At 71.2% G+C, this 46,455-nt stretch carries 42 protein-coding genes and 1 pseudogene (1 of these 43 running past the window's edge); 29 read left to right on the top strand and 14 right to left on the bottom strand.

Annotated elements, in window-relative coordinates; all coding sequences use genetic code 11:
- Together B072_RS0122110 and B072_RS0122105 are read left to right on the top strand one after the other, a co-directional pair.
- A partial coding sequence (locus tag B072_RS0122110; protein WP_018532162.1) for an electron transfer flavoprotein subunit alpha/FixB family protein occupies window positions 1-429 on the top strand: 429 nt, incomplete at its 5' end.
- A gap of 179 nt (window positions 430-608) precedes the next feature.
- Window positions 609-1,907 carry a DUF6986 family protein gene (locus tag B072_RS0122105; protein WP_018532161.1) on the top strand — a complete coding sequence of 433 codons (1,299 nt, stop codon included), beginning with the start codon at window positions 609-611 and terminating at the stop codon, window positions 1,905-1,907.
- A gap of 169 nt (window positions 1,908-2,076) precedes the next feature.
- On the opposite strand, the gene B072_RS0122100 is transcribed toward B072_RS0122105, so the two are convergent.
- Window positions 2,077-3,195 (bottom strand): LacI family DNA-binding transcriptional regulator, encoded by a 1,119-nt coding sequence (locus B072_RS0122100; protein WP_078506536.1) that lies wholly within the window; start codon window positions 3,193-3,195, stop codon window positions 2,077-2,079.
- Between the two features lie 161 nt (window positions 3,196-3,356).
- On the opposite strand from B072_RS0122100, the gene B072_RS0122095 reads away from it, so the two are divergent.
- A complete protein-coding gene (locus tag B072_RS0122095; protein ID WP_018532159.1) occupies window positions 3,357-4,319 on the top strand; it encodes an ROK family protein in 963 nt (320 codons plus the stop codon).
- Window positions 4,320-4,422: 103 nt separating this feature from the next.
- Here the strand turns inward: B072_RS0122095 and B072_RS0122090 are convergent, their stop codons facing one another.
- On the bottom strand, window positions 4,423-6,468 hold the full coding sequence (locus tag B072_RS0122090) for an NPCBM/NEW2 domain-containing protein (protein WP_051127263.1): 2,046 nt from the start codon (window positions 6,466-6,468) through the stop codon (window positions 4,423-4,425).
- Between the two features lie 226 nt (window positions 6,469-6,694).
- Between B072_RS0122090 and B072_RS48735 the strand changes: the two are divergent.
- A pseudogene (locus tag B072_RS48735) lies at window positions 6,695-6,878 on the top strand (response regulator transcription factor); the annotation flags it as partial.
- 85 nt (window positions 6,879-6,963) lie between these two features.
- Here B072_RS48735 and B072_RS43740 read toward each other — a convergent pair.
- Window positions 6,964-7,314, bottom strand: coding sequence for an anti-sigma factor antagonist (locus B072_RS43740; protein ID WP_043244470.1), 351 nt, complete (start codon window positions 7,312-7,314; stop codon window positions 6,964-6,966).
- A gap of 409 nt (window positions 7,315-7,723) precedes the next feature.
- Between B072_RS43740 and B072_RS0122075 the strand changes: the two genes are divergently transcribed.
- The gene (locus B072_RS0122075; protein ID WP_051127262.1) at window positions 7,724-8,644 is read left to right on the top strand and encodes an aminoglycoside phosphotransferase family protein; all 921 of its coding nucleotides are present in this window, start codon (window positions 7,724-7,726) and stop codon (window positions 8,642-8,644) included.
- 647 nt (window positions 8,645-9,291) lie between these two features.
- Here B072_RS0122075 and B072_RS0122065 read toward each other — a convergent pair.
- Window positions 9,292-10,473, bottom strand: coding sequence for an MFS transporter (locus tag B072_RS0122065; RefSeq protein WP_018532154.1), 1,182 nt, complete (start codon window positions 10,471-10,473; stop codon window positions 9,292-9,294).
- 158 nt (window positions 10,474-10,631) lie between these two features.
- Between B072_RS0122065 and B072_RS0122060 the strand changes: the two genes are divergently transcribed.
- The 8 genes from B072_RS0122060 to B072_RS0122025 all read left to right on the top strand — a co-directional run bounded on the left by B072_RS0122060 (window position 10,632) and on the right by B072_RS0122025 (window position 19,502).
- Window positions 10,632-11,681, top strand: a complete 1,050-nt coding sequence (locus B072_RS0122060) for a hypothetical protein (protein ID WP_158689221.1) — start codon at window positions 10,632-10,634, stop codon at window positions 11,679-11,681.
- Entirely contained in the window at window positions 11,590-12,207 is a 618-nt protein-coding gene (locus B072_RS0122055; RefSeq protein ID WP_026246148.1) for a TOPRIM nucleotidyl transferase/hydrolase domain-containing protein, read from the top strand. Before B072_RS0122060 ends, B072_RS0122055 begins: the two co-directional genes overlap by 92 nt.
- A gap of 127 nt (window positions 12,208-12,334) precedes the next feature.
- Window positions 12,335-13,330: an NUDIX domain-containing protein gene (locus B072_RS0122050; RefSeq protein WP_018532152.1), complete on the top strand. Its 996-nt coding sequence runs from the start codon at window positions 12,335-12,337 to the stop codon at window positions 13,328-13,330.
- Window positions 13,331-13,529: 199 nt separating this feature from the next.
- Entirely contained in the window at window positions 13,530-15,350 is a 1,821-nt protein-coding gene (locus tag B072_RS0122045; protein WP_018532151.1) for an ABC transporter family substrate-binding protein, read from the top strand.
- 76 nt (window positions 15,351-15,426) lie between these two features.
- On the top strand, window positions 15,427-16,413 hold the full coding sequence (locus B072_RS0122040) for an ABC transporter permease (RefSeq protein ID WP_018532150.1): 987 nt from the start codon (window positions 15,427-15,429) through the stop codon (window positions 16,411-16,413).
- A complete protein-coding gene (locus tag B072_RS0122035) occupies window positions 16,406-17,329 on the top strand; it encodes an ABC transporter permease (RefSeq protein ID WP_018532149.1) in 924 nt (307 codons plus the stop codon). The genes B072_RS0122040 and B072_RS0122035 overlap by 8 nt, the downstream gene beginning before the upstream one ends.
- Window positions 17,326-18,480, top strand: a complete 1,155-nt coding sequence (locus B072_RS0122030; protein WP_018532148.1) for an ABC transporter ATP-binding protein — start codon at window positions 17,326-17,328, stop codon at window positions 18,478-18,480. Before B072_RS0122035 ends, B072_RS0122030 begins: the two co-directional genes overlap by 4 nt.
- Window positions 18,477-19,502, top strand: a complete 1,026-nt coding sequence (locus B072_RS0122025; RefSeq protein WP_018532147.1) for an ABC transporter ATP-binding protein — start codon at window positions 18,477-18,479, stop codon at window positions 19,500-19,502. Before B072_RS0122030 ends, B072_RS0122025 begins: the two co-directional genes overlap by 4 nt.
- A gap of 3 nt (window positions 19,503-19,505) precedes the next feature.
- Here B072_RS0122025 and B072_RS0122020 read toward each other — a convergent pair whose 3' ends face one another.
- Entirely contained in the window at window positions 19,506-20,243 is a 738-nt protein-coding gene (locus B072_RS0122020) for an MBL fold metallo-hydrolase (protein ID WP_018532146.1), read from the bottom strand.
- 99 nt (window positions 20,244-20,342) lie between these two features.
- Between B072_RS0122020 and B072_RS0122015 the strand changes: the two genes are divergently transcribed.
- On the top strand, window positions 20,343-21,470 hold the full coding sequence (locus tag B072_RS0122015) for a P1 family peptidase (RefSeq protein WP_018532145.1): 1,128 nt from the start codon (window positions 20,343-20,345) through the stop codon (window positions 21,468-21,470).
- Window positions 21,471-21,491: 21 nt separating this feature from the next.
- Here the strand turns inward: B072_RS0122015 and B072_RS0122010 are convergent, their stop codons facing one another.
- Window positions 21,492-22,853, bottom strand: coding sequence for a dipeptidase (locus tag B072_RS0122010; RefSeq protein WP_018532144.1), 1,362 nt, complete (start codon window positions 22,851-22,853; stop codon window positions 21,492-21,494).
- A 175-nt stretch (window positions 22,854-23,028) separates the two neighbouring features.
- On the opposite strand from B072_RS0122010, the gene B072_RS0122005 reads away from it, so the two are divergent.
- The 3 genes from B072_RS0122005 (at window position 23,029) to B072_RS0121995 (ending at window position 25,480) form a co-directional block, all read left to right on the top strand.
- Window positions 23,029-24,219, top strand: coding sequence for a geranylgeranyl reductase family protein (locus B072_RS0122005; protein WP_026246146.1), 1,191 nt, complete (start codon window positions 23,029-23,031; stop codon window positions 24,217-24,219).
- Window positions 24,220-24,352: 133 nt separating this feature from the next.
- On the top strand, window positions 24,353-24,760 hold the full coding sequence (locus tag B072_RS49255) for an excalibur calcium-binding domain-containing protein (RefSeq protein ID WP_018532142.1): 408 nt from the start codon (window positions 24,353-24,355) through the stop codon (window positions 24,758-24,760).
- A gap of 21 nt (window positions 24,761-24,781) precedes the next feature.
- Entirely contained in the window at window positions 24,782-25,480 is a 699-nt protein-coding gene (locus tag B072_RS0121995) for a class F sortase (protein ID WP_018532141.1), read from the top strand.
- Between the two features lie 48 nt (window positions 25,481-25,528).
- Here B072_RS0121995 and B072_RS0121990 read toward each other — a convergent pair whose 3' ends face one another.
- Window positions 25,529-25,987 (bottom strand): nitroreductase family deazaflavin-dependent oxidoreductase, encoded by a 459-nt coding sequence (locus B072_RS0121990; RefSeq protein WP_018532140.1) that lies wholly within the window; start codon window positions 25,985-25,987, stop codon window positions 25,529-25,531.
- A 145-nt stretch (window positions 25,988-26,132) separates the two neighbouring features.
- On the opposite strand from B072_RS0121990, the gene B072_RS0121985 reads away from it, so the two are divergent.
- Window positions 26,133-26,864: a TetR/AcrR family transcriptional regulator gene (locus B072_RS0121985; protein ID WP_018532139.1), complete on the top strand. Its 732-nt coding sequence runs from the start codon at window positions 26,133-26,135 to the stop codon at window positions 26,862-26,864.
- Between the two features lie 15 nt (window positions 26,865-26,879).
- On the opposite strand, the gene B072_RS0121980 is transcribed toward B072_RS0121985, so the two are convergent.
- Window positions 26,880-27,650: an AfsR/SARP family transcriptional regulator gene (locus B072_RS0121980; RefSeq protein ID WP_078506533.1), complete on the bottom strand. Its 771-nt coding sequence runs from the start codon at window positions 27,648-27,650 to the stop codon at window positions 26,880-26,882.
- 321 nt (window positions 27,651-27,971) lie between these two features.
- Between B072_RS0121980 and B072_RS0121975 the strand changes: the two genes are divergently transcribed.
- Genes B072_RS0121975 through B072_RS0121965 form a run of 3 tightly spaced genes read left to right on the top strand, consistent with a single transcriptional unit; the run spans window position 27,972 to window position 32,147 of the window.
- A complete protein-coding gene (locus B072_RS0121975; RefSeq protein WP_018532137.1) occupies window positions 27,972-30,143 on the top strand; it encodes an MMPL family transporter in 2,172 nt (723 codons plus the stop codon).
- Between the two features lie 52 nt (window positions 30,144-30,195).
- Window positions 30,196-31,485 carry a sensor histidine kinase gene (locus B072_RS43730; protein ID WP_051127260.1) on the top strand — a complete coding sequence of 430 codons (1,290 nt, stop codon included), beginning with the start codon at window positions 30,196-30,198 and terminating at the stop codon, window positions 31,483-31,485.
- The gene (locus B072_RS0121965; RefSeq protein ID WP_018532135.1) at window positions 31,482-32,147 is read left to right on the top strand and encodes a response regulator transcription factor; all 666 of its coding nucleotides are present in this window, start codon (window positions 31,482-31,484) and stop codon (window positions 32,145-32,147) included. Before B072_RS43730 ends, B072_RS0121965 begins: the two co-directional genes overlap by 4 nt.
- Before the next feature lie 45 nt (window positions 32,148-32,192).
- On the opposite strand, the gene B072_RS49250 is transcribed toward B072_RS0121965, so the two are convergent.
- On the bottom strand, window positions 32,193-32,807 hold the full coding sequence (locus B072_RS49250; RefSeq protein WP_234018898.1) for a DUF6332 family protein: 615 nt from the start codon (window positions 32,805-32,807) through the stop codon (window positions 32,193-32,195).
- Between the two features lie 112 nt (window positions 32,808-32,919).
- On the bottom strand, window positions 32,920-34,416 hold the full coding sequence (locus tag B072_RS0121955) for an MFS transporter (protein ID WP_026246143.1): 1,497 nt from the start codon (window positions 34,414-34,416) through the stop codon (window positions 32,920-32,922).
- Between the two features lie 87 nt (window positions 34,417-34,503).
- Between B072_RS0121955 and B072_RS0121950 the strand changes: the two genes are divergently transcribed.
- A complete protein-coding gene (locus tag B072_RS0121950) occupies window positions 34,504-34,920 on the top strand; it encodes a MarR family winged helix-turn-helix transcriptional regulator (RefSeq protein WP_026246142.1) in 417 nt (138 codons plus the stop codon).
- 23 nt (window positions 34,921-34,943) lie between these two features.
- Here B072_RS0121950 and B072_RS0121945 read toward each other — a convergent pair whose 3' ends face one another.
- The 3 genes from B072_RS0121945 to B072_RS0121935 form a co-directional block, all read right to left on the bottom strand.
- Window positions 34,944-35,687 carry a maleylpyruvate isomerase family mycothiol-dependent enzyme gene (locus tag B072_RS0121945; protein WP_018532131.1) on the bottom strand — a complete coding sequence of 248 codons (744 nt, stop codon included), beginning with the start codon at window positions 35,685-35,687 and terminating at the stop codon, window positions 34,944-34,946.
- A 34-nt stretch (window positions 35,688-35,721) separates the two neighbouring features.
- Window positions 35,722-36,945: an MFS transporter gene (locus B072_RS0121940; RefSeq protein ID WP_018532130.1), complete on the bottom strand. Its 1,224-nt coding sequence runs from the start codon at window positions 36,943-36,945 to the stop codon at window positions 35,722-35,724.
- 132 nt (window positions 36,946-37,077) lie between these two features.
- Window positions 37,078-37,857 carry a DeoR/GlpR family DNA-binding transcription regulator gene (locus B072_RS0121935; RefSeq protein ID WP_018532129.1) on the bottom strand — a complete coding sequence of 260 codons (780 nt, stop codon included), beginning with the start codon at window positions 37,855-37,857 and terminating at the stop codon, window positions 37,078-37,080.
- 199 nt (window positions 37,858-38,056) lie between these two features.
- Between B072_RS0121935 and B072_RS0121930 the strand changes: the two genes are divergently transcribed.
- The 3 genes from B072_RS0121930 to B072_RS0121920 all read left to right on the top strand — a co-directional run bounded on the left by B072_RS0121930 (window position 38,057) and on the right by B072_RS0121920 (window position 40,325).
- A complete protein-coding gene (locus B072_RS0121930; RefSeq protein WP_026246140.1) occupies window positions 38,057-38,941 on the top strand; it encodes an SIS domain-containing protein in 885 nt (294 codons plus the stop codon).
- A gap of 34 nt (window positions 38,942-38,975) precedes the next feature.
- Window positions 38,976-39,827 (top strand): class II fructose-bisphosphate aldolase, encoded by an 852-nt coding sequence (locus tag B072_RS0121925; protein WP_026246139.1) that lies wholly within the window; start codon window positions 38,976-38,978, stop codon window positions 39,825-39,827.
- A gap of 126 nt (window positions 39,828-39,953) precedes the next feature.
- Entirely contained in the window at window positions 39,954-40,325 is a 372-nt protein-coding gene (locus B072_RS0121920; RefSeq protein WP_026246138.1) for a VOC family protein, read from the top strand.
- A 22-nt stretch (window positions 40,326-40,347) separates the two neighbouring features.
- Here the strand turns inward: B072_RS0121920 and B072_RS0121915 are convergent, their stop codons facing one another.
- A complete protein-coding gene (locus tag B072_RS0121915) occupies window positions 40,348-41,373 on the bottom strand; it encodes a LacI family DNA-binding transcriptional regulator (protein WP_026246137.1) in 1,026 nt (341 codons plus the stop codon).
- A gap of 400 nt (window positions 41,374-41,773) precedes the next feature.
- Between B072_RS0121915 and B072_RS0121910 the strand changes: the two genes are divergently transcribed.
- The 4 genes from B072_RS0121910 to B072_RS0121895 form a co-directional block, all read left to right on the top strand.
- On the top strand, window positions 41,774-43,051 hold the full coding sequence (locus B072_RS0121910) for an extracellular solute-binding protein (protein ID WP_018532124.1): 1,278 nt from the start codon (window positions 41,774-41,776) through the stop codon (window positions 43,049-43,051).
- A gap of 123 nt (window positions 43,052-43,174) precedes the next feature.
- Window positions 43,175-44,182 (top strand): carbohydrate ABC transporter permease, encoded by a 1,008-nt coding sequence (locus tag B072_RS0121905; protein ID WP_018532123.1) that lies wholly within the window; start codon window positions 43,175-43,177, stop codon window positions 44,180-44,182.
- A gap of 22 nt (window positions 44,183-44,204) precedes the next feature.
- Window positions 44,205-45,110: a sugar ABC transporter permease gene (locus tag B072_RS0121900; protein ID WP_018532122.1), complete on the top strand. Its 906-nt coding sequence runs from the start codon at window positions 44,205-44,207 to the stop codon at window positions 45,108-45,110.
- Window positions 45,111-45,164: 54 nt separating this feature from the next.
- Window positions 45,165-46,455, top strand: partial view of a glycoside hydrolase family 13 protein gene (locus B072_RS0121895; RefSeq protein ID WP_018532121.1) — the 5' portion only. Its footprint extends 371 nt past the window's final position; only the first 1,291 of its 1,662 coding nucleotides appear in the window; it begins with the start codon at window positions 45,165-45,167; its stop codon lies off the right edge, out of view.

Genomic DNA, 46,455 nt, shown 5'->3' with positions numbered 1-46,455 from the left:
ACCGGCACCAAGGTCACCGGGCGCACCCCGCGCGAGTCCACCGGCCGTCCGGAGCTGACCGAGGCCGCGATCGTGGTCTCCGGCGGCCGCGGCGTCAACGGCGCCGACAACTTCGCGGTCATCGAGGCCCTCGCCGACTCCCTGGGCGCGGCCGTGGGCGCCTCCCGGGCCGCGGTCGACGCCGGCTGGTACCCGCACTCCAACCAGGTCGGCCAGACCGGCAAGAGCGTCTCGCCGCAGTTGTACATCGCCAACGGCATCTCCGGCGCGATCCAGCACCGGGCCGGCATGCAGACCTCCAAGACCATCGTCGCGGTCAACAAGGACGCCGAAGCCCCCATCTTCGACCTCGTCGACTACGGCGTCGTCGGCGACCTCTTCGACGTCGTCCCCCAACTCACCGAAGAGGTCAACACCCGCAAGGGCTGAGCCTGTTCAGTTGTTCTGTGGTGCCGACGGGGCCGCGTGGTGATCTTCACCGCGCGGCCCCGTCCGCGTGACGGACCTCGGAAGATGACCATTGACCTGGCTCACGCCGACGGATAACTTCGCTATACGGATTGTTGATTCCGTGAAGTGGAAACATTGAGCGTATGGAGGGTGCACGAATGGGTCAGCAGGAGAAGGTGTCGACGAGCCTCGCGGGCGCGGTCAGCGAGGGCATCAGCGCCTCACTCGCCCCGGTCGACGCGGAGCTCGCGCGCCGGTACCCGGGAGACCCCGGCACCCGTCAGCCGGTCCACACGGTGTACGTCCCCGGTGACGCCTTCGACGCGGGCACCCTCCGCTCCTGGGGCGACCAGGCCCTCGCGCAGCTCGACGAGCACGCCCCGGACGCCGCCTCGTTCGCCGCGGTCCTCGGCCTCTCCGACGCACTCGCCGGGCCCGTCTACGACCGCGTACGCGCGAAGCTGGAGCGCGAGCCCGTCGAGGACCTGCGGGTCGACTTCGAGGACGGCTACCGGCCCGCCTCCTTTGCCGACGAGGACGAGACGGCCGCGCGGGCCGCGCGCGTCATCGCCGACGCCTACAGGAACGGCACCGCTGCCCCGTACATGGGCATCCGCATGAAGTGCATGGAGGAGGCCGTCCGCGACCGCGGCATCCGCACGCTCGACATCTTCCTGACCGGGCTCATGGAGCACGGCGGCCTGCCGGAAGGGCTCGTGCTGACCCTGCCCAAGGTGACGTACCCGGAGCAGGTCACGGCCATGGTCCGGCTCCTGGAGGCGTTCGAGAAGCAGCACGGGCTCGACGCCGGGCGGCTCGGGTTCGAGATCCAGATCGAGACCAGCCAGTCCATCCTCGCCGCCGACGGCACCGCCGCCGTGGCCCGCATGATCGACGCCGCCGAGGGCCGCGCGACCGGTCTGCACTACGGCACCTTCGACTACAGCGCCTGCCTCGGCGTGTCCGCCGCGTACCAGGCGAGCGACCACCCGGCCGCCGACTACGCGAAGGCCGTCATGCAGGTCGCCGCCGCCGGCACGGGAGTCCGCGTCTCCGACGGTTCCACGAACGTGCTGCCCGTCGGGTCGACCGCCAAGGTCCACGACGCCTGGCGCCTGCACTACGGCCTCACGCGCCGTGCTCTGGCCCGCGCCTACTACCAGGGCTGGGACATGCACCCGGGCCACATCCCGACCCGCTACGCGGCCGTCTTCGCCTTCTACCGCGAGGGCTTCGAGCAGGCCGCCGCCCGCCTCGCCGCCTACGCGCGCCGGTCCACCGGCGACATCGCCGACGAGCCCGCCACCGCGAAGGCCCTCGCCGGGTACCTGCTGCGCGGCCTGGACTGCGGCGCGCTCGACAACGGCGAGGTCGCCCGGCTCGCCGGTCTGACCCGCGCCGACCTGGAGGGCTACGCGTCGCCGCGCCGCGGCGACCTGACGGCCACCGCCGAGTAGGTCGCACACGAACCACCACTGCCCCTTCCCGGGGACGGCCGGGAAGGGGCAGCGGTGTGTCGGTGTCGCTTGTAGGGGGGTGAGGGTCCGTTGCATCGGCCCCGGCCCGGCTCGGGGCGGCGCCACCGCCGAGCGGGTCCGGGCGCCGATCCCCGGCGACCCTGAACTCCTATTCGGAGGGCGGCAGTTCCCCCGACCCCCGGCGGATCAGCCGCGTCGGCAGCTCGATGCGCTCCGGGAGCAGCGTCGCCCCGTCCAGCTGGCGGAACAGGCGCTCGGCGGCGGTGCGGCCCAGCTGTGCGGCGTCCTGCGCGACCACCGTCACGCCCGGCTGCAGCAGGTCGCCCAGCTCGATGTCGTCGAAGCCCACCAGGGCCACGGAGCGGTCGAGTTCGGCCAGGACGCGTACGACGGTCACCGTCACTCGGTTGTTGCCCGCGAAGATCGCCGTGACCGGCTCGGGGCCCTTCAGCATCTCCTCCGCGGCCCGCCGCACCCGCTCGGGATCGGTGACGCCCAGCGACATCCAGCGGTCCGCGACCGATATCCCGGCGTCCTCCATCGCCGCCCGGTAGCCGCGCAGACGCTCGGCGGCCGTGTGGATGCGGGGCTGGTCGCCGATGAAGCCGATCCGGTGGTGGCCACCCGCGATGAGGTGCGCGACGCCGTCGCGGGCGCCGCCGAAGCTGTCGGAGAGGACGACGTCCGCGTCGATCTTCCCCGCCGGGCGGTCGACGAAGACGGTCGCGACCCCGGCGGCGATCTCCGGCTCCAGATAGCGGTGGTCGTCCCCGGCCGGGATCACCACGAGCCCGTCGACCCGGCGCGCGCACAGGGCGAGCACCAACTCCTGCTCGCGGTCCGGGTCCTCGGCACTGGAGCCGTTGATGAGCAGCGCGCCGTGCGCCCGCGCGACCTCCTCCACGGCCCGGCTGAGCGGACCGTAGAACGGGTCGGCCAGATCCTCCAGGACCAGGCCGATGCTGGCCGTACGTCCCTTGCGGAGCACCCGCGCGCTGTCATTGCGCCGGAAGCCGAGCGCCGCGATCGCCTCCTGCACGCGCCGCTCGGTGTCGGGGGTGACTCCGGGCTCGCCGTTGACGACGCGGGACACCGTCTTGAGACCGACTCCGGCACGCGCGGCGACGTCCTTCATGGTCGGGCGGTTGCCGTAGCGGTTCTCGGTGCGGCGGGCGGTGCGGTCCACTATGCGCTGTCCTGTCCTGTCGTCGCTGCCGTCAAGGCGGTTGCCCGGAACGGGTGCGGGCGACCGTTCGTCGGGGTTCATCATGCTGTACGGGCAGCCGTCGGGGCATGTGGCGTCGAGCATAGGGCCTGGACAACGTTGTCAGATGCGGGAGAGACTGTCCACCACTTTCCTGCGCCTTCCTAGAGTTGGCTTCTCGGGGCTGCCCCCTCCCCACCTTTCCACCAGGAGACCTGACACTGATGCACATGGACCTCGTCGCCGCTCTCGACATCGGCGGCACCAAGATCGCCGGCGCCCTGGTGGACGACCGGGGCCGCATCCTCGCGCGGACGCAGCGGCCGACCCCCGCGCAGGAGGACGGCGAGACGGTGATGGGAGCCGTCGAGGCGGTCCTCGCCGAGCTGACGGAGTCCGACCTGTGGCCGCGGGCCGGGGCCGTGGGCATCGGCAGCGCGGGCCCCGTGGACCGCTCGGCCGGCACGGTCAGCCCGGTCAACGTGCCCGGCTGGCGCGAGTTCCCCCTTGTCGAGCGCGTCCGCTCCGCCACGGGCGGCCTGCCGGTCGAACTCGTCGGCGACGGTGTGGCGATGACGGCGGCCGAGCATTGGCAGGGCGCGGCGCGCGGCCACGACAACGCGCTGTGCATGGTCGTGTCGACGGGTGTCGGCGGCGGCCTGATCCTGAACGGCCGGCTCCACCCCGGCCCCACCGGAAACGCGGGCCACATCGGGCACATCAGCGTCGACCTCGACGGCGACCCCTGCCCCTGCGGCGCGCGCGGCTGTGTCGAGCGCATCGCCTCCGGACCCAACATCGCCCGGCGGGCCCTGGCCGACGGCTGGAAGCCCGGCCCGGACGGCGACACCACGGCCGCGGCGGTGGCCGCCGCCGCCCGCGCGGGAGACCCGATCGCGGTGGCTTCCTTCGAGCGCGCGGCCAAGGCCCTCGCGGCCGGCATCGCCGCGACCGCGACGCTGGTCGAGATCGACATCGCGGTGATCGGCGGGGGAGTGGCGAAGGCGGGCGACGTCCTCTTCGTCCCGCTGCGCCGCGCCCTGCGCGACTACGCCACGCTCTCCTTCGTCCAGCGCCTCACGGTGGCGCCGGCGTCGACCGGCACGGACGCGGGGCTCGTGGGCGCCGCTGCCGCGGCCCTGAGGAGCGGCTCCGCCGTGAACGGGGTGCGCCGGCAGGCCGTTTGAGCGTGCCGGGAGGGGCCGTACCCCTCCATCGAGTCCCCGCTGGTCCATCGCGAACGGTGCGGACCGCCTGCGCCCGGCAGCCGGTCCGCGCCGCGGTGAACGCTCAGCAGTTCAGCGCCGCGTCCGCCCAGTCCGCGTGATCCGAGTCGACGCCGTCACCCCCGTCCGTGACCACGAGGCGCACCACCTGGGCCCCTGTCACATCGGCCGAAATGGCGTGTGCCGCATCGGAGTTGGTGAGGACGCCCGTCTCGGCCACCTTGTGGTCGTCGGCCCAGATCTCGAACGCCACCGTGCCCTTGGTGCCCTTCTCGTCGTCGACGCCCACCTGCGCGGTGACACGTTCGCACGCACGGGCCGTGTAGTAGGAGACCTCGCTCTGCGCGTGCACGCCGAGCCCCTTGGCGTACACGACGCCGCCGATGGTGAGCGGGTGGCCGTCACCCGCCGCGTCCTCGCCGTTGCTCGTGTCGCGCTCGACCGGCCCGTAGCCGTTGGAGGTCGCGAGCCAGGGCAGATCACCGAGCGAGGACGCCCCGGAGGGCGGCGCCGTCACGACGTGCGCCGTCACCGGGGCCGTCGTCGTGACCCGCGCGCCCTGGGGCGAGCGGTAGGCGGCGCGCAGGGTGAGGTCGTACGTCCCTGTGGCCGTGCCCGCGGGGGCGGTCACCTGCCACGGTGTGGTCAGCGCCTTGCCGGTCGCGAGCGAGGGGGCCTTCGTCGGGCCGCCCGCCGTGATCTTCCAACTCGTTCCCGACGGCGCGCTCAGCGAGACGGAGACGTCGCGGGCCGTGCTGCGGCCGAGGTTCGTGAACGTACTGGAGACCTTCGCCGTCGCGCCCGGCTCGACGAACACGCCCTCGCTCGGGGCGAGTTCGGCCGCCGGCGGGTACGCGGACCACTTCCCGCCCGCCGTCACGCGCAGCAGCACCGTGCCGTGCGCGGGGACGGTCGCCGCGAGGGTGCCCGCGGTGTTGTAGTCCTTGTGCTGCCACAGGTCGCGCGAGACATAGGCGTCGGCCCGCGGCAGCCCGACCGCCTCCGCCGTCGTCGCGACGCGCTGCGCGCTGCCGCTCTCGTTGAAGAGGGCGACGGCGCGGCTGCCGTCCGCCATCTCCTTGGCCACCACCCAGCGGCCGCCCTGCGACGACACCACGGTGCCCTGCTTGCCCAGCGGGTCCTGGTCGACGGCGATCACGTCGCGGTTGGAGAGGATCTCGTACGTCTCGTCCGACGCCGTGCGCAGATCGGTGCCGATCAGCAGGGGCGACGCCATGACCGACCACATCGAGAAGTGGGTGCGGTACTCGGTGTCCGTCATGCCGCCGTTGCCGACCTCCAGCATGTCGGGGTCGTTCCAGTGGCCGGGACCGGCGTACGGGGCGAGCGGCAGATTCTGCTTCATGATCGACAGCATCGAGCCCCAGCTGTCGCTGATGTCACCGGTGGTGCGCCACAACTGGCCGAGCTCGCCGGCCCACTCCCATGGCTTGTTCTGCCCCCACTCGCAGATGCTGTAGACGATGGGGCGGCCGGTGGCGCGCAGCGCGTCGCGCATCGTCGTGTAGCGCTCCTTCGCGTCCACGCCCTGGTTGTTGCAGTTGTCGTACTTGAGATAGTCGACGCCCCAGTCGGCGAACTGCCGTGCGTCGCTGTACTCGTGGCCGAGGGCGCCCGGAAGCCCGATGTCGCTGCATGTCTTCGTCCCGGCGCTCGTATAGATCCCGAGCTTGAGGCCCTTGGCATGGACGTAGTCCGCAACTGCCTTGATCCCGTTGGGGAATCGGGCCGGGTCCGGCACCAGCTTGCCGTCCGCGTCGCGCTCCGAGAGGGCCCAGCAGTCGTCCAGGTTCACGTACTGGTACCCGGCGTCCTTGAGGCCCTTCTCCACGAAGATGTCGGCGATGCCTTTGACCATGGCCTCGTTGAAGTCCGCGCGGCAGTGCGTGGAGTTCCAGTTGTTGAAGCCCATGGGAGGCGTGCGGGCCAGTTCGTCGTCGAGGCGGGACGAGGGCTGCGCGGCAGCGGTAGCGGCCGTGGCGGGGGCGGGCAGGGCCGCAAGGCCACCGGCGGACAGGACTCCGGCGGCCAGCGCTCCGACGACTCTTCGCCGGACGGACCCGGCTCGGCGGGTGGGAAGGCGACGCATCGTGACGCTCCTCCGTACTTCCGAAGACAGTGGATTACGGCATGTACGTGTCAGTGGTGCGCGTTGACGGTAGGCCGTGTTGGAGTCTGTTGGAAGAGGTGGGGTGCGATGCGGTGAAAGTTGTTCGATAGTGCGTCAGGGGCCGCGTATGGCGGGCGTATCGAAAACCGAATACGCCGCAGCAACGGCCCACCGACTCTCCTGGGGTCATGAACGACGACACGTCCGCCGGGAGGTCTTCCCCGGCGGACGCCATGTCGCGCTCACCCGCCTACAGTTCGCCGTCCGTGAAGTCCGCGTCGCCGCCGAGGGCGGGGCCGCCGGCGCCGAGGAACTGCGAACGGGCCTGGGACGACAACGCCGACCCGCTCACCAACGCCGTTGCGACCCCCACCGGACCCTTCCGGCGCGGAACGGACCGCGTACGCACCGACGAACATGCCGGGGCCGGCCTCGGCTTCCGGGTGCGCCGTAGTCCTCACCCGCGCACCGTCCTTACTGCAAGGCCTCCTCCACTGTCGTCGACGGGGCCAACATCTCGGTCAGGCCCGCCAGTTCGATGAGCCGCAGTGTGAGGCGGTGCCGGCAGACGACGGTGACGCGGCCGCCGCGGTCCGTGGCCCTGCGGTGTGCGCGGACCAGGAGTGTGAGGCCCGAGCAGTCGAAGAACGTGGCCTCGGTGAGGTCGACGACCACGACGCGGTACGGTCCCGCCGCCACCACGTCCATCAGTGGCGCGTGCCGGTGGAAGGCCAAGAGGTCGATGTCACCGCCGAGTTCGACGACGACACAGTCGCCGGTCGTGCGCACCACGGGTGCGGTGACGGCGTCTTCGAAGTCTGTCATGCCTTCGATGGCGTCGAAGTTCCGAAAGAGGCCGCGGCCCTCGGAATCTCCGAAATCGTCGTAGGCGTAGTCCTGTTGGTTGCCTTGTCGCATCGGTCCCCCCGGCCCGAGCACCTGTCCGCCTCCGAAGGGAAAGCGGAGCGAGCTGGCGCGAACGAATCATCGGTGTGCGAAAGAATCACGAGGTCACCGGGGGCTGGGGCGCCTGAGCGGTCACGGTATCGGGAGTGGCGGGGCTACGTCGTGCCGTAACGATTCCCGACGCCTTCGCGTCACTTGAACGGGTGAATTAAATGCAATTGGCTTGACATGCTGGAGGTCTGTTCCGGGAAAAGCGGTCGACAGTGGGGCCCCGGTGCCGTGTGAGGGTCCGCGGCGTCGTGAGGGACCTTTCCAGGGAGCGGCAGTCTTGGCGAGAGAGCTACCCGCAATCGACACGCAGTTGGTGCGTGACCTCGTCGACCTCCAGTTCCCGGGGTGGTCCCGACTGCCGCTCACCCCGGTCGATCCCGCCGGGTCCGACCATGTCATCCACCGGCTCGGCGACGAGCTCTCGGTGCGGTTGCCCAGGCATGAGGGCGCCATCGAGCAGGCGGAGAAGGAGCGTGACTGGCTGCCCGGTCTCGCCCCGCTGCTGCCGCTCGCCGTGCCCGTCCCGGTGGCGGTGGGGCGGCCCGCGCTCGGCTACCCGTGGCCGTGGGCGGTGACCCGCTGGCTGGACGGCGAGGTCGCGACCGTGGAAGGGCTGTCCGACTCCACGCGGGCGGCGCATGAACTGGCCGCGTTCCTAAGGGCGTTGCAGGCGGTGGCGCCGGACTCCGCCGCGCCGGTCGAGGTCCGCGAGACGCTGGCCGACCGGGACGCGGCGACCCGCACCGCCATCGCGCGGGCCGCCGACGCCTTCGATGCCACCGCGATGACCGAGCTGTGGGACGCGGCCCTGGCCGCCCCCGCCCGCCAGGGGCCGCCCGTGCTGTGCCACGGCGACTTCCACACCGGCAACCTGCTCACCGTCGACGGACGCCTCAGCTCGGTGATCGACTTCGGCAGCCTGGGGCCGGGGGACCCCGCGGTCGACCTGATGATCGCCTTCACGCTGCTGTCGCCGGGCAGTGCCGCGGTGTTCCGCGCCGCGCTCGACGTGGACGACGCGACGTGGCTGCGAGGGCGCGGCTGGGCGCTGACCACCGGGCTCAGCGCCTACACGGCGTACGCCGCCGACAGTCCGCGGATCGCGGCGGCCACCACCCGACAGATCCGGGCGGCGCTGGCCGCCCCCGGCGACGGACTCGCTCAGGGGGAGGGTGTGCGCACCGCGCACCCCGTGTGAACGGCGCGCCGCTACAGCGTGCCCGCACACGGCTGTGCCGTCCGCCCGACTGCGCTTGACTGCGTACTCAGGGAACGCGGGAGGCCGGACGAGGGCCGGGCGTCGACCGTCGGGCAGCGGTGGACGGCACGGCCCCCGGTCCTCCCGCGAGCGTCTCCGGGATCATCCCCCGAGGCCCGGTGACGTACGGGCGGCGCCGTCAGGTCGCGCCCGCCCGGTCCGGACGGCCCGCCTGCCGCGCAATCTCCCAGAACCCCGAGGTGGCAGGCGGGTGCCGTTCGCATTCCCCAACTCCCTTTGGAACATGGCTGGTTCTCTTGGGGGGGCGATGGCCTGGGCCGGACGGCTGTGGGCGGCTTGGTGCGCGGCGATCGCCGGCCGTGCTGCTGCCCCGAGGGCCGTTGCTCGTCGGCTACGTCGGCCTGGTCACGCTGCTGTGGGCGGCGGCGGAATGATCGCCCCGGGCCTCTTCGGCGTGCTGTACGGCGTGGGCCGGGTGCTGCCGTGGGTGGCCGTGGGTTGCCCGCCCCTGACGGCGAGCACGGTGATCCGGCCGCTGGAACGGCGACCGACGCGCGACGCGGCAACGGGCGGCCGGGTGAATCGGATCGCCAACTAGACTTCGTACGACAGAAGCTGATGATTCCTCACACCTGCTGATCCACGGGCACCGGTGTTCCTGCCCGACGCGCGGCGACCGCCATCACCGCGACCGACGTCAGGGCGATTCCGGCCCCCACGTACAGCGGCGCCCGGTAGCCGTACCCCGCGCTGATGGCGAGGCCGCCGAGCCAGGCGCCCAGCGCGTTGCCGACGTTGGACGCGGACACGTTGGCACTGGCGGCCAGCGCCGCGCCGTGGGCGGCGTCGGTGACCCGCGTGATCATGCCGGGGACGCTCGCGAAACCGGTCACCCCCAGCAGGAACGCCAGCACCACCGACGCCGCGGCGCTGTCGGCGAGGAGGCCGAACACGGCCAGGGTGACGGTGAGTCCGAGGAGGGCGAGCAGCAGGGTGCGGTCCCGGTCGCGGTCGGCCGCGCGTCCGCCGACGATGTTCCCGACGACGAGGCCGACGCCGTACACCATCAGCAGCCAGGAGACGTCGCCCGACGAGAAGCCGCCGACCTCGGTGAACGTATAGGCGATGTAGCTGAACGCGCCGAACATGCCGCCGTAGCCGAGCGCGGTGGCGGCCAGCGTCAGCCAGACCTGCCCCGAGCGGAACTCCCGGAGCTGGGCGCGCAGCCGGGTGGGAGAGGCCGACCCGTCCGGCGCCACCCCCGCCCGGCCGGGCACCAGGGCGGCGATGCCGGCCAGCGCCAGTACGCCGATCGCGGTGACCGCCCAGAACGCGGCCCGCCAGCCCCAGCGTTCGCCGATCAGCGCGCCGAACGGCACCCCCAGGACGTTCGCGACGGTGAGCCCGGCGAACATCACCGCCACCGCGCGGGACTTCCGCTCCGGCGGGACCAGGCTGCGCGCGACCAGGGAGCCGATGCCGAAGAAGGAGCCGTGGCACAGCGCCGCGACGATCCGGCCGAGCAGCATCACCCCGTAACCGGTGGCGATCGCGGACAACAGGTTGCCGACGACGAACAGCGCCACCAGACCGATGAGGACCGCCTTGCGGGACAGCCGCGCCGTCGCCGCGGTCAGGGCGATCGCACCGACGGCGACACTGAGCGCGTACCCGGAGATCAGCCGGCCCGCGGCCGCCTCGGACACCGTGAAGTCGGCTGCCACCTGCGGCAGCAGCCCGGCGATGAGGAACTCGGTCAGGCCGATGCCGAATCCGCCGAGCGCCAGCGCGATGAGTCCGGTCGGCATCAGGCGTCTCCTAACACGGCGCGGATCGGGGGGAGTTGGCGCGCCGGGCTCGCCGAACCCCGTGTCGGAACGGCGGCGGTGCGCCACTGTGCCACCACGGTTGCCTGGCCTCCACATGTTTTTGCGGTGGGGGAGTTACGCACGGGAGGCGGGGGAGTATGACAGCTGACGCGGAAGAGCCGCACGGTCGGATTCTGCGGATACTTCGTCGTCCTCGCGGGGTGCTCGTCCTGGTGGCCGTCTTCCTCGTCCTGGTGGCCGGTGCGGCTCTGATCCTGATCCGGCAGTCGGGCCGGACGGCGCTCGCTCCCCAGGCAGGGAGCCGGCAGGGGTTCCAGCAGTCCATCATCGCGGCGCGCGGCGCGCTGCTCCACGGACGGCTCGTCCACACGGACGCGAAGACGCTGCCCCTGGCCCCGGACGGGCAGCCGGATTTCTTCGACGCCGAGGTCAGCGGCACCTGGCGGGCGGGCGCACCGCATGACTCCCACGACAAGTCCCTGCCCGTCGCGACGGGCGCCACGATCGGGGCACACCTGGAATGCGCCGGCGAGGGCGTGTGGTGCGTACCGCTCGGCTCGGAGCGCAAGCCCGTGATCACGAAGTCGGACCGGGGGCACCGGTCATGGGAGGTGAGCGCCAGGAAACCGGGGAAGGCCAGCATCACCCTCACCGTGACGACGTACTTCGAGGACCGGAACATCGTGCTCCACGAGACCGCCCCGCTGAGGGCGGACGTCTTCGTGCAGGTCCCCGACCCCACCTTCGCCTCGCGCCCCACGAACGCATGGCACTGGCTGACCGCCGCCGTCACGAACGTGGCCGTGCTCGCGGCAGGCGTGCCCACCATCGCCGCCGCGGTCGCCGGCGCCCTGGCCCGGCACCGGCGGCGCGCCCGGAGCGGCCAAGCACGCCGCCGCCCCCGCCCCCGCCTGCGCCGTGGGACGGGCACGCCGCACACCGCCCGGACCCGCACCCGGCGCCCGGACCCGCACTCGGCGCCCGGACCCGCACCCGGCGCTCGCCCCGCACCCGGCGCTCGCCCCGCACGTGACACCGCGGCACCTCGCCCGATATTCGGTGCCGGCGCACGCGACGGCGGTGCACACTCGCCCCATGGGAGACGTGTGGGCGTTCAGGGACGCGGTCGGGCACTGGGCGGCCGGTGGCCCGGGGGAGCCGGCGCACGAGCTGGCCCGGCAGCTTGAGCTGCGGACCGCGGTGCTGGTCGAGGGGGCGAGCGACCTCGCCGCCGTCGAGACGCTGGCCGCCCGGCGCGGCAGGGACCTGGCCGTCGACGGCGTGTGCGTGGTGCCCATGGGCGGGGCGATGAGCGTCGGCCGCTATGCCACGCTCCTCGGACCATCCGGCCTCGGCCTGCGCCTGACCGGACTGTGCGACGAGCGGGAGCAGGGCTACTACGCGCGCGGATGGGAGCGCGCAGGGGCGCCGCACCAGGACATCTTCGTGTGCGCCGCCGACCTGGAGGACGAGCTGATCCGGGCACTCGGTACGGCGCGGGTCGAGGAGGTCGTCGCGGCCGAGGGCGATCTGCGGGCCTGGCAGACCTTCCTCCAGCAGCCCGCCCAGCTCGGCCGCCCACGGGGGCAGCAGCTGCGGCGCTTCCTCGGCACGAAGAAGGGCCGCAAGATCCGCTACGGAACTTTGCTGGTGGAGGCGCTCGACCCGGCACGGGTCCCGGTACCGCTGGACGACCTGCTCACGAGCCTGTGACCGGCGCCCGGGCACAGCCCGCCACCCCGCCGCCGGGTCCCCGCGGGGCGACCCGCTCATCAGCGCCGGGTTTCCCCGACAGGGTGTTGCGGGCAAGCCTCAGAGGGCCGACCGAAGAGGGGGAACCGTGATCGTCTGGGTCAACGGGGCGTCCGGCGCGGGCAAGACCACCGCAGCGCGGGAGTTGATCGACCTGATCCCGAACTGCACGCTCTTCGACCCCGAGGTGATCGAGGGCGAGCTGGAGCGGCTGCTGCCGCCCAAGCGCCTCGCCGAGGTCAGCGACCGTCAGGACCTGCCGATCTGGCGACGGCTCGTCGTCGACACGGCCGCGGCGCTGCTCGCCGAACTCGGCGGAGTCCTCGTGGTGCCGATGGGGCTGCTGCGCCAGGAGTACCGCGACGAGATCTTCGGGGGTCTCGCCGCGCGTCGGATCTCTGTGTGCCATGTGCTCCTTGCTCCAGGGGAAACGATCCTGCGAAGCCGTGACCCGGGCGGCGAGGCTCCCGCCGACATCGAGCCCTACCGCGCCGCGCTCGCGGGCTGGCTCGCGGCCGACGCCTATCTCGTCGACAATGGCGCCCTGTCCCCGCGCGAGACCGCCGTGCGCATCGCCGCCGCCGTGCGCACCGGTGAGGCCGCCCCCTGCGACATCGTGCAGACGGCCGAACCGACCGCCGAGACGGTCGCCGCGGGCGTGCTCCTCTTCGACGAGCAGGACCGGGTGCTGCTCGTCGACCCCACGTACAAGCCGGGCTGGGAGTTCCCCGGTGGTGTCGTCGAGCAGGGCGAGGCGCCCGCGCAGGCCGGTGTGCGCGAGGTCGCCGAGGAGACCGGCATCCGGCTCGTCGACGTGCCTCGGCTGCTGGTGGTCGACTGGGAGCGTCCCGCGCCGCCCGGATTCGGTGGCCTCCGGCTGCTCTTCGACGGGGGTCTCCTCGACAGCGTGACGGCCCGTCATGTACTTCTTCCCGGACCCGAGTTGCGGGGCTGGCGGTTCGTCGGCGAAGCCGAGGCCGAGGGGCTGCTGCCGCCCGTGCGGTACGAGCGGCTGCGCTGGGCCCTGCGGGCGCGCGAGCGGGGCGCCGCGTACTACCTGGAGGCCGGTGTACCGGTCGGCTGAGGCACGCGTGGACGCGGACCGCCGCTTTGCCAACTGCCGTGATTTCCAAGGGGAAATCTAAGCCGGAACGTCATCTTTCTGGTACTGCGCGGCAGGCCTACGAAGCGACGCGACGGACTTACCGTGAAGGCGCAGCTCACCTCTTGCGGTTCACAGCCGCCTCACTGAGCCGGACCGTCTGCCGGCTGAACGGAGGGACATGCGTGCGCCTTCATCGACCGTCGCGAAAGGCCTGACGCTCGCCGCCGGACTCACCCTCGTCCTCACGGCGTGCAGCGGCTCGAGCGGGGACGGCGACAACGACAGCAACGGCGGCTCTGCGGGGCTGAGTTCGTGCAGTTCCCAGGGCAAGGCCAACACGTGCAATTCCGGGGAGCGCAAGTCCGGAGGAACGTTCACCTACACCATCGAGAAGAACATCCAGGCCTGGAACATCGAGGACTCGAACGGCAACACCTTCGAGAACAGCGAGGCCATGACCGCCGTGCTGCCGCAGGTCTTCGTGCCGCAGCCGGACTTCGGGCTCAAGCTCAACACGGACTTCGTCACCTCCGCCGAGCAGACCGGCGCGAGCCCGCAGACGTTCGTCTACAAGATCAACCCGAAGGCGTCCTGGAACGACGGAACGCCGATGACGGCCGACGACTTCATCTTCCTGTGGCGCACCATGAACGGGAAGGACTGCCCGCCGCCGCCCGCGAGCGACGAGAGCCAGACCAAGGGCTGTCTGCCGTGGTCCACCTCGGGCTGGGACCGCATCAAGTCGATGACCGGCTCCGACGGCGGCAAGACCGTGACCGTCGTGATGGACAAGCCGTACTCGGACTGGAAGTCCTTCTTCGGCGGCGGCTACGGCCTCTACCCGGCGCACGTCGCGGAGAAGGCCGCCGGTGTGGCGGCCGGCGGCGCCGACAAGCTGACGGCCACTCAACTCACGCAGGGCTGGCAGTACTTCATGAAGACGCCGCCCAGCGAGTACGCGACCGGTGGCCCGTACAGGATGACGGAGTGGAAGGACAACGACCACGCCACCTTCGAGCCCGACCCCAAGTGGTACGGGAAGTCGAAGCCGACCCTCGACCGGCTGATCTACAAGGTGATCTCGGACGCCACGCAGGAGCCGACCGCCCTGAAGAACAACGAGGTCCAGGCCATCTACCCGCAGCCCCAGGTGGACCTCGTCAACCAGATCAAGGACATCCCGAACGTCTCGTACACCATCGGTTCCGGTCTGCAGTGGGAGCACTTCGATCTCAACCTGCACAACCCGGTGATCGGCAAGTACAAGGCGCTGCGGCAGGCGATGTTCACGTCGGTCAGCGTGAAGGACATGATCGACAAGACGGTCGGCCAGTTCGACAAGGACGTCAAGCAGCTCGGCAGTCACATGCTGATGCCCGGCCAGCTCGGCTACGAGGACGCCGTCACTCCGACCGGACAGGGCTCGGGTGACGTGGCGAAGGCGAAGAAGCTCCTGACCGACGCCAGGTTCACCGGGGTCGGCTCCGCGCTGAAGACACCGGACGGCAAGGCCGTCGGACCGTTCAACTGCCGCTACACCACCGGGAACGCGATCCGGCAGAGCGAGTGCCAGATCCTGCAGTCCGCCCTCGGTGACCTCGGCATCAAGATGACGATCAAGCCGATCGGCGCGGCCGACCTCGGCACGGTGCTCACCGGGCACCAGTACGACATCATCGTCTTCGCCTGGGTGCAGGGCCCGACGCCGACGTCCAACGCCCAGGGCACCTGGTCGACCGGCCAGGCCAGCAACTACGGCGGCTACAGCAACAAGCGGGTCGACAAGCTGCTGAACGACTCGGTCGGGCAGACCGACAACGCCAAGGCCATGACGTTGCTCGCCGACGCGGACATGATCATGACGGACGACGCTTACGTGCTGCCGCTGTACCAGAAGCCGACGTTCCTCGCGGTGCAGGACCGCTTCGTCGGGATACGGAACAACCCGACCATCATCGGCCCGCCGTACAACGTGGCCGAGTGGGGCCTCAGGAAGTAACTCCCGACGGAAAGGGAGCAGTTCGGCCCCGGCGGTACGCCGTCGGGGCCGTCCACCGCCACTCGAGGAGTCCTGCATGTTCGCCTACGCGGTGCGACGCGTCCTCGTCTCGATCCCCGTCCTGATCGCGTCGACGTTCATCGTGTTCCTCGTCGTCGTGAACGCGGGCGATCCCGTCGCCAACTTCGCCACCTCCCGCAATCCGGCTCCCAGCAAGGCCGCCGTCGCCTCCTTCGCCCGGCACATCCACGCCGACCAGCCGATCGCGCAGCGCTACTGGAACTGGATCGTGGGCGTCCTGCACGGCGACTGGGGCCCGTCCGTCGACCCCAACCTGAACATCGGGCACGATCTGTTCACCCGCTTCGGCGTCACCGTGATCCTGGTGATCTCCTCGATGCTGGTGGCCCTCGTCCTGGCCATCGCCTTCGGGGTGTACAGCGCGGTACGGCAGTACTCGCCCTCCGACTACGTCATCACCTTCGTCGGGTTCCTCTTCCTCGCGATGCCCGTCTTCTGGTTCGCGGTCCTGCTCAAGCAGGCCGGCATCTGGTTCAACGACGGGACCGGCTCGGCCTTCCTCGGCACCATCGGGGACCGGTCCGCGTACCTGGAGGTCGACACCTTCGGCAATCAACTCAGCGACCGCGTAGGTCACTTGGTGCTTCCCGTCGTCACGCTGGCCCTCGTCTCGTTCGCCTCGTGGACCCGCTACACCCGCGCCTCGATGCTCGAGGTCCTCGACTCCGACTACGTACGCCTGGCCCGCGCCAAGGGCATCCGCCGCCGCAAGGTCCTCACCCACCACGCGCTGCGCACCGCGCTCATCCCGCTCACCACCGTCACCGCCCTCGACATCGCGCAGCTGCTCGGCGGCGTCGTCATCACCGAGACCATCTTCCAGTGGCACGGCATGGGCGAGATGCTGGTCGACGCGGTGAGCAAGGTCGACGTCTACCGCACCATGGCCTGGCTGCTGCTCTCCGCGGTGATCGTCATCGTGTTCAATCTCGTCGCCGACCTGCTCTATGCCGTACTCGACCCGAGGATCCGGTATGACTGACACCACTCAGGCAGCGGGCGCCACGGGCGGCGGACTCCCGCGCGTCGACCGCGAGTTCACGGTCAAGGAGCGTACGCAGACCCAGCTGGTGCTGCGCCGCTTCGTACGGCACCGGGCGGCGATGGCCAGCCTCCTGATCTTCGTGCTCATCGTGCTGTGGGCCTTCATCGGGCCGCACCTGTGGCACTACTCGTACGAGAAGTACACGCCCGACAACTCCCAACCGCCCTCCGCCAAGCATCCGTTCGGCACCAACTCCTCCGGGTACGACGCCTACGCCCAGGTCATGCGCGGCACCCAGACCTCCCTGAAGATCGCCATCATGATCGCGGTCGGCTCGACGGTCGTCGGCGCGGTCTGGGGCGCCGTCGCCGGGTTCTACCGAGGCGCCGTCGACGCGGTCATGATGCGCGTCTCCGACCTCGTCCTGACACTGCCCCTGCTCGCCATCGCGCTGGTCATCTCCTCGAGAAGCGGCGGCAGCTGGTACTGGATCGCCGCTGTCGTCGCCGGACTCACCTGGGCGTACGTCTCCCGCGTCGTGCGCTCCACGGTCCTGTCGCTGCGGGAGAAGGAGTTCGTGGAGGCGGCCCGGGCGCTCGGCGCCTCGGACGCCCGGATCATCTTCCGGCACCTGCTGCCCAACTCGCTCGGCCCGATCATCGTCAACGCCACCATCCTCGTCGCCACCGGCATCCTCACCGAGACGGCCCTGTCCTTCCTCGGCTTCGGCGTGCAACCCCCAGACACCTCGCTCGGGCTGCTCGTCTCCCAGGCGCAGACGGCCGTCGACACCCGGCCGTGGCTGTTCTACATCCCCGGCGCGTTCATCATCACGATCGCGCTGACCATCAACTTCATCGGCGACGGGTTGCGCGACGCGTTCGACCCACGACAGCAGAGGGTGCGCCAATGACCGTCCGTGGCAAGGCTGTCGGCAGCGGCCCCGAGCTCGCGCTGCCCACCGAGGAAACGGTCCTCGAAGTCGAGGAGCTGCGCGTGGGATTCCCCACCGAGGACGGTCTCGTACGGGCCGTGCGCGGCGTCACCTACCGGCTGGAGCGCGGCGAGTCCCTCGGTATCGTCGGCGAGTCCGGGTCCGGCAAGTCCGTGACCGCGCTCGCCGTGATGGGGCTGCTGCCGAAGACGGCCAAGGTGGCGGGCTCCGTGCGCTTCCAGGGCACCGAGCTGCTCGGCCTCGGCGACAACGCGCTCTCCGACGTCCGCGGCAGCGGCATCGCCATGATCTTCCAGGACCCCATGACGTCCCTCAACCCCGTGTACACCGTGGGCCACCAGATCGAGGAAGGCCTGCTCCGGCACAACCCGGGCCTGTCCCGACAGGGGGCGCGCACCCGGGCCGTCGACCTCCTCGGCACCGTCGGCATCCCGCACCCCGCCCGGCGCGTCGACGACTACCCGCACGAACTCTCCGGCGGCATGCGCCAGCGCGTCGTCATCGCCATCGGCATGTCCAACGACCCGGCCGTGATCATCGCCGACGAGCCCACCACCGCCCTCGACGTCACCGTGCAGGCACAGATCCTCGACGCGCTGGAGACCGCGCGGGCCGAGACCGGCGCGGCGTTCGTCCTCATCACCCATGACCTCGGCGTGGTCGCCGGCCACACGGACCGGGTCGCCGTCATGTACGCGGGGCGCGTCGTCGAGACCGGCTCGGTCGAGGACATCTTCTACACACCCCGGATGCCCTACACCCTGGGCCTGCTGGGATCGCAGCCCCGCATGGACCGCGAGGAGGAGCGGCTCACGCCGATCGCGGGCGCGCCGCCGTCTTTGCTGAACCTGCCACCGGGCTGCCCGTTCGCGCCGCGCTGCCCGATGCGCGAGGACGTGTGCGACCGCGACGAACCGGAGCTGCGCGCCACCGGAAGAGCCGGACACCGCAGCGCCTGCCACTTCACCGAACGGCTCGTGGACACCGCGGCGGACGAGGTGTTCGAGACGGCGGGCGCCGACACCGCGGCCCTCGCGCGGCTTGCCGGTGACGACGAGCCCGACGGCGTGGACACCCCCGAGGACAGTGCGGGGAAGGACCTCGCATGAGCACGGTCGAGGAGCAGCCTGTCCTCCGGGTCCGCGACCTGGTCAAGCACTTCCCCGTCCGCTCCCGCGGCCTCGTGCGCCGCACCATCGGCGACGTGCACGCCGTGTGCGGGGTCTCCTTCGACCTCCACGCCAACGAAACCCTGGGCCTCGTCGGTGAGTCGGGCTCCGGCAAGACGACCACGGCCCGGACCCTGCTGAACCTGGAGCGGGCCACCTCCGGCAGCGTCACGTACCGGAATCACGAGCTGACCGAGCTGAGCCGCCGTCAGATGCGGCCGCTGCGCGCCGACCTGCAGATCGTCTTCCAGGACCCGTACGCCTCCCTCGACCCGCGTGTCTCCGTCCACGAGATCGTCGCCGAACCGCTCCGCATCCACGGCCGGTACGACGAGGCGGGGCGCGCCGACGTCCGCGAGCTGCTGCGCTTGGTGGGCCTCAACCCGGAGCACGGCAACCGCTTCGCCCACGAGTTCTCCGGCGGTCAACGCCAACGCATCGGCATCGCAAGGGCGTTGGCGCTGCGCCCCAAGGTCGTCGTCCTCGACGAGCCGGTCTCCGCCCTGGATGTGTCCATCCAGGCGGGCGTGCTCAACCTGTTGATGGACCTCCAGTCCGAACTCGGTCTCTCCTTCCTGTTCGTGGCGCACGATCTGTCGGTGATGCGGCACGTCGCCCACCGCGTCGCCGTCATGTATCTCGGCCGGATCGTCGAACTCGCCCCGACCCGCGAGCTGTTCGCCCGCCCCTCGCACCCCTACACCCAGGCCCTGATCTCGGCGATCCCGCTGCCCGATCCACGCAAGGAGCGGGCCCGCCGGCGCATCACCGTGCAGGGTGACGTGCCGAGCCCGATCCGCCCGCCGAGCGGCTGCCGCTTCCGCACGCGCTGCCCCAAGTTCGCGCAGCAGCTCAGCGAGGAGGAGCGGACGGCGTGCGTGGAACGCACCCCCGAGCTGACCGACCGCGGAACCGGCAACCCGGTCGCCTGCCACTACGCCCAGCCACTCGAACTGCTGTGACGATCAGTTGACTTGGTATGCGGACACCGCCTCCCTGAGGATTTGCCCGGCCTGTCCGACGACCGGGTCCCCGTGCCCGAAGCACGCCACCTCGCTCTCCAGCGCGGCGAGCCGGGCGAAGGAGGCGACGGCCCGCTCCCGGTCGAGGTTCAGCACGCCGAGAATGACCTGCCCGTCCACCGGCGACGCGGCGACGGCGTCACCCGTGAACAGCACCCCGTGCCGCGGCAGGTGCAACGCGATGGAACCCTCCGTGTGCCCGGGCGCGCCGACCACGCGCGCCCCGCCGCCGAAGTCCAGCGTGTCCCCGTCGTTCAACTCCCTCACGAAGGACGGCAGATCGGGCTCGGGAACCGGCGGCGGCAGCTGGGCCAGGGCCTGGGCGTGCAGCGGCCGCTCCCAGTCCTCGTAGACGGGATCCGGGCCCGCCGCCTCGCCGCGCACGTACGGCGCGTCGAGCCGGTGCGCGTACACCTCGGCACCGCTGATCCCGGCGAACTCGGCGGCCCCGCCCACGTGGTCCTCGTGGAAGTGGGTGAGCACGATGCGCCGTACGTCCTCGGGGGCGTGTCCCCATGCGCGTACGGCATCGGCGATCGGCCGCCCCGCGCCGCGCGCGCCCGCGTCGATCAGGGTGAGTTCGGCGCCGTCCCGCCAGAGATAGGCCTGCCCGACCGGGAAGCGCAGCAGTCGCAGCCGGGGTGTGACGTCGATCGTGTCGACGAGGTCGTAGGTCTTCATGCCGCGACCGTACGAGCGGCCGGGGGCCGACGGCGTACGACTTGGCCCTGGGCAGAGCGGGCCCTTGATCGTCGCGGGCGGGCGGCGAAGGATGGGCCGATGAACTCCGAGCACCCCGCGCCCCACGAGCGCACTCCCCACGGCCGCCCGCGTGCCCGCGCCCTCGGCATCCCGTTCGACGGCACACCGGGGGAGTGGAACGCGATCACCGACGTCCCCGGCGTCGAGGTCGGCCACGTCACCCTCGTCGAGGGCGACGCCGTGCGCACCGGGGTCACCGCCCTGCTGCCGCGCGGCAAGGACGGCGTCGGCTCTGCCTGCGCGGCCGGCTGGTACTCCCTCAACGGCAACGGCGAGATGACCGGCACGACCTGGATCGAGGAGTCGGGGGCGCTCAGCCTCCCCGTCGCCCTCACCAACACCCACGCCGTCGGCACCGTCCACCGGGGCGTCATCGACTGGATCGCCGCACACCATCCGGGAGTGGCCGCCGAGTGGCTGCTGCCCGTCGTCGCCGAGACCTGGGACGGCTACCTCAACGACATCAACGGCCCGCACGTACGCACCGGGCACGCGGTCGAAGCCCTCGACGCGGCGGCGTCGGGACCGCTCGACGAAGGCTGCGTCGGCGGCGGCACCGGCATGAACTGCTATGGATTCAAAGGCGGTTCGGGCACCGCGTCGCGGATCGTCGCACACGGCCCCGACCGCTACACCGTAGGGGCCCTCGTCCAGGCCAACTTCGGCGAGCGCCGCGAACTCACCGTCGCGGGCGTGCCGATGGGCCGTGCTCTGGCCGACGACAATCCGATGCGGGACGGGGCACGCATGCCCGGCGGCGCCGGATCCGTCATCGTCGTCATCGCCACCGACGCACCGCTGCTGCCCGGTCAGTGCAAGGCGCTGGCCCGCCGCGTCCCGATCGGCCTCGGCCGCACCGGCACCACCGGCGGACACTTCTCCGGCGACATCTTCCTGGCGTTCTCCACCGCCAACGAAGGCGCGTTGAACAGCACCTTCCCGAAGGGCGAGCCGACCGCCGACACGTACGACAGCCTGCGATGCGTGCCGTGGGGGCGCATCGACCCGTTCTACGAGGCCGTCGTGCAGGCAGTCGAGGAGGCCGTCCTCAACGCGCTGTGCGCCGCCGAGGAGATGACGGGACGCAAGGGGCACCGGACGCCGGGGCTGCCGCACGAGAAGGTGCGGCAGCTCCTCAGGCGCTGAGGCCGGCCGGGACTTTAACGGCTACTTGGCGGCGGCGTACTTCTGCAGGAACAGTGCCTCCGCCACGGACAGGCGCTCCAACTCCTGAGGAGACACCGACTCGTTGACCGCGTGGATCTGCGCCTCCGGCTCGCTCAGCCCGATGAGGAGGATCTCCGCCTCGGGGTAGAGCGAGGCGAGGGTGTTGCACAGCGGGATCGAGCCGCCCTGGCCCGCGTAACTCATCTCCTGGCCGTCGTACGCCTCGGCCATCGCGTCCGCCAGCGCGGCGTACGCGGGGCTCGCGGTGTTCGCGCGGAACGGCTGACCCTGGCCGACCTGCTCGACCGAGACACGGGCGCCCCACGGGGTGTGTGCCTCGATGTGCGACATCAGCAGCTTCGTCGCCTCGGCCGCGTCCACACCCGGCGGCACCCGCAGACTGACCAGCGCGCGGGCGCCCGCCTGCACGGACGGCGTCGCGCCGACGACCGGCGGGCAGTCGATGCCGAGGACGGTGACGGCCGGCCGCGCCCAGATCCGGTCGGCGACCGTGCCCGCCCCGATCAGCTCCACGCCGTCGAGCACCTTGGCGTCGGAACGGAAAGCGTCCTCCTCGTACTGCAGACCGTCCCACGCCTCGGAGGCGTCCAGCCCGTCGACCGTCGTCGAACCGTCCTCGGCCCGCAGCGAGTCCAGTACGCGGACCAGCGCGGCGAGCGCGTCGGGCGCGGCCCCGCCGAACTGACCGGAGTGCAGATTGCCTTCAAGCGTGTCGATCTGGACCCGGACCAGCGTCATGCCGCGCAGCGTCGCCGTCGCGGTCGGCAGACCGCACTGGAAGTTGCCCGCGTCGCCGATGACGATCGTGTCGGCGGTCAGCAGCTCCGGGTGCTGCTCGGCGTAGCGCTCCAGGCCGCCGGTGCCCATCTCCTCCGAACCCTCGGCGATCACCTTGACGTTGACCGGCACCCCGCCGTTCGCCTTCAGCGCGCGGATCGCCAGCAGGTGCAGCAGCACGCCGCCCTTGCAGTCGGCGGAGCCGCGTCCGTACCAGCGGCCGTCCTCCCGCTCGGTGAGTTCGAACGGAGGCGTCACCCACGCCTCCTCGTCCAGCGGCGGCTGCACGTCGTAGTGCGCGTACAGCAGGACGGTGGGAGCGCCCTGCGGACCGGGCAGGAAGCCGTAGACCGACTGCGTGCCGTCCGGGGTGTCGAGCAGCGCCACGTCCTGGAATCCCTCGGCGCGCAGTGCGTCGGCGACCCAGTTGGCGGCGCCTTCGCTCTCGCTCTTCGGGTACTGGTCGAAGTCCGCCACCGACTTGAAGGCCACCAGTTCGGCCAGCTCCGCCTTGGCGCGGGGCAGCAGGGAGGCGACGGTTCCGGCGATCGGATGCGGCGACATGGGCACGCTCCTCGTGGGTGCGACGTTGTGCAGAGTGTGCCGACGATCATCCCACAGAGGTTCTCGACGTCGCCCGCCGTAGGATGCCTGGGGAACAGGCGGCAGGCGGCTGGATACGGAGCAGAAGACCATCGTGAGCAGCGGGAACCCCGAGAGCACAGTGGGCGGCAACGAGATGGGCGACGAGCAGGACGTGAACGTGTGGGACGTCGTGGTCGTGGGCGCGGGCCCGGCCGGGGCGTCCGCCGCCTACGCGGCCGCGGTCGCCGGGCGTCGGGTGCTGTTGCTGGAGAAGGCGGAACTGCCCCGCTACAAGACATGCGGCGGTGGCATCATCGGCCCGTCGCGTGATTCCCTGCCACCGGGATTCGACCTGCCGTTCAAGGACCGGATCAACGCGGTCACGTTCTCCCTGAACGGCAAGTACGTGCGCACGCGCCGCTCGCGCACCATGCTGTTCGGGCTGATCAACCGCCCCGAGTTCGACGCCCAGCTCGTCGAGCACGCGCAGAAGGCGGGCGCCGAACTGCGCACCGGCGTCACCGTGTCGAGGGTCGAGCAGCACGGCCCCGACGTGCCCGACCGGCGGACGGTCGCGGTGGTGCTCCAGGACGGCGAGACGGTCCTCGCGCGGGCCGTGGTCGGCGCCGACGGCAGCGCCAGCCGGATAGGAGCACACGTCGGGGTCAAGCTCGACCAGGTCGACCTCGGCCTGGAGGCGGAGATCCCGGTGCCCGAGACGGTCGCCGACGACTGGCGCGGCCGCGTCCTCATCGACTGGGGCCCCATGCCCGGAAGTTACGGCTGGGTCTTCCCGAAGGACGACACCCTGACCGTCGGCGTCATCTCGGCGCGCGGCGAAGGAGCCGCCACCAAGCGGTACTTGGAGGACTTCATCGCGCGGCTCGGCCTCGCCGGATTCGAGCCCTCCATCTCCTCCGGGCACCTCACGCGCTGCCGCGCGGACGACTCACCGCTGTCGCGGGGCCGCGTGCTGGTCTGCGGCGACGCGGCGGGCCTGCTGGAGCCGTGGACCCGGGAAGGCATCTCGTTCGCGCTGCGTTCGGGCCGTCTCGCGGGGGAGTGGGCGGTGCGCGTCGCCGAGTCCCACGATGCCGTCGACGCCCGCCGCCAGGCGCTGAACTACGCGTTCGCCATCAAGGCGGGCCTGGGCGTCGAGATGGCCGTCGGCAAGCGCATGATGACCGTCTTCGAGCGCAAGCCGGCCCTGCTGCACACGGCGCTGACCGGGTTCCGCCCGGCGTGGAACGCGTTCGCGAGGATCACCCGCGGCTCGACGACCCTGGGCGAGCTGGTGCGGTCGCATCCGATGGCGGGGCGGGTGCTGTCGCGCTTCGAGCGCTGAGGTCCGGTCGTGGTGCCCGTCCCGCCGATCAGGCGGCGGCGGGCACCGATGGATGCGCCAGGTAGCGGACCCCGGACGGTTTTCCTACGTTGAGTGATGGTCAAGCGACACGCTGTCACGACGGAGGAAAATCATGCGTCTGAGATCGGTCCTGCTCGTGCCCACGGTGGCCGGAGCCGCCCTCGTCCCGACGGCCGGGGTGGCCCACGCCGCCGACAAGGACTGCGCGGACTTCTCGTCCCAGGCCCAGGCCCAGGCCTGGTTCGACACCCACCCGGGCGATCCGGACCGGCTCGACCGCGACCGGGACGGCCAGGCCTGCGAGGACTACACCGGCTACCCGTCGACCTCGGACTCGTCCTCCACGTCGTCCTCGGACACGGCGAGCATGCCGCAGGGCGGGGTGCGGACGGGCTCCGGTGGTCTCGCCGAGCCCGAGGAGGGTTCCGCGGCCGGCCTTCCGATCGGCTTCGGCGCCGCGGCCGTCCTCGCCGCGGGCGCTGCCGTCGCGCTGCGCCGTGGCGCCCGGCGGGACGGCTGAGAACGGCGGGACCCGCGGGCCATGACCGATGCGACGCCTCCCGGCCGCGACAAGCGCCGCGATCTGCCCTGGATCGGGGCCGCCGTGCTGTGTGGCCTGCTCGCCGTGTGCTCCGTGCTGACCTGGTTCGACGCGTCGGGCTCCGGGGCGGGTCCCGGGGCGGCCGACCCCGGTCGGCCGGTGACCGGTTCGGTGCGGGGCGACGTGCCCGGCGACGCTGCCGCCGCCCTGTCCGACCGCCCCGGCGGGCGGGCGGCTCCACCCCAGGCCGAGGCCCCCGACCCGATCCGCCTGCGCATTCCGTCGATCGGCGTCGACACCGCCGTCGGACCTCTGTCCCTGGATTCCGAAGGCCGGCTTCCCGCTCCGGGCGGCTACGCCGATGTCGGATGGTGGCGTGAGGGAGTCGCGCCGGGGGAGTCGGGCCCTGCCGTGATCGCCGGACATCTGGACACGCCCACCGGCCCCGCCGTCTTCGCGAACCTGGCGGAACTCCGGCCCGGCGACCGGATGGAGATCACCCGCGCCGACCTCACCACGGCCGTCTTCGAAGTGCTCGGCACGATGGAGTTCCCGCAGGACGCCTTCCCCACCGAAGTCGTCTACGGCCGCACGCCCGACGCCCAGTTGCGGCTGATCACCTGCGGCGGCGCGTACGACCGTACGGCCGGCCGCTATCTCGCGAACACGGTCGTGTACGCGGCCATGGTGACCGCGTGACCCGGTGACTCGTGGCTGCGTGACCGCCGGGCCGCGGGCGGCGCGGGCTCAGGAGACGGTGATGCGGAAGACCGGGTGGTCGGGGCAGGCGGCGGCGAGTTCCTCGTCCGTCGACTTGGCCGTGACGCCCTGGAAGTAGTCGTTGACCTGCCAGCCCCAGCGCTCCAGATAGCTGCGCAGCACATCGCGCTTGAGGTCGTCGTCGGCGATCTCGACGGCCTCGAACGTGCGCACCTTGCGCCCCACCCGCAACTCGCCGCCGCCCGCGGCGTGCATGTTCTTCACCCACTGCGAGTGGCCGCGAGCCGAGATCAGGTACTGCTCACCCTCGTGCGTGTGCGGGTTCACGGGAATGCGCTGCAACTGCCCGCTCTTACGGCCGCGTACCGAGAGTTCGGCGGAGCCCGCGAGGCTGAGGCCGCGGCGGGCCAGCCAGCCGACGGCCTTGTTGAAGCGGATGGTGGTCGGGCTGCCCTTGAGGTAGTAGGGCTCGGACTGTGCGCTCATGGTGACTCCCAGGTGAGTGTGAGCACTGCTCTCGCTTAAGAGCAGTGTGCACGAGATTGGTGTTCAATGACAAGAGCAGTGCTCTCTTTTTTGTGCACCGATCCGAATCGTGTGCACCGATCCAAGTCCGTGGAACACTGTGCCCATGAGTACGAGCCGCAGCACATCCCCGCAGCAGGCCGCCTCGCGCACCACCCAAGGGGTCCGCGCTCGCGCCCGGCTGGAGATCACCGCCGCCATCAAGGACGAGGCGCGCAGACAGCTCGCCGCCGACGGCGCCGCCAAGCTCTCGCTGCGCGCCGTCGCCCGCGAACTCGGCATGGTCTCGTCGGCCCTGTACCGCTACTTCCCGAGCCGGGACGACCTGCTGACCGCGCTCATCATCGACGCGTACGACTCGCTGGGCGAAGCCGCCGAACGCGCCGACGCCGACCGCGAGAGCGGGCTGTCCGCCGCCGAGCGATGGGTCGTCGTGTGCCGGGCGGTACGGGATTGGGCACTGGCGCACCCGCACGAGTACGCCCTCATCTACGGCTCCCCGGTGCCCGGATACACCGCGCCGACCACCACGGTCAGGGCGGCGGCCCGGGTCGGCCTGCTGCTCATCGGCCTGGTGCGGGAGGCGTACGAGGGCAAGGGGGTGGCCCTGCCGAAGCTGCCGGCCCCACTGCGTCCCGAGGCCGAGCGGATGGCCGCCGATCTCGCGCCGGACCTGCCGCCCGCGGCCGTGGCCGCACTGGTCGCCGCGTGGGCGCAGCTGTACGGGCTCGTCGGCTTCGAGCTGTTCGGGCAGTTCAACCGGGTCGTCGAGGATCGCGCCACCTTCTTCGACCATGCCGTGGCGCAGCTCGCCCACGGGGTCGGGCTCGTGAAGTAGCGGCGCGGACGTGGCTCAGGCGGCCGCCGTGTCGGTGAGCAGCTCCGGGTCCTGGCGCAGGATGCGCCCGTGCAGGGCGCGCAGTGCCGGGCCCGGATCGGCGCCGACCGCGTCGGCGATCCGGCGCCGTGCGTCCTCGTAGGCGAGCAGTGCGTCGGAGGAGCGGCCGCTCCGATAGAGCGCGGTCATCAGGAGCTCCACCGGGCGTTCCCGCAGGGGGTGCCGGGCGACGAGCCTGATGAGTTCGTGGACGTACTCGAAGGACCGGCCGAGTTCCAGTTCCCCGGCGATCCTGGCTTCCAGGACACTGAGTCGCTTCTCCGCCCAGCGCAGTCGCTCGGCCGCCAGGTACGGGGCGTCGAGGCCCTCGGCGAAGTCGCCGCGCCACAACTCCTCGGCGCGCCCGGCCAGTTCGGACGCGGTGGCCAGGTCGCCCGCGTCCCGGGCTGCCATCGCCGCGTCCATCAGGGCACGCCGCTCGCGCAGATCGGCGGGGTGCGCTCCGGTCAGGCGGTAGGCGGTGCCGGTCCAGTCGAGTGACACGGTCGGGCACCCCGCGAGTGCCCGGCGCAGACCGGAGACGTACTTCTGCACGAGATTGCGCACCTGCGCGGGGGGCGTGCTGCCCCACACCGCTTCGACGAGTCCGCCGTACGACATCGTGCGCCCCTCCTGGAGGAGGAGCACGGCGAGGACGGCACGCTGCTTCGGCGGACCGAGTGGGACTTCTGCCGCGTCGTGCAACACCCTGACAGGGCCGAGGAGTTCGAAGCGCACGTCAGTCATGCAGCGAGAGTAACGCGGGCCCGGAAGAGCGTGCGATCGACCGTCCGGTGGGCGGTTCGCGGAAGTTCCGCCGGAGAGTCGGTGAATCGGCCGGTGGATCTTCCGGCGGACGGTCAGCGAATCTTCCGGCGGTTCTTCCAGCGGACGGTCAGAGGAACTTCCAGGGCATGGTCAGTGCCCGGTCAGTGACCGGTCAGCGGTTGGTCAGCGGGGGTGTGGAGTGTGGGAGCCGGACCCGTTCCACCCGGACACGTCCTGTCCGAACCCGTTCCCGCGGCTGCCGTCCTGGAGTGCCGCCTCGACATGAAAGCAGGGCCCACCATGCTCACTCGGCAGGCCCGTTGGGCGGTGCGGCACAGCCGCGCCGTGCTGATCGGCGCTCTCCTGGTCCTCCTCGGCCTCGCCGCGTACGGCGCGGGCGCGCAGCAGGATCTCCGTCTCGCCCGCTGGTCGTCGCCCGGCACGGAATCGGTGCGCGCCGCCGACGTGCTGCGCGAGGAGTTCGGTACCGGCAATCCGAACCTCGCGCTCCTGGTGACCGCGCGCGACGGCGACATAGACGCGCCTCGCACCGTGGCCGCGGCGAAGGCGCTGGAGGCCGAGGTCGCGCGCACCCGCCACGTCACGGACGTCACTTCCTACTGGGACCGGCGCAGCCCCGCCCTGCGGGGCGTCGAGGGCGACCGTGCGCTGATCCTCGTACGGCTGGAAGGCGACGCGACGGACACGCGTGAGCAGCTGGCGACGCTCTCGCCGGAACTGGCCCGCCGGACGGACCGGTTGACCGTGTCCGTCGGAGGCCAGGAGGAAATATCCCGGCAGGTCGGCGAGCAGGCCCGCACCGACTTCCTGCGCGCCGAGCTCTTCGCCCTGCCCGCCGTGCTGCTGCTCCTGATCCTGGTCTACCGGCGCACAATGGCGGCCCTGCTGACCGTCGGCGTCGGACTGCTCTCGGTCCTCGGCACCCTCGCGGGGCTGCGGCTGCTCGCGCAGGTCACCGAGGTGTCGACGTTCGCGGCGAACCTGGCGCTCGTCCTCGGACTCGGACTGGGCGTGGACTACAGCCTGTTCCTCATCGACCGTTACCGGGAGGAGCGCACGGCCGGGCACGCCCAGCGGGACGCGGTGGTGCGGGCCACGGCCGCGGCCGGGCGGACGGTGATCTTCAGCGGCGTGACGGTCGCGGTGTCGCTGTGCGCTTTGCTGGTGTTCCCGTTCTTCTTCCTCAGCTCCTTCGCGTACGCCGGTGTCCTCGTGGTCCTCACCGCGGTGGCCGGCGCGGTGCTCGTGCTGCCGGCGGCGCTCGCTCGCTGGGGGCATCGCGTGGAGCGGCCCCGGCAGGCCGCGTCCGGGCTGTGGCACCGCACCGCGCTTGCCGCCATGCGCCGGCCGCTGCTCGCCGGGGCCGCGGTCGTCGGCGTGCTCCTGCTCGCGGCGTCCCCCGTACTCGGCCTGCGGTTCGGGCTGCCGGACGAGCGGACGCTGCCCGAGGGGACGTCGTCGCGGACGACATCGGAGACAGTCCACACCACGTTCGCCGCCGAACCCACGGACACGATCCAGATCGTCCTCGACATCCCGGGTAACTCCACGCAGCTGAGCGGGAGTTACGCGTCCCGACTGTCGCGAATCCCCGGTGTGTACCAGGTGGACGCGCCGTCCGGCGCCTACCGCGAGGGACAGCGCACCGGACCGGCCGGACAGGCGAAACTCACCTCGCACGACGGCACCCGCACCCGCATCGCCGTCATACCGACCCAGAAGGCGATGCGCGGGGACGTGCCCGCGCTCGTCGACCGGATCCGCCGCACCGAGGCGCCCGCGGCGGCCCTGGTCGGTGGCTACCCGGGTGAGACGACCGACTTCCGCGCCACGCTCCTGGACCGGCTGCCGCTCACCGCCGGCCTCGTCCTCGCGGCCACGTACGTGATCCTCTTTCTGATGACCGGCAGCGTCCTGCTGCCCCTGAAGGCCACCGTCCTCAATCTGCTCAGCCTGGCCGTGATGTTCGGCTGCCTGGTGTGGGTGTTCCAGGAGGGCCGGCTCTCCGGACTCCTCGGATTCACCGCGACCGGGTCGATCGAGCCAAGCATCCCGGTGCTGATGTTCTGCGTCGCCTACGGACTCTCCATGGACTACGAGGTGTTCCTGCTGGCCCGGATCAAGGAGGAGCACGAGCGGACGGGGGACACCCGGGCGGCCGTGGCCGAGGGCATACGCCGCAGTGCCCCGCTGATCACCGCGGCGGCCGGGATCCTCGCGTTCTCGTTCCTGTCGTACGTCACCGGGGGAGTGGTCTTCCTCAAGGAACTCGGCCTCGGCACGGCGCTGACGATCCTCGTCGACGCCACGCTCATCCGGACCGTGCTGCTCCCGGTGACGATGCGACTCGCGGGGCGTGCCAACTGGTGGGCGCCGGTCTTCCTGCGCCGACTGCGGATACGGGAGCCGGCCACGCCCGAGGAGCCCGTACTCCGCGGGGAGTACGTGTGATCACCTCGCCCGGCTGACGCCCGTCGCGGCCTGTGGCCCTTAGCGTGGCGACATGGACGAGCAGCGTGAACGGGCCGGCGGCCCGGCCCGGGCCCCGGGCGGGCCACCGTGGCGGCAGCGACCGCTGTGGTCGGGCGAACGCCCCGGGTGGTGGCGGGGAGCCTCCGGGGGCCGGTGGCCGTGGCGGTCCACGGTGCTGGTCACCGCGTTCGTGCTGATCGGCTCCCACTTCGCCGCGCACGGGCAGGTCGACCGCGCCGACCTCGACGTGTTCGCTCGGTTGTTGCTGCTCGCGTCCGGGGTGCAGCTGCTGTGGCGGCAGCGGTACCCGGTCGCGGTCGCCTTCGGCACGGCGCTGTGCGCGATGGTGTACGTGGGCGCCGGCTATCCGTACGGGCCGATCTTCGTCGCCGTGGCGCTGGGGTGCTTCTCGGCGATCGTCGCGGGACACCGCCGCGCCGCATGGGGAGCCGTCGGCGTGTTCTGGGTGGGGCACGCGGTGGTGGGGCACTGGCTGTACCGCTATCTGCCGCCGTCCGGTGACGGGCCCGCGCCCTGGGGGCAGGAGGGGATCGTCGCGGCGTGGGTGCTCGCCGTCGTCGCCGTCGCCGAGCTCGCCAGGGTGCGGCGCGAGCAGTGGGCACAGGCGAGGGCCGAGCGGGAGCAGGCGGCGCGCAGGCGGGCCGACGAGGAGCGGCTGCGGATCGCCCGCGAGCTGCACGACGTGCTCGCCCACTCCATCTCCGTGATCAATGTGCAGGCAGGTGTCGGGCTCGCCCTGCTCGACTCCGATCCGGAGCAGGCGCGTACGGCCCTCACCACGATCAAGGCCGCGAGCAAGGAGGCGCTCGGGGAGGTGCGACAGGTGCTCGACACCCTGCGGGCGCCCGGGGACGCGCCGCGCGCTCCGGCGCCGGGTCTCGACCGGTTGCCCGAACTGGTCGAGCAGGCGGCGGGCGCCGGGCTCACCGTCGACGTCGTCACGGGCGGGGAGCGGGCGGCGCTGCCGCCGGGCGCGGATCTCGCCGCGTTCCGCATCGTGCAGGAGGCGCTGACGAATGTCGTACGGCACTCGGAGTCCCGGCGCGCCGGGGTTCAACTCCGTTACGGTAAGGCGGTGTTGACGGTGACCGTCGACGACGACGGGCCCGCGAGCCACGCCGAGGCGGGCGGCAGTGGGAACGGGCTCGCGGGAATGCGCGAGCGCGCCGCCGCCCTGGGTGGCACGATCGAGGCGGGACCACGCCCCGACGGCGGCTTCCGGGTCGTCGCCGAACTGCCGCTCGGCCCGTCGGCGGCGCCCCCCGCCCCGCCCGGCCGGCCTTCGGAGGACCCCCGGTGATCCGCGTACTTCTCGCCGACGACCAGTCGCTGGTCCGCGCCGGCTTCAAGGCACTCCTCGACGCGCAGAGCGACATCGAGGTCGCCGGCGAGGCCGCCGACGGGGAGGAAGCGGTGCGCCAGGTGCGCGAACTGCGTCCCGACGTCGTCCTGATGGACATCCGGATGCCCCTCCTCGACGGGCTCGCCGCGACCCGCCGGATCGGCGAGGACCCGGAGCTCAGGGCGGTGAAGGTCGTCATGCTCACCACCTTCGAGCTGGACGAGTACGTCTTCGAGGCGATCCGCTCCGGCGCCTCCGGCTTCCTGGTCAAGGACACCGAGCCGGAGGAACTCCTGCGTGCGGTGCGGGCCGTGGTGCACGGAGACGCGTTGCTGTCGCCGGGGGTGACGCGGCGGCTCATCGCCGAGTTCGCAGCGCGTTCCAAGGAGCCCGCGGAGGTCGCGTCGCTGGCCGAGCTGACCGAGCGGGAGCGGGAGGTGATGGCGCTCGTCGGGATCGGTCTGTCGAACGAGGAGATCGCCCGGCGCCTCGTCGTCAGCCCGCTCACGGCGAAGACCCATGTGAGCCGCACGATGGTCAAGCTGGGCGCCCGCGACCGGGCCCAACTCGTCGTCCTCGCCTACGAGTCGGGGCTCGTGCGGCCGGGCTGGCTCGGCTGAGGGCGGGGGCGGGGGCGGGGCGGGAGCGCGCGCCGTCCCGGTCGGTCAGGTGGCTTCCAGCGCGTCGGCCCGGCGCGTCAGGTCGGCCGCGATGTCGTCCCAGTCCGGGCCGTGCAGCCACAGGTTGTCCGCGGCCCTGCGCAGCAGCGCCGGGTCGTCGGGTCGTTGCAGCAGCGCCAGTCGGTAGGCCAGATTCCGGATCCAGACGGGGAGGTTGCCGTCGACCACGTGCGGGCACAGCTCCTGCATCATGCCGATGAGAGCGTCCGCGTCGGCGAAGGTGAGCTCCTCGACGAAGTGGCGCTCGTCGTGGTCGAGCTCGCACTCCGGGGTGGGGCGGAACTCGTCGTCGTAGAGGCAGCGCGCGTGGGTGATCAGTGAGCTGTGCACGGCCGGGAGCTCTTCCACGGCGGCGGCGTGCCGGTCGAACCGTGACAGCACCCGTACCACCCGGACGACGAACGCCACCGCACCCGCCGTCCCGGCCGCCGCGACGAGCCCGCTCCGCGCGCCGCCCGAGACGGCGCCGACAAGTGCCGGCAGGGCCAGCAGGGCGAACACGGCGCCGCCCAGCAGCGCTGCGGTGAACAGGGCGAAGCCGATCTCGACGGTCATCGCGTCCCGCTGGGCCTGTGTCCTGCGTGGTCGTGCAGTGTCCATGGCTGAGCCCCCCGTGTGCGCCATGCGGACGATTGTCGCAAACGCGGGCCCCATGGGCGACAGGTGCGACCGTCGACCATGGGGCCCGTCCCCCGCGGAAGGTGAGCCGGTGTCAGTCGCGCAGGACGAGGTGCTCCGCGTCCGCCTCGGCCGGCACCGACGCGGCGACCACGAGCGTCTTGCGCGTCCGGCGCGGGCGCAGCCCGGTCAGGGTGATCAGCAGCCCCGCCACGGCGACCGCCGTGACCACCACGAGACCGGGACGGAAACTGTCCAGGACGGCTTGCGGCGAGGACCCCGCGGGCGTGTTCGCGGTGACGACGGCCGTCACCACCGCGAGGAAGATCGCGCCGCCGACCTGCACGGACGTGTTGAGCAGGCCCGAGACCATGCCCTGCTCGTCGTCGTGCACCCCGTTCGTGGCCTGGATGTTGAGGGAGGGGAAGACGAGGGCGCAGGCCGCGCCGATGAGCAGCATCGTGGGCAGGATGACGGCCGCGTAGACCGGGTCGAGGCTGATGCGCAGGAAGAGCGCGTAGCCGACGACCATGAAGGTGAAGCCGACGGCGATGACGCGGGGCGTGCCGAAGCGGTCCACGATCGAGCCGACCTTCGTCGACGACAGGGCGACGAGCGCGCCCGCCGGGAGGAACGCGAGCGCCATGCTCAGCGCCGACCAGCCGAGCAGCGACTGCAGGTACAGCGTGGCCAGGAACTGGAAGCTGACGTAACTGCCGAAGAACGTCATCGCGCCGAGCTGGGCCCGCACCTGTGAACCCGAGCGCAGCACGCCGAGCCGGATCAGTGGCGAGGGCGAGCGCCGTTCGATGCGGACGAAGGCGACGAGGAGCACGGCCACGGCGAGGAAGGAGAGCAGCGTGCGCGGTGAGCCCCAGCCGGCCTCCGGTGCCTGCACCACCGTGAAGACGAGGAGCAGCATCGACAGGGTGCCGGTGACGGCGCCGGGGATGTCGTAGCCGCGGTGGTTCTCCTCCTTGGAGCTGTGCGGGATCAGCTTCAGGCCGAGCAGCAGCGCGATCACCGCGATCGGCGCGGGCAGCAGCATGGTCAGGCGCCAGCTGGCCTGTGTCAGGAGGCCGGAGAGGACGAGGCCCATGGAGAAGCCGGTGGCGGCGCAGGTGGTGTAGATGGACAGGGCGCGGTTGCGGACCGGGCCCTCGGCGAACGTCGTCGTGATGATGGACAGGCCGGCCGGTGCCGTGAACGCGGCGCTCAGACCCTTGATGAAGCGGCTCGCGATGAGCAGCGGGCCGGAGTCGACGAGCCCGCCGAGCAGCGAGGCGAGCGCGAAGACGCCGAGCGCGATCAGGAAGACGCGGCGCCGCCCGAGCAGGTCGGCCGCACGGCCGCCGAGCAGCAACAGTCCTCCGTAGCCGAGGATGTAGCCGCTGACGACCCACTGGAGGGTCGCCGTCGACAGGCCGAGCTCGGAGCCGATGGACGGCAGCGCGACACCGACCATCGAGACGTCGAGCGCGTCCAGGAACATCGCGGCGCACAGCACGAGCAGTGTCCCCCACAGGCGAGGGGACCAGCGCTCCGGGGAAGCATCCGGGACGGGCGGAGCGGTGGTGAGCGGAGAAGTCATGCCGAGGAGACTACATGCACATGCATTGACTGCAAGTGCATTTAATTCCGATGCAACAAAAGGTGGCTTTTCTGCTACGGTGCCGTCATGGCGGCAGGAAAAGTGGAGGCCGGGACGTCGGCCGACCTCGTGGAACGGTGGCGGGGCATCCTCTCGCTGCACGCGCGCACCTTGTGCGAGCTCGACCGGGAGCTGCATCAGCACGGTCTGGGCGCAAGCGACTTCGAGGTCCTCGACGTGCTCGCGGAGGGCACCGCGGAGGACGGCACGGCGGCCTACCGCGTGCAGGAGATCGCCGGCCAGGTGCACCTGAGCCAGAGCGCGCTGTCCCGTCTCATCGGGCGTCTGGAGAAGGACGGGCTGGTGGAGCGCGGCATGTGCAGCGAGGACCGGCGCGGGGTGCGGGTCTGCATCACGGCCAAGGGGCGCGCCCTGCACACCGAGGTGCGACCGCTGCAGCGGGCCGTGCTGCGCCGGATGCTGGAGTCCGACGCCGCGGTGTGACGGCCCGCCGGGCGATCGGCGGGTCAGACGCCCGACCGCTCCCGCCACAGCGCGGCGAGCGAGGCGTCCCCGCTCACGTTTGGGAACGGCAGCCGGTTCCACAACGACAGGTAGAGCCGCGCGGCCGGTCCCGACACCTCGCACTCGGCGTCCGCGGAGGCGCCGCGTTCGGTCATGGGCGGGTCCTGGGTGATCCGCACGGTCCAGGTGACGTCGGCATCGGTGGCCCGTAGGCGCAGCACGCGTGGCGCGTCCGAGCGCACTCGGCTGCGGCCGCGCGCGTGGAAGCCGCGGAGCAGCTCGTCGATCCCGTCGACCGCGAACTCCTCGGTGATCCGGCCGGGTTCATCCCGGGGCGCTTGGGGCAGGGCCGACACGGCGTCCAACCGGTGCACCGTCGTCTCGTGCGCCTGCCGCCGTGCCCAGAACGCCAGGGGCGACGGAGCAGGCAGGAAGGCGAAGCACTCCACGTCGGGCCGTGCGTTCGTCAACGTATCGACAAGTCGTCGATGACCCTCGCGGAACCAGGCGAAGAGGGCGTCCCCGTCCAGGCCGGGCGGTACGTCGGGCATGGGGCGGGGGTCGGTCGCGCCCTCGGCGACGAACGCGGTGGCCCAGCGGTGCACCGCGCCCTGATGGCGCACCAGGTCGCGGACCTGCCAGTCCGGACAGGTCGCGACCTTGGCGTCGGCCCCCGCCCGCTCGGCCGCGTCGGCCAGCAACTGGCCCTCCGCGTGCACGACTTGAATGTGTTCGGCAATCTCCATGGGGGCGAGTCTGCCTCCTGGCGCGTGCTCCGGCTCAGATTTTCGGGGCTGGGGGCACGGCCGCGCGTCGCGTGGTGAAGCCGATCGTCGCCGCCACCGCCGCGAGCACTGCCACGCTGGTCAGGGCCAGCGGCAGCGAGAACCAGTCCGCCATGAAGCCGATCGCGGGCGGTCCGAGCAGCATGCCCCCGTACCCGAGCGTGGAGGCGGCGGCGACCCCGGTCGGGCCCGCGAGCGCCCCGGCCCGCTCGATGGCGACCGGGAAGAGATTGGCGAGACCGAGCCCCGTGACGGCGAATCCGACGAGGGCGAGCCACACCGAGGGGGCCAGCGCACCGAACAGCATGCCGACGGCGCCGATCGCGCCGCCGAAGACCACCGTCCGGGTCCTGCCGAGCCGTTCCAGCAGGGTCGTGCCGGTGAGCCGGCCGATCGTCATGGCGAACGCGAAGCACGAATAACTGGCCGCCGCGACGCCCGGATGCGCGTGCAGGTCCTGCTCCATGTGCAGTGCGCTCCAGTCGGCGAGGGCCCCTTCTCCGTACGCCGTGCACAGGGCGATCAGGCCGAGGACGAGGACGAGCACACGGGTGCCGCGGTCCAGGCGGCGGGACGGTTCCGACTCGGGTGTCCGTATACGTTCCTGGAGGCGCGGGGGCCGGTGGCGCAGCAGCGTCGGACCGGCCGCGGCCGTGACCACGAGGCCGAACACCGCGATGACCAGCAGATGCCGGGTCGGCGAAAGATGCGCCGCGACCAGTCCGCCCAGCCCCGAACCGACCATGCCGCCGAGACTGAACGCGGCGTGGAAGCTCGGCATGACCGGTCGGCCGAGCTCGGCGACGAGATCGACCGCCGCGCTGTTCATCGCCACGTTGATGCCGCCGTACGCCGCCCCGAACACCAGCAGGACGAGTCCGAGGGTGAGGGGCGAGTGGGTCAGCGGCGGCAGGACCACCGTCAGGGGGAGCAGGACCCCCAGGGCGACCGTCACCTGGTGGCTGCCGAAGCGGCGGCACAGCCGTCCGGTCAGCATCATCGTGATGACGGCGCCGGCCGACACCCCGAGGAGCGCGAGCCCGAGCGTGCTCGCCGACGCCCCGGTCTGCGCCTTGATGGCGGGGATGCGGACCACCCAGCCCGCGAAGACGAATCCGTCCAGGGCGAAGAAGACCGTGATGGCGATGCGCAGTCGGGTCAGGGAGGGGCTGCGGGGACTGTCGGCGCTGACGATCCCGAGTTTGTTTAGTAGCGGCACAAAGTCAGATTAGAGGGGGAGTCGCTTTCGGGACAAGAGGGTTCCGGGTGTGTGCCGGGACAGGGCATGCGAAAGGCGCGCGACGCGGATGCGTCGCGCGCCCCAAGGCCGGCGAAGTAGCTGAGATGAGGGTCAGACGGCGACGACCTGGACGCCCGCCTCCTCGAACCGCTCCCGCGTCGCCTTGTCCGCCGACTCGTCCGTCACCAGGACGTCGACCTGTGTGGCGTCGCAGATCCGGGCGAAGGCGCGGTGACCGAGCTTGCTGGCGTCCGCCGCGACGATCACGCGCTCGGCGCGCTCGCACAGCAGTCGGTTGATCGCGGCCTCCGCCTCGTCGTGCGCGGAGGCGCCGTGCGTGACGTCGAGGCCGACGACGCCGAGCACCGCCGTGTCCAGGGTGATCTGTCCAAGCACGCCGTCGGCGAGTGGGCCGATCAACTCGTACGACTGCGGGCGCGCCACCCCGCCTGTCAGCACGATCTTGAACTGCGGGCGCACGGCCAGCTCGTTCGCGATGTTCAGGGCGTTCGTGACGATCGTCAGGGCGGGCGTGCCGGAGGCGAGTTCCGGGCGGACCGCGAGCGCCCGCGCGACCTCGGTCGTCGTCGTGCCGCCGGTCAGGCCCACCGCCTCGCCGGGCGTGAGGAGTTCGGCGACGGCCTTCGCGATGCGCTGCTTCTCCGAGGCGTTGCGCGCGGTCTTGTAGCGCAGCGGCAGCTCGTAGCTGACTCCGTGCACCACGGCGCCGCCGCGCGTGCGGACCAGCATCTGCTGCTCGGCGAGCTGGTCGAAGTCGCGGCGGATCGTCGCGGCGGAGACGCCGAGTTCACCCGCCGCGTCCTCCACGTCGAGGCGGCCGCGCTCGACGAGCAGTTCCAGGAGGGACTTCCAGCGGGCGTCGCGGGACATCCGCGGCCTCCAATCGTCGATCGACTCGGTTGCGGGAAACCCTAGCTGTTGTGCGTGCGATTGCTTGATTGTGCTTGAAAGCTCGCGATATCTTGCAGGAACAAGCATGACTGCAGCAGTGTGACTGCAACGGGCCGTTGGAGCCCGTCCATACGTGGCGTACGGGACGTACGCGATGCACCGGGGAGTGGGGCACGGGATGAGCCATGTCGAGAACGAGCTGAACAGCCAGCCGGAGTGCTGGACGCGTGCCGCCGGCCTGGCGGCGGAGCACGGGGCGGCGCTGCCGGCCGCGGGGGAGAGGGTCGCGATCGTCGGCTGCGGCACCTCGTGGTTCATGGCGCAGGCGGCGGCCGTGCTGCGCGAGCAGTCGGGACAGGGGGAGACCGACGCGTTCGCGGCGTCGGAGTTCCCGGCCGGGCGGAGCTACGACCGGGTGATCGCCCTCACCCGCTCCGGCACCACCACCGAGGTCCTCGACCTCCTCGCCGCCCTCAAGGGGACCGTCCGCACCACGGCGATCACCGGCGATCCCGACACGCCGATCAGGACGGCGGCGGACGACCTGGTGGTGCTCGACTTCGCCGACGAGAAGTCCGTGGTGCAGACCCGGTTCGCCACCACCGCGCTGACCCTGCTCCGCGCCCACCTCGGCCTGCACACCGAACAGGCCGTCGCCGACGCGCGCACCGCGCTCGCCGAGCCGCTGCCCGAAGGTCTCGTGGAATGCGGCCAGTTCACGTTCCTGGGGCGCGGCTGGACCGTCGGCCTCGCCAACGAGGCCGCGCTGAAGATGCGCGAGGCGTCCCTGTCGTGGACCGAGGCGTACCCGGCGATGGAGTACCGCCACGGCCCGATCAGCGTCACCACCTCCGGCACCGCCACCTGGATGCTCGGTGAGGCGCCCGAGGGGCTCGCCGAGCAGGTCGCCGGCACCGGCGCGCTCTGGGTCGAGGGGCGCCTGGACCCGCTGGCCGAACTCGTCCGCGCCCAGCGCCTCGCGGTGGCCGTCGCCGCGCGCCAGGAGCTCGACCCCGACCAGCCGCGCCATCTCACCCGCTCCGTGATCCTCGACGCCAACTGACCTCGACCGTAACGGACTTGAGAAGGGAGGGGCAGTGCCCCTCGCAACAACAGGGACGCTGGTGGGCGAGGCCGCGGCCCGGGGCGGCGCCGTCGCCGCGTTCAACGTCATCACCCTCGAACACGTCGAGGCCGTCGTCGCGGGCGCCGAAGCCGTCGACGCCCCGGTCGTCCTGCAGATCAGCGAGAACGCCGTCCGCTACCGTTACGGGCGCCTCCTGCCGCTGGCCAGGGCGGCCGTGGCTGTCGCCGAGCAGGCCCGGACCGATGTCGCCCTCCACCTGGACCACGTACAGAGCGACGACCTGTTGCGGCAGGCCGCCGACGCCGGTTTCAGCTCGGTGATGTACGACGCCGCGCGCCTGCCCTACGACGAGAACCTCGCCGCGACCCGGGCCGCCGCCGACTGGGGTCATGCCAACGGGCTGTGGGTGGAGGCCGAGTTGGGGGAGGTCGGCGGCAAGGACGGGGCCGCCCCGCTGGACGCGCACGCGCCCGGCGCCCGCACCGATCCCGGTGAGGCGCGCTCCTACGTCTCCGACTCCGGCGTCGACGCGCTCGCCGTCGCGGTCGGCTCCTCGCACGCCATGACATCGCGGACGGCGGCGCTCGACCACGAGCTGCTCAAGCGGCTCGCCGAGGGCCTGGAGGTGCCGCTGGTCCTGCACGGGTCGTCGGGCGTGCCCGACGCGGAGCTGGCGGCGGCCGTGCGCGGCGGCATCGCCAAGGTCAATGTGGGCACGGCGCTCAACATCGCGATGACCGGTGCCATCCGGGAGTTCCTCGCGGCGCACCCCGACGCCGTCGACTCGCGCAAGTATCTGAAGGTGGGCCGGGAGGCGATGGTGCGCACCGTGGGCCGGTTCATCACGGTGCTGCGGGGCTGATCGGCGGGGAGCGGCCGGTCCCGCCGAGCGGTCTTCGGCGGGACCGATTGTCCCGTGATGCGCCGGTGCGGTCGGATGCCGGTCGGCTCCGGCCCGCTCCAGGGAACCGCGGGGACACTGGGCCGCATGCCTCTGACGCTGCACCACATCGTGATCGACGCCCACGATCTGCCCTCTTTGGCCCGGTTCTGGGCCGCGGCGCTGCGGTGGCGGATCCTGTCCGAGCGGGAGCGGGAGATCGTGGTCGGGCCGGACGGGGCCGCGCCCGTGGGGATCTGCTTCATGCCGGTGACGGACCGCAAGACCGTCAAGAACCGGCTGCACCTGGACCTGACGTCCGACGCGGCGGACCGCGACGACGAGATCGAGCGGCTCCTCGCGCTCGGCGCCCACCGGGCGGACGTCGGACAGCGCGGCGACGAGTCGTGGACGGTGCTCGCCGACCCGGAGGGGAACGAGTTCTGCGTGGTCAGGCCGAAGGCGACACTCATCGGCTGAGGGGGCAGGGAATACGGGCCGCTCAGTCCCGGCGGTCCGGGCCCGCCGCCGTCGAGCCACGCACCACCAGCTCCGGCATGAACACGAACTCGGTGTGCGGCGCCGGTGTCCCGCCGATCTCCTCCAGGACCGCGCGCACCGCGGCCTGGCCCATCGCCTGCACCGGCTGACGGATCGTCGTCAGCGGCGGATCGGTGAACGCGATCAGCGGGGAGTCGTCGAACCCGACCACCGACACGTCCTGCGGGACCCGGTGGCCGGCCTGGCGGGCGGCGCGGATCGCACCGAGTGCCATCATGTCGCTGGCGCAGACGATCGCCGTGCAACCTTGCGCAAGAAGCGTCGTGGCCGCCGCCTGGCCGCCCTCCATCGTGTAGAGGGAGTGCTGGACGAGCGCCTCGCTCTGCTCCTCGGTGAGGCCCAACTGCTCGGCCATGCCCGACTGGAAGCCCTCGATCTTGCGCTGCACCGGCACGAAGCGGCGCGGGCCGACCGCGAGGCCGATCCGGGTGTGGCCGAGCGAGGCGAGATGCTGCACGGCGAGCCGGGTCGCGGCCCGGTCGTCGGTCGACACGAACGGCGCCTTGATCTGGGCCGAGAAGCCGTTGACGAGGACGAACGGGATGCCCTGGCCGCGCAGTTGGTCGTAGCGCTGGGTGTCGGCGGTGGTGTCGGCGTGCAGCCCGGAGACGTAGATGATGCCGGAGACGCTGCGCTCCACCAGCATCTCGGTGAGCTCGTCCTCCGTGGAGCCGCCGGGCGTCTGCGTGGCGAGCACCGGTGTGTATCCCTGCCGCGTCAGCGCCTGGCCGATGACCTGCGCGAGCGCCGGGAAGATGGGGTTGTCGAGCTCCGGGGTGATCAGGCCGACCAGGCCCGCGCTACGGGTGCGCAGGCGCTGCGGCCGCTCGTAGCCGAGCACGTCGAGCGCGGCCATGACGGATTCACGGGTGCCCGAGGCCACACCCGGCTTGCCGTTGAGCACGCGGCTGACTGTGGCTTCACTGACCCCCGCCTGGGCTGCAATGTCGGAGAGCCGCGCGGTCATGGCATTGGACTGTACCGGTTACCTGGGGGAATGCCCACCGACGGGGAGAAACCGCTGTCCGCACCTTTCTTGGAAGGTGTTGCAGTGCGATGCGCGGCCGGGAACCGACCGGCCTGATGGCTGAACTCGGCGTCTTGCGACGGTAGTTGCGGTCATTTCGCCACTCTATGTCCCTGTCTGTCGGCGGCCGGCGCGCGAGCGTCCCGCAATCTTCAGGACACGGCGATGTAACGATGGCTGCGTCTTGCAGAAATTTCGCGCAAGGTCTTTCTTCGCGCTTTCCACGCTGTTACGTTCACGTCGCCCGGCGGCCGCAGCGGCGCAGCCGGCAAGTAGGTCAGGGGAACGGTCGGGACCGTGTCCCCGCCCACTCACGGGCTTTCACCCTCTAGGAGATCTCATGCGGCGTGGCATAGCGGCCACCGCGGTGGTGGCGTCCCTCGCACTCGCGGCGACGGCCTGCGGCGGTAGCGACGACGACGGCGGCAAGGCGTCAGGGCCGGTCACCATCCAGTGGTGGGACACGTCGAACGCCACGAACGAGGCGCCCACGTACAAGGCCCTGATCAAGGACTTCGAGAAGGCCAACCCCGACATCAAGGTCAAGTACGTCAACGTGCCGTTCGACCAGGCACAGAACAAGTTCGACACCGCGGCCGGCGCCAGCGGCGCCCCGGACGTGCTGCGTGCCGAGGTCGGCTGGACGCCCGCCTTCGCGAAGAAGAGCTTCCTGCTGCCGCTGGACGGCACCGAGGCCCTCGCGGACCAGGACAAGTTCCAGCCGAACCTGCTCAAGCAGGCCCAGTACGAGGGCAAGACGTACGGCGTCCCGCTGGTCACCGACACCCTCGCGCTCGTCTACAACAAGGCCCTGTTCAAGAAGGCCGGCATCACCGAGGCGCCCAAGAACTGGGACGAGCTGAAGAAGGACGCCGCCACCATCAAGGCGAAGACCGGCGTCGACGGCTTCTTCGGCTCCGAGAAGGGCTACTACCTGGAGCCGTTCCTGTTCGGCGAGGGCACCGACACCGTCGACGCCTCCGCGAAGAAGATCACCCTGGGCTCGGCCGAGGCCCAGAAGGCCACCAAGACCTGGCTGAGCCTGTTCAACGGCAAGGGCCTGCACAAGGCCGACGTCACGGCGGACTCCTACGCGCACCGCCAGGACGCCTTCGTCAACGGCAAGGCCGCCATGACGATCGAGGGCCCGTGGGAGGTCACGAACTTCTACAAGGGTTCGGCGTTCAAGGACAAGGCCAACCTCGGTGTCGCCACCGTCCCCGCCGGCTCGACCGGCAAGGCGGGCGCCCCGACCGGCGGCCACAACCTGTCCGTCTACGCCGGCTCGGACAAGGCGCACCAGGCCGCGTCCCTGAAGTTCGTCCAGTGGATGACGTCGGCGAAGACCCAGACGCAGATCGCGCTGAAGAACGCCACGCTGCCCACCCGCGACGACGCGTACACCGCCGAGGTCACCGCGGACCCGGGCCTGGCCGGCTACCAGAAGGTGCTCGCCGCCGCCCAGCCGCGCCCCGCTCTGCCGGAGTACAGCTCGCTGTGGGGCCCGCTCGACACCGAGCTGCCCAAGGCCGCCAGCGGCAAGGAGAGCCTCGACAAGGTGATCTCCTCCGTCACGACCCAGTACGGCAAGCTCCTGCCGGACGGCTTCACCAAGTAGTCCCCTGATCAGGTGCCGCGGTCCCGCTCCTTCAGCCCGCCCCGCGCGCGGGACCGCGGCACCCGTACTCCCCGTGAACCGCCCCGAAGCCGTGAACCACCCGCAGACCAGAAGGTGTTACCCATGACTGTCGCCGTCGAGCGCCCGGCCGCCTCCAGCGGAGGTGACCGCGACCGGCGTCCGGGCCTCACAACCCGGCTCAAGAACGGTTACCAGAAGCACTGGTACGCATACGCCATGATCGCCCCGGTGGTGGTCGTGCTCGCCGTCATCGTGCTGTACCCGCTGGTCCGCGGCTTCTATCTGACGCTCACCGACGCCAACAGCCTCAACTCGGCCCGCACCATCGGCGTCAACCACATCGACGCCACCTACAAGTTCATCGGCCTCGACAACTACGCCGACATCCTGTGGGGCCCCACCTCGTACGACCGTTTCTGGTCGCACTTCATCTGGACCATCGTGTGGACGGCGTCCTGCGTCGCCCTGCACTACTTCATCGGGCTCGGCCTCGCGCTGCTGCTCAACCAGAAGGGGCTGCGCGGCCGCACCGCCTACCGGCTGATGCTGATCCTGCCGTGGGCGGTCCCGACGTTCGTCACCGTCTTCGCCTGGCGGTTCATGCTCGCCGACTCCGGCGTCATCAACACCACGCTCGACGCGATGGGTCTGCCCTCACCGTCGTGGCTGGAGGACCCGCTCTTCCAGCAGATCGCCGCGATCATGGTCAACACGTGGTGCGGTGTGCCGTTCATGATGGTCTCGCTCCTCGGCGGACTGCAGTCGATCGACTCCACGCTCTACGAGGCCGCAGAGATGGACGGCGCGAGCACCTGGCAGCAGTTCCGCAACGTGACCCTGCCCGGCCTCAGGTCGGTCAGTTCGACCGTCGTCCTGCTCGGCATCATCTGGACGTTCAACCAGTTCGCGATCATCTTCCTGCTGTTCGGCAACACCGCTCCGGACGCGCAGATCCTCGTCACCTGGTCCTATTACCTCGGCTTCGGCCAGACGCCGCGCGACTTCGCCCAGTCCGCCACGTACGGCGTCCTGCTCCTGTCCCTCCTCATCGCCTTCACCTCGGTCTACCGCCGCTGGCTGAACCGCAATGACGTATCAGCCGCCATCTGACGCCGCAGGAGCAGCCACCGCCATGAGCACCGAGACCCTGACGAAGACCCCCGTCCCCGAAACCGCCGCGGTCACCGCGCGTGTCAACGCGCCCCAGCGCGGCCGGCGCAGCCGCAAGGCTTCGGTGGCCAGCCATACCGTCCTGATCGTCGCGAGCCTCGTCGCGCTGTTCCCGATCGGCTGGCTGGTGTTCCTGTCGCTCGGCCCCGACAAGGACGACTACCTGCACCCGTCGCGGATCCTGGACACCGCGACGCTGAGCAACTACTCGTTCGTCCTCGAGGACACCAACTTCCTCAAGTGGCTGGGCAATACGCTCATCGTGTCCCTCGGCACCACCGTGATCGGCGTGCTCGTCGCCGCGACCAGCGGCTACGCGGTCTCGCGGATGCGGTTCCCCGGCTACAAGAAGTTCATGTGGGTCCTGCTGGTCACGCAGATGTTCCCCGTCGCGGTCCTCATGGTCCCGATGTACGTGATCCTCTCGGACCTGGGCCTCATCGACACCTACGCCGGTCTCATCGTCGTCTATCTGACGACCGCCGTGCCGTACTGCGCCTGGCTGATGAAGGGCTACTTCGACACGATCCCCGTCGAGATCGACGAGGCGGGCCGGGTCGACGGGCTCTCGCCGTTCGGTACGTTCTTCCGCCTCATCCTGCCGCTGGCCCGGCCGGGCCTCGCCGTCGCCGCGTTCTACACGATGATCACCGCGTGGAGCGAGGTCGCCTTCGCGAACACCTTCATGCTCGACGACCAGAAATACACCCTCGCGGTAGGTCTGCAGAGCTTCATCAGCGAGCATGACGCGCAACGCCAGTACATGGCCGCAACAGCCGTACTGATCGCCGTCCCGATCTCCGCCGTGTTCTACCTCGTCCAGAAGAACCTGGTCACCGGTCTCACGGCCGGTGGCACCAAGGGCTGAACCGCCCCGAACCACCGACCAGTCGTCCAGCCCCTCACGTCTCCCAAGGACACCATGAGCCAGCACTCCACGGACCAGTCACCCGTGTTCGCCACCACGACCCGAGAGGCCGCCGACTGGTGGCGGGACGCGGTCATCTACCAGGTGTACCCGCGCAGCTTCGCCGACAGCGACGCCGACGGCACCGGAGACCTGGAAGGCATCCGGCGCCGGCTGCCGTACCTCAAGGAGCTGGGCGTCGACGCGGTCTGGCTGTCCCCGTTCTACGCCTCGCCGCAGGCCGACGGCGGCTACGACGTCGCGGACTACCGGGCCGTCGATCCGATGTACGGCACGCTGCTCGACGCGGACGCGGTGATCCGCGACGCGCACGCGCTCGGTCTGCGGATCATCGTGGACCTGGTGCCGAACCACTCCTCGGACCAGCACGAGTGGTTCAAGCGGGCGGTCGCGGACGGCCCCGGGTCGCCGCTGCGCGAGCGCTACCACTTCCGTCCCGGCAAGGGCGAGAACGGTGAACTGCCGCCCAACGACTGGGAGTCCATCTTCGGCGGCCCGGCCTGGACCCGACTCCCCGACGGGGACTGGTACCTGCACCTGTTCGCGCCCGAGCAGCCGGACCTGAACTGGGAACACCCGGCGGTCGCCGACGAGTTCCGCTCGATCCTGCGGTTCTGGCTGGACATGGGCGTGGACGGCTTCCGTATCGACGTCGCGCACGGCCTGGTCAAGGCGGAAGGCCTGCCGGACCTGGGTGGCGGCGACCAGTTGAAGCTCCTCGGCAACGATGTCATGCCGTTCTTCGACCAGGACGGTGTGCACGCGATCTACCGCTCCTGGCGCACGATTCTGGACGAGTACGACGGAGAGCGCATCTTCGTCGCGGAGGCGTGGACGCCGACCGTCGAGCGCACCGCCAACTACGTCCGCCCCGACGAGCTGCACCAGGCCTTCAACTTCCAGTACCTGGGCGCCCCTTGGGCCGCCGACGAACTGCGGAAGATCATCGACACGTCGCTGGACGCGATGCGTCCGGTGGGCGCGCCGGCGACCTGGGTGCTGTCCAACCATGACGTGACGCGGCACGCGACGCGGTACGCGAACCCGCCCGGTCTGGGTACGCAGATCCGCACGGCCGGCGATCGTGAACTGGGGTTGCGGCGGGCCCGCGCGGCCACGCTGCTGATGCTGGCGCTGCCCGGATCCGCGTACATCTACCAGGGCGAGGAACTGGGGCTGCCGGATGTGACGGACCTGCCGGACGAGGTGCGCCAGGACCCGTCGTTCTTCCGCGCGCAGGGGCAGGACGGGTTCCGTGACGGCTGCCGGGTGCCGATCCCCTGGA

It is taken from the genome of Streptomyces sp. HmicA12 (assembly GCF_000373565.1).
Taxonomy (GTDB): domain Bacteria; phylum Actinomycetota; class Actinomycetes; order Streptomycetales; family Streptomycetaceae; genus Streptomyces.
The sequence above is the reverse complement of the archived record's forward strand: the minus strand, read 5'-3'. Positions and strand labels throughout refer to the sequence as shown.

Bases quoted from the DNA above. Each gene is read 5' to 3' on its own strand.
- B072_RS0122105 (WP_018532161.1), top strand. From the start codon at position 609: ATGGGTCAGCAGGAGAAGGTGTCGACGAGCCTCGCGGGCGCGGTCAGC.
- B072_RS0122100 (WP_078506536.1), bottom strand. From the start codon at position 3,195: ATGAACCCCGACGAACGGTCGCCCGCACCCGTTCCGGGCAACCGCCTT.
- B072_RS0122095 (WP_018532159.1), top strand. From the start codon at position 3,357: ATGCACATGGACCTCGTCGCCGCTCTCGACATCGGCGGCACCAAGATC.
- B072_RS0122090 (WP_051127263.1), bottom strand. From the start codon at position 6,468: ATGCGTCGCCTTCCCACCCGCCGAGCCGGGTCCGTCCGGCGAAGAGTC.
- B072_RS43740 (WP_043244470.1), bottom strand. From the start codon at position 7,314: ATGACAGACTTCGAAGACGCCGTCACCGCACCCGTGGTGCGCACGACC.
- B072_RS0122065 (WP_018532154.1), bottom strand. From the start codon at position 10,473: ATGCCGACCGGACTCATCGCGCTGGCGCTCGGCGGATTCGGCATCGGC.
- B072_RS0122060 (WP_158689221.1), top strand. From the start codon at position 10,632: ATGACAGCTGACGCGGAAGAGCCGCACGGTCGGATTCTGCGGATACTT.
- B072_RS0122055 (WP_026246148.1), top strand. From the start codon at position 11,590: ATGGGAGACGTGTGGGCGTTCAGGGACGCGGTCGGGCACTGGGCGGCC.
- B072_RS0122045 (WP_018532151.1), top strand. From the start codon at position 13,530: ATGCGTGCGCCTTCATCGACCGTCGCGAAAGGCCTGACGCTCGCCGCC.
- B072_RS0122040 (WP_018532150.1), top strand. From the start codon at position 15,427: ATGTTCGCCTACGCGGTGCGACGCGTCCTCGTCTCGATCCCCGTCCTG.
- B072_RS0122035 (WP_018532149.1), top strand. From the start codon at position 16,406: ATGACTGACACCACTCAGGCAGCGGGCGCCACGGGCGGCGGACTCCCG.
- B072_RS0122030 (WP_018532148.1), top strand. From the start codon at position 17,326: ATGACCGTCCGTGGCAAGGCTGTCGGCAGCGGCCCCGAGCTCGCGCTG.
- B072_RS0122025 (WP_018532147.1), top strand. From the start codon at position 18,477: ATGAGCACGGTCGAGGAGCAGCCTGTCCTCCGGGTCCGCGACCTGGTC.
- B072_RS0122020 (WP_018532146.1), bottom strand. From the start codon at position 20,243: ATGAAGACCTACGACCTCGTCGACACGATCGACGTCACACCCCGGCTG.
- B072_RS0122015 (WP_018532145.1), top strand. From the start codon at position 20,343: ATGAACTCCGAGCACCCCGCGCCCCACGAGCGCACTCCCCACGGCCGC.
- B072_RS0122010 (WP_018532144.1), bottom strand. From the start codon at position 22,853: ATGTCGCCGCATCCGATCGCCGGAACCGTCGCCTCCCTGCTGCCCCGC.
- B072_RS0122005 (WP_026246146.1), top strand. From the start codon at position 23,029: ATGGGCGACGAGCAGGACGTGAACGTGTGGGACGTCGTGGTCGTGGGC.
- B072_RS49255 (WP_018532142.1), top strand. From the start codon at position 24,353: ATGCGTCTGAGATCGGTCCTGCTCGTGCCCACGGTGGCCGGAGCCGCC.
- B072_RS0121995 (WP_018532141.1), top strand. From the start codon at position 24,782: ATGACCGATGCGACGCCTCCCGGCCGCGACAAGCGCCGCGATCTGCCC.
- B072_RS0121990 (WP_018532140.1), bottom strand. From the start codon at position 25,987: ATGAGCGCACAGTCCGAGCCCTACTACCTCAAGGGCAGCCCGACCACC.
- B072_RS0121985 (WP_018532139.1), top strand. From the start codon at position 26,133: ATGAGTACGAGCCGCAGCACATCCCCGCAGCAGGCCGCCTCGCGCACC.
- B072_RS0121980 (WP_078506533.1), bottom strand. From the start codon at position 27,650: ATGACTGACGTGCGCTTCGAACTCCTCGGCCCTGTCAGGGTGTTGCAC.
- B072_RS0121975 (WP_018532137.1), top strand. From the start codon at position 27,972: ATGCTCACTCGGCAGGCCCGTTGGGCGGTGCGGCACAGCCGCGCCGTG.
- B072_RS43730 (WP_051127260.1), top strand. From the start codon at position 30,196: ATGGACGAGCAGCGTGAACGGGCCGGCGGCCCGGCCCGGGCCCCGGGC.
- B072_RS49250 (WP_234018898.1), bottom strand. From the start codon at position 32,807: ATGGACACTGCACGACCACGCAGGACACAGGCCCAGCGGGACGCGATG.
- B072_RS0121955 (WP_026246143.1), bottom strand. From the start codon at position 34,416: ATGACTTCTCCGCTCACCACCGCTCCGCCCGTCCCGGATGCTTCCCCG.
- B072_RS0121950 (WP_026246142.1), top strand. From the start codon at position 34,504: ATGGCGGCAGGAAAAGTGGAGGCCGGGACGTCGGCCGACCTCGTGGAA.
- B072_RS0121945 (WP_018532131.1), bottom strand. From the start codon at position 35,687: ATGGAGATTGCCGAACACATTCAAGTCGTGCACGCGGAGGGCCAGTTG.
- B072_RS0121935 (WP_018532129.1), bottom strand. From the start codon at position 37,857: ATGTCCCGCGACGCCCGCTGGAAGTCCCTCCTGGAACTGCTCGTCGAG.
- B072_RS0121930 (WP_026246140.1), top strand. From the start codon at position 38,057: ATGAGCCATGTCGAGAACGAGCTGAACAGCCAGCCGGAGTGCTGGACG.
- B072_RS0121920 (WP_026246138.1), top strand. From the start codon at position 39,954: ATGCCTCTGACGCTGCACCACATCGTGATCGACGCCCACGATCTGCCC.
- B072_RS0121915 (WP_026246137.1), bottom strand. From the start codon at position 41,373: ATGACCGCGCGGCTCTCCGACATTGCAGCCCAGGCGGGGGTCAGTGAA.
- B072_RS0121910 (WP_018532124.1), top strand. From the start codon at position 41,774: ATGCGGCGTGGCATAGCGGCCACCGCGGTGGTGGCGTCCCTCGCACTC.
- B072_RS0121905 (WP_018532123.1), top strand. From the start codon at position 43,175: ATGACTGTCGCCGTCGAGCGCCCGGCCGCCTCCAGCGGAGGTGACCGC.
- B072_RS0121900 (WP_018532122.1), top strand. From the start codon at position 44,205: ATGAGCACCGAGACCCTGACGAAGACCCCCGTCCCCGAAACCGCCGCG.